Below are 54971 nucleotides of genomic sequence, written 5' to 3' on the forward strand. Positions count from 1 at the left end.
CGCGTGCTGCTGACCCTGTGCATCGGCGAAGTGCAGCCGATGCTGCGCGCGCAGCGCTTCGAGGCGGACAGCATCTTCCTCGGCGGCGCCGGCGCGCCGCACGACCCGGCGGTGTGGTCGGCCGACACGCTCAAGGCCGTCTCGCGCTTTGCGCGGCAAGGCACGGGCATCGCCACCTGGAACGCTGCACACCCCGTGCGCGACGCACTCACGCAGGCCGGCTTCACGATCGCCCCGGCGCCCGGCGGCCTGCGCGGCGTGTTCGCCCCCGCCTGGACGGTGCGCCGGCGCGGGCCCGCGCCACAGCGCATCGACGCACCGGGTCGCTGTGCCGTCATCGGCGCCGGCTTGGCGGGCGCCGCCGTCGCGGCGAGCCTTGCGCGGCGCGGCTGGCAGGTCACGGTGCTGGACGCCGCGGCGCAGCCGGCCGCCGGCGCGTCCGGGTTGCCGGTGGGCATGCTCGCGCCGCACGTGTCGCCGGACGACGCCTTGCTGTCCCGCCTGACGCGTGCCGGCATCCGCGCCACCTGGGCCGAGCTCACGCGGCTGCTGGAAGAAGGCAGCGACTGGCGCGCCACCGGGGTGCTGGAGCGCCGGCCCGGCGGCGATGTGCGCGTGCCCCCCGGATGGAGCGCCGACGGACCCAACGAATCGTGGCCTGCAAACGCCGCTCGGCTGGAGGCCGCAGGCCTGCCGGGCGATGCGCCCGCGCTCTGGCATGCGCGCGCGGCCTGGGTGCGGCCGCACCGGCTGATCGCGCAATGGCTGCGTCAGCCCGGCGTGGCGTTTCGTGGCGGCTGCCGCGTGGCGAGCGTGACGCACGACGCGAGCGGCTGGCAGTTGTTCGATTCATCCGGCGAGTTGCTGGCCGACGCGGACCGCGTGGTCGTCTGCGCCGGTTTCGAGTCGGGGCGATTCGCACCCAGCCTTCCGCTTCAGCCGGTCCGCGGCCAGGTCGCCTGGGGCCCGATGGCCGAGGGCATGGCCCTGCCCGCCACGCCCATCAACGGCGACGGCCATTTGGTTGCGCAGGTGCCGCATGGCGACGGCGGCACGATCTGGCTGGCAGGCGCGACCTTCGACCGCGACAGCACCAGCCTGGCCCCCACCGCGGCGGACGCCAAGGCCAACCGCGAACGCCTGGCGCGGCTGCATCCGGCGGCAGCCAGCGCGCTGGCGCCGGCCTTCGCGCACGCCGAAGTCGACACCTGGGTCGGCATCCGATGCGCCTCGGGCGACCGGCGTCCGCTGGTGGGTGCCATCGATGCGCAGGCCCCGGGCCTGTGGGTCTGCACCGCGCTGGGCTCGCGGGGCCTGAGCTTCGCCGCGCTGTGCGCGGAACTGCTGGCCGCGCAATGGCATGGAGAGCCGCTGGCTTTGCCGGCGGCGCTGGCCAAGGCGCTCGGCACGCAAAGGCTCTGAGCGAGCCCCCCGAACTCAGGCCACCAGCACAGGTGGCAGCAGGTGATCGATCCGCTCGTCCCCGTAAGTACGCACGACCTGCGAAATCACCACCTTGTACCCATGGCTTGCGAACGAAAGGATGAGGGCGAGCGGGCCGGACTGCCGGGCGGGCGGCGATTGTGCGGCATGCGTGCCCCTATTCCACCGCTTGCCTTGCGCAGGCCCCAGAATGCACCGCATGGCCACCCAGTACGACATCCTGCACACCACCGTCTATCGCTACAACAAGCCCGTCACCTTCGGCTTGCACCGCGTGATGTTCCGCCCGCGCGACAGCCACGACCTGCGTGTGCTGGCCACCGACCTGCAGGTGAGCCCGCAGGCCTTCACCCGGCTCATTCAAGACCCGCACTCCAATTCCGTCGCCCTGGTGCAGCCCATGGGCGAGGCGACCGAGCTGCGCATCGTGTGCTCGTTCACCATCGAGCACGTGCCGGCGCAGCAGGACCAGCTGGCGCTCGACCCGGCCGCCGAGTTCCTGCCCTTCGCCTACACGCTGCAGGAGCGCCTCGACCTGGAGCACTACCTGCGCCCGCACCACGAAGACGACAACCAGGGCACGCTCATTCGCTGGGCCCACCAGTTCCTGCACACCGACAAGCCCAACAGCACGCGTGAGGTGCTCACGCGCATGAACGCGCACATCGGCCAGAGCCTCGAGTACAAGGCCCGCGACGAGGAAGGCACGCAGCCGCCGCTGGAAACGCTCGCGCTGGGCAGCGGCAGCTGCCGCGACTACGCGTTGCTGATGATGGAAGCCACGCGCCGCCTGGGCATTGCCACGCGCTTCGTGTCGGGCTACATCTACGACGCCGCGCTCGACAACGCGGCCAACGCCCAGGGCGAATCGATGACCGGCGCCGGCACCACGCACGCCTGGCTGCAGGCCTACCTGCCGGGCGTCGGCTGGCTCGCCTTCGACCCGACCAACAACCTGATGGGCAGCGGGCAGCTCATTCGCGTGGGCGTCTCGCGCGACCCGGCGCAGGCCGCGCCCATCTCGGGCAGCTGGTACGGCGACGCGGAGGCCTACGAAGGCCTCGAGGCCACGGTGGTCGTCACGCGCCGCAAGAACTGACGCCCTGTCGCGCAGGCGATAGCCGCTGCGGGAAACCCCGCAGCGCTTCACACCCCAGGCACCCTACGCTGCGCCGCCGGCTCAGCGAAATAGCACGGTCGTTCTTTGCGGCCGGGTGAGAGGTGCTGCGCCGGTTTTTCTTCCCAATACCCACAAGAACGGAGAGAGACACCCATGCACTCAGCGCGCCTGACACATCTTGCCCTGGCAGCCAGCCTCGTCGTCGCATCCTGCGGCGGCGGCAGCGGCGGCGGCAGCGGCTTTGCCTTCACGCCCGTGCCACCCGCCCCGGCACCCGCACCCAACCCGCCTGCGCCGCCCCCCGCCCCCGCACCGGCCCCCGAAGAAACCCGCCTGCAGGACAGCCGCACGTCCTTCGCTCCCGCGGACCCCACGGCCACCACCTTCGCCGCGCTGGCCGCCGACGCCAGCGACACGGTCGTCAACAGCACCACCAGCCGCTGGGCCGGCATGCTCGGCGGGGCGCAGTACCACGTCGAAGTGCCCGCCAACTGGAACGGCGAGCTGGTGATGTATGCGCACGGCTACGCCGGGGAAGGCAACGTGCTGAGCGTTTCGGAACCGTCGATCCGCCGCTACCTGATCCAGAACGGCTACGCCTGGGCCGCCTCCAGCTACAGCAAGAACTACTACGACGTGCGTGTCGGCGTGGAAGACACCAACGCGCTGGCGCTGCAGTTCACCGCCATCGCCAAGGCCAACGGCCGCAACCTGGCCGCGCCGTCGAAGACCTTCATCACCGGCCACTCGATGGGCGGCCACATCACGGCGGCCGCCATCGAGGACGAGGCCTACGCCACCGCCAACCACAAGGTGAAGTACAACGGCGCGGTGCCGATGTGCGGCGTGGTGGGCGACACCGAGCTGTTCGACTACTTCGCGGGCGCGCAGGTGGCGGCCCAGGCGCTGGCGAGCCTGCCGAAGTACCCCACCCCCAACTGGGCCGACATTGCCGCGCAGGTCGGCGCACGGCTGTTCACCAACTTCACCACCTCGCCGCCCGACATCAGCACCACGGCGACCGGCGCCAAGTACGCCTCGGTGATCCAGAACCTCACCGGCGGCCCGCGTCCCATGTTCGACCTCGGCTTCAAATCGGGCGGCTCCTTTGCCGCCGTGTGGGGCGTGTTCGGCAGCGACGGCACGGTCACCGGCATCCTGAACAAGAACACGCTGGACACGAACCGCTTCACCTACACCATCGACGCCGACGTGCCCGGAACCAATGCGCTGAATGCCTCGGTGCTCAAGCTCACGGCGGCGACGGACGCGAACCGACTGCGCACCGACGGCCTGCGCTGGATTCCCAAGGCCAACGGCGAGTTCAGGATTCCGGTGGTCACGCTGCACACCCTGGGCGACCTGTACGTGCCCTTCAGCATGGAGCAGATCTACAACAGGCGCGTGGCCGCCAAGGGCAACAGCCAATGGCTGGTGCAGCGCGCGGTGCGCGGCATCACGCATTGCGACTTCACGGTGAAGGAACAGGTCGAGGCCTTCGACGCGATGATCCAGTGGGAGCGCAACCCGACGGTGAAGCCGGCCGGCGACGACGTGCTCACGCCGGCCACGGTGGCCGACGTGCGCTACGGCTGCACGTTCACGCGCCCGCTCGGCACGGTCGACGAAAGCCCGACGAGCTCGGCAACGCGCCCGGGCGCGGCGGCCGCGCGCCCCTGCTGAATCGGGGCGTTGGCGACTGGCACGCGAGCGGGGCCTGACGAAAGCCCGGGGCCGGCTCAGGCCCCCGCCGCACCGCCCAGCTGAAAGCGGAACACCGCGCCCTTGTCCGGCTGCTGCACCAGCCGGATGTCGCTGCCGTGCAGCTGCAGGATGCGCTTGACGATCACCAGGCCCAGCCCGCCGCTGCTGGCGCTGTCGGTGCGCGAGCCGCTCATGAACACGGGGCGCATGAACAGCGCCTTCTGCAGATCGCCGGGAATGCCAGGCCCCGTGTCGCTCACCTGCACCGCGACGCCCGCGTTCTCCTGGCGCAGTTGCACCACGATCTCGCCGCCCGCGGGCGTGTGGCGGATCGCGTTGTCCAGCAGGTTGGTCAGCACGCGCTCGATCATGCCGAGGTCGGCCGACACCACCGGCAGGCCGGGCGCGATGTCGGGCTTCAGGCGCTGGCGGCGGGCCTCGGCCGCCAGCTCGAACTTCTGGAACACGTCCTGCACGAGGTCGGCCAGCGCAAAGTTCTCCTTCTCGGGCTTGACCACGCCGTATTCGAGCCGCGCCAGCTCGAACACTTCCTGCGCCAGGCGGCCGACCTTGCGGCTCTGGCCCAGCGCAATTTCGAGGTAGCGCCGGCGCTCCGCCTCGTCCAGCGTGCCGGCCTTCAGCAGCAGCGTCTCCAGGTAGCCGTGCAGCGAGGTGAGCGGCGTGCGCAGGTCGTGGGAAATGTTGGCGAACAGCTCGCGGCGCTGCTGGTCCTGCAGCGTGAGCTCGCGCCATTGCTCGGCGATGCGCCGCGTCATCTGCGTGAAGGCCTGGCCGAGTTGCGCGATCTCGTCGGTGCCTTGCGACAGGCGCTCCAGCGTGGGCGTTGCGCTCTCGAGCGACGCAATGCCCTCGGCCTCGAAGCGCTTCACCGCCGAGGTCAGTTCGCGCAGCGGGCGCGTGATGAGCCGGAACGCCGCCAGGCCGGCGAGCAGCCCGAGCAGCGCCACCAGGCCCGTCGACCAGAGCATGGTGCGCAGCACGTTGTCGGCGGCCGCGTTGGCCACCAGCGCGTCGAGGTCCTCGCCCTGCAGCACCACGTACACATAGCCGGCGTCGCGCCCGCCCATGCGCAGCGGCGCCACGCTGAACACCTTCGAGCCGCCGACGCTGCGCGGGTCGTCGCCCGCGATGGGCAGCGGCGCCCCGGCCAGCAACCGGCGAATCGGCGCCAATGCGACGCTCTCGCGCTTCAGGTGGCCCGCCGGGGCGGCCTGCGCCTCGATGCGGCCGTCCGGCGCCAGCACGTACACCTCGACGCTGGGGTTGACCGCCATGAGTTTGTCGAACAGGTCTTTCACCGCCGCCTGGTCGAGCCCGCCGGGCTTCATCAGTTCGGTGTTCTCTGCGATATGGGCCGCCAGGCCGCTCGACAGGCGCTGGATCACTTCCTGCTCGTGCAGGCCGCTGGAGCGCACCTGCAGCCACACCGACGCGCCGCAGCACACCAGCAGCAGCACCGCGAACACGGCCGAGAGCCTGCGCGAGAGCGTGGCCCAGGCGTTCACGACACGTCCTCCGCGCTGCCGGTGGCCGAGAGCTTGTAGCCCCGCCCCCACACCGTGAGGATGCGCCGCGGCTCGGCCGGGTCGGCCTCGACCTTGGTGCGCAGCCGGTTGATGTGCGTGTTCACCGTGTGCTCGTAGCCGTCGTGCTGGTAGCCCCAGACCTGGTTGAGCAGGTCGAGCCGCGAGAACACCTTGCCGGGGTTGCGCGCAAAGAAGAACAGCAGGTCGAACTCGCGCGGCGTGAGCTCGATGGGCTTGCCGTCCAGGCGCACCTCGCGCGCCAGCGGGTCGATGTCCAGGTTGCCCAGCGTGAGGCTGCCCGACTCCATGCGCGCATTGCGCGCCAGCGCGTCGGTGCGCCGCAGCAGCGCCTTCACGCGCGCCACCAGTTCCAGCACCGAGAAGGGCTTGGCCAGGTAGTCGTCCGCGCCCAGCTCCAGCCCCAGGATGCGGTGCACCTCGCTCGAGCGGGCGCTGATGATGATGATCGGCGTGTAGCGCGTCATGGCGCGGGCGCGGCGGCAGATCTCGAGCCCGTCGACGCCGGGCAGCATCAGGTCGAGCACCAGCGCGTCCCAGTTGCCGCGCTCCAGCTCGCGCAGGCCGGCGTGACCGTCGGCGGCGTGCTCCACCGCATAGCCCTCGTCGCGCAGGTGCATGCGGAGCAGTTCGGCGATGTGGGCGTCGTCCTCGACGATCAGCACGCGTTTGGCGGTGTCCATGGGGCCGATTGTCCTGCGATACGGCCTGGGGAGTTATCACGATTAATTGAACTTTGCGTGATGAATCGGCCATGGGGTGCGCCCAACAATCCGCTCCATGAACAGCACAGCCATCGCCCCTCCTGCCGCACCGGCGGACGCACGGCCCATCCACCCGCTGTGGATGCGCATCACCCACTGGCTCAATGCACTGGCCGTGGTGATCCTGGTGACCAGCGGCTGGCGCATCTACGACGCGGCGCCGTTCTTCCCGTTCACCATCCCCACCGTGATCACCCTCGGCGGCTGGCTCGGCGGTGCGCTGCAGTGGCACTTTGCGGCGATGTGGCTGCTGGTGTTCAACGGCTTCGTGTACCTAGCGGTGAACATCGCCAGCGGCCGGCTGGCCCGCAAGTTCTTCCCGGTGACGCCGCGCGGCGTGCTGCACGACGCGCTGGCCGCGCTCAAGGGCAAGCTCTCGCACGCCGACCCGCGCCGCTACAACAACGTGCAGAAACTGGCCTACCTGTTCGTGATGCTCGACCTGGTCGTCATCGTGCTGTCGGGGCTGGTGCTGTGGAAGTCGGTGCAGTTCGCGGTGCTGCGCGACCTGCTGGGCGGCTACGAATTCGCACGCCGCATCCACTTCTTCGCGATGGCGGCCATCGTGGCCTTTGTCGTCGTCCACCTCGTGATGGTGGCGCTGGTGCCCCGCACGCTGCTCACCATGCTGCGCGGCCGCACGTCACAGCACCTGCCCAAGGCCTGACCCCCGCCCCCCCGGACCCGTCCCATGAAAATCTTCAAAGCCCCCACCCTTGCCGGCGTCGACGGTGACGCCGTGGTCCGCGAAGCCCGCACGCTGATCGCCAGGAAGCTCGACCAGCCCGCGCGCCGCGCCTTCCTGCAGCGATCGTTGACGCTCGGCGGCCTGTCGCTGCTGACAGGCTGCAGCATCAGCGACAACACCCAGGTCGAGGCCGCGCTGACGAAGATCTCGCGCTTCAACGACAAGGTGCAGGGCCTGATCTTCAGCCCCACCCAACTGGCACCGACCTACACCGAAGCCGAGATCACCCGCCCCTTTCCCTTCAACGCGTACTACGGCGAAGACGAGGTGCGCGAGGTGGACGAGGCCAGCTACAAGCTCGAAGTGACCGGCATGGTGGCCGACAAGCATGCCTGGACGCTGGCCGAGTTGCGCGCCATGCCGCAGCACGACCAGATCACCCGGCACATCTGCGTGGAAGGCTGGAGCGCCATCGGCAAATGGGGCGGCGTGCGCTTTGCCGACTTTCTGCGCCACATCGGCGCCGACACCACCGCGAAGTACGTGGGCTTCAAGTGCGCCGACGACTACTACACCAGCATCGACATGCCCACCGCGCTGCACCCGCAGACGCTGCTCACGCTGACCTACGATGGCCAGCCCCTGGCGCCCAAGTACGGCTTTCCGATGAAGCTGCGCATGCCGACCAAGCTTGGCTACAAGAACCCGAAGCACATCAAGGCGATGTTCGTCACCAACACCTACACAGGTGGCTACTGGGAAGACCAGGGCTACAACTGGTTCGGAGGGAGCTGAGGGGCTGCCACAGCCGCTCGACTGCCGAAGAAAGCGCGAGGCCGAGTTCAGTGTCACTTCACTGTAACCAGGCCGATCTTTGAAACGAAATCCAAACACAACCAAGGACTCTCAATGAACAAGCTCACCGCAACCCTGCTCGCAACCTGCATGGCCTTTGCCGGCGCCTCGGCCTTCGCCGCGGACGAAATGGCCAAGGACGGCATGGCCAAGGACTCCATGTCCAAGGACGGCATGAAGAAAGATTCGATGGCAAAGGACTCCATGTCGAAGGACAGCATGAAGAAGGACTCCATGGCCAAGGATTCGATGGCCAAGGACGCCATGGGCAAGGACGCCATGGGCAAGGACGCCATGAAGAAAGACGGCATGGGCAAGGACGAGATGAAGAAGTAAGCGCCCTTCCGACCGCCGCAAACGCCATTGACGCCCGGCAGATTCGGCGTCAATGTCGCGAGAACCCGCTTTCCACTGCCCTCCCAAGGAACACTCCCATGAAATCCATCGCACTCACTGCCGGCACGCTGGCCGCCGCCGCCCTGGTATGGCACGCGGTGCCCTCGTTTGCCGAAACCGCCCGACGCGTGCCCGCCCCCACCGCCGACCTGACGGCACCGGCCACCGCCAGGACCGAGACCGCCGTGTTCGCAGGCGGCTGCTTCTGGGGCGTGCAGGGCGTGTTCCAGCGCGTCAAGGGCGTGAGCAACGCCGTGTCGGGCTACGCCGGCGGCGACGCCAAGACGGCGCGCTACGACGAAGTGGGCTCGGGCCGCACCGGCCATGCCGAATCGGTACGCATCACCTACGACCCGCAGCAGGTCAGCTACGGCAAGCTGCTGCAGATCTATTTCTCGGTGGCGCACGACCCCACCGAGCTGAACCGCCAAGGCCCCGACAGCGGCACGCAGTACCGCTCCACCGTGTTCGCAGAGAACGCCGAGCAGGCCCGCATCGCCAAGGACTACATCGCGCAACTCAACCAGGCCAAGACCTTCGGCAAGCCCCTGGCGACCACCATCGAAATGGCCAAGCCCTTCTATGCGGCCGAGGACTACCACCAGGACTACCTCACGCTGCACCCGAGCCAGCCCTACATCGCGATCAACGACATGCCCAAGATCGACGACCTGAAGAAGCTGTTCCCGGAGAGCTACAAGGCGACGCCTTCGCTGGTGAAGGCGGCCAAGGCAGGTTGACCGACCGGCAGGCCCGGCAGGTCTGGAAGGTCTAGAGCAGCTTCAGCCGCTGCGCCTGCTCCGTCAGCTCGGCCCGGAAGGCCGGGTGCGCGATGCCGATCAACTCGCGCGTGCGCTGCTTGGCGGACTTGCCGCGCAGCTGCGCCACGCCGTACTCGGTGACCACGTAGTTGATGTCGTTCTTGCTCGTGCTCACGTGCGTGCCGGGCGACAGCGAGGGCACGATGCGCGAGATGGTGTCGTCCTTGGCCGTCGAGGGCAGCACGATGAAGGCCTTGCCGCCGCGCGAGCGGTTGGCCGCGCGCACGAAGTCCGACTGCCCGCCCGTGCCCGAGTACGGCGCGTAGCCCAGGCTCTCGGAGCCGCACTGCCCCAGCAGGTCGATCTGCATGGTCGCGTTGATGGCGATGAGGTTGTCGTTCATCCCCGCCAGCGCCGGGTCGTTGGTGAAATTGACCGGGTGCATTTCGAGCGCCGGGTTGCGGTCCATGAAGCGGTAGAGCTTGCTGGAGCCCAGCGCGAAGGTGGCGATCGACTTGCCCGGCAGGTAGTTCTTGCGCCGGTTGGTGACCGCACCGCTCTCCACCAGCGTGAGGATGCCGTCGCCGATCATCTCGGTGTGAATGCCCAGGTCGTGCTTGCCCGTGAGCTGCATCACCACCGCGTCGGGAATGCCGCCGTAGCCGATCTGCAGCGTCGAGCCGTCGTCGATCAGGTCGGCCACGTACTTGCCGATGGCCTCCTGCACCACGCCGATCTTGGGCAGGCCGACCTCCATCACCGGCGCCTCGTTCTCCACGAGCGCGGCCACCTGCGAGATGTGCACGTGGCAGGCGCCGCAGGCAAAGGGCACGTTCGGGTTCACCTCCAGCACCACGGCGCGGGCGCGGGCGACGGCGGCCATGGTGTAGTCGGCGCCCAGGCTCAGGGCGAAGTAGCCGTGCGCGTCCATGGGCGAGGCCATGCTGAAGACCACGTCGGCCGGTATCTGACCGCGCTCGATCTGCGCGGGAATCTCCGAGAAGTAGTTCGGCAGGAAGTCGATCCAGCCCGCCTGGCCGCCCGCGCGCGTGGCGCCGCCGAAGAACAGCGCCACGTGGCGAACATGCTCGACGGTCTCGGGGTCGATGTAGGCGTACTTGCGCATCGCCAGGATCTGCGCGACCTTCACGTCGCGAAAGTCGCGGCGCTGCTCCGACAGCGCCGTGAGCAGCGTGGGCGGCTCGCCGACACCGGTGGGCACGACGATCATGTCGCCGTTGCGCACCTGGCGCACGGCATCGGCGGGAGCAGCCAGCTTCTGGCGGTACAGGTCCTGGGGCGTGGTCATGCGCGGTTCAATGCCTGTTATCTGTAGTCGCCGCGGCGCGCGGCCTGGTTGGCGCGGGTGCGAAGCACCAGCGCCTGCTGTGCGACCGCCACGTTGGCGGCGTCGCCCTTCCACGCGTCGAGCGCTGGCTGCTGCACCGCACGCGAGAACGAGAAGGTCAGCGCCCACGGCATGCGCGACTTGAACTTGAGGTTCATTTCGTTCAACCGGGCGGAGGCCAGCTGCGCCGACTGTCCGCCGGAAAGAAACGCGACGCCCGGCACGGCGGCGGGCACGGTGCGCAAGAGGCAGTTGACCGTGGCCTCGGCCACCGCCTCGACCGAATCCTGCACGGCCGCCTTCTGGCCCGGCAGCACCATGTTCGGCTTCAGCAGCATGCCTTCGAGCAGCACGCCCTGTGCGCGCAGCTGCACAAAGGTCTGGTGCAGCACTTCTTCGGTGACCTCGGCGCAGCGTGCGAGCGAATGGTCGCCGTCCATCAGCACCTCGGGCTCGATGATGGGCACGATGCCGGCCTCCTGGCACAGCGCGGCGTAGCGTGCGAGCGCGTGGGCGTTGACGTCGATGCAGGCCCGGCTCGGCAGGCCCGCTGCAATGGCGATCACGCCGCGCCACTTGGCAAAGCGTGCGCCCATGCCAGCGTATTCGGCCAGTCGTTCACGCAGGCCGTCCAGGCCTTCGGTGACGGTTTCACCGGGGTGCCCGGCCAGCGGCTTGGCCCCCATGTCGACCTTGATGCCAGGGATGATGCCCACGGCCTCCAGCGCCTTGGCGAAGGGCAAGCCCGCGTTCGTCGTCTGGCGGATGGTCTCGTCGAACAGGATGGCGCCGCTGATGCTGTCGCCCAGCCCCGGCGCGGTGACGATCAGCTCGCGCCAGTCGCGCCGCGCCGCCTCGGTCTGCGGGATGCCCAGCGCGGCGAAGCGCTTGTTGCAGGTGGCGTTGCTCTCGTCCATGGCGAGCAAGCCCTTGTCGCCGGCGACCAGCGCGCGGGCGGTAGCTGTCAATGTCTGTGCGGTCATGTTGCGTATGCCTCTCTGGCGAGGATCGTACGCCTCGCTTCGGCCGCAGTCAGGCCACGCGCACAAGATAGTCGGGGAATTGCGGCTCGGGCAGCACCGCCAGAACCTTCAGTTGCTGCTGGGTGCGCTTGCGCGCGGCCTCCAGATGGGCCTCGAGCGCCTCGGCCGCCAGCGCGAACTGCCGTGCGCAAAGATGCTCGACGATGGCCCGGTACTCATCGAGCAGCAACCGGCTCGTCGATTGCTGGAACATGCGCAAGAACGTGCGGTTGACGATCAGCGGCATCTGGCACTGCTGAAGGATGCCGAGCATCTTGGCGTTGGGATGCCTGGAGAGGCAATCCCCATGAATCTGGCTTTCGATACGCAGCAGTTCTTCCGTGCCGACGGCCTCGGGATCGCTCAGTGCGCCACGCAGGCCGAGCAGGAACTGTTCGTCGAGCTTCGGCGCGCTGTTCAGCAACGCGGCCGGCGCAAGCAGCAGCAGCACTTCGAAGTCCTGCGCAATGGCGCGCGCCGTGAGCGGCCCGGCGCGCCAGGAGGCATAGGCGCTCTTTTCGACGAGGCCGCGGTCCACCAGCCGACTCAACACCTCGCGCAGCGCCACCCGGTTCACGTTGAAGTGCTTCATGGCCCGCGCTTCGTCGATGCGAAAGTGACCGAACACGACCGCGGCGGAAATCGATCGCTCGAACTCGCCGTAGATGCGCTCGCTTTCAGAGGGAATGTAGATGGTCGCGCCCTGCGCGTCCTGCCCGAGCGACGCTTCGTCGATGGTCAGCCGCTGGGGCTCCACCTGCTGGCCGCGCGGCGCCACCATGTAGCCGCGACCGGGAAACTTCTGCAGCAGCCCTTCTTCATGCAAAAGATGAAAGGCCTTTCGCACCGGGACGCGGCTGGTGCCGAACACGTCGGCCACCGGTCCCTCGAGCAGCACCAGCCCGGGCACGATGCGCTTGTCGGCAATGGCCTGGCGCAGCCGGTTGCGGATCACCTCGTAGCGCAACTTCCGCTCGCCGGCTTCGGCGGCCGGGGACACAGAGGGGTCGGGTTCGATGTTCGCACCCCTGTCGCTGCCTCGCGGACTCATTTGCTCTTTGTCACTGTCGTGCAGTCCTGTCTCTTGTCTCTATGGGTGGTCAGCCGCTGCGCAGGAACTCGGTCCATTTGCGCACCAGGTAGTTGTGCTCGTCCATGACGGTGTCCCAGACCGCGATGTTGCTCATTCGCTGGGTGTAGGAACCGCCGTCGCGCACGCTGCCGCGGCGGATCAGGATACTACCGTCAGGCCCCGGAAGGTCTTCGCCGGCCGGCTCGCCTTCATACCAATAACCCCACTCCGCCGCGCTCATGTGCGCGCGCGAGCGCTGCGGGTTGGAGATGTAGAAGCCCTGCCGCGCCATCGCGGCACCTGCCCAGCCCGAATGCCACCAGTTCAGGTAGCGGTAGGCCGCGTCGAGCTTCGGGCCCTGCGCGCGGCGAGCGATGCCCATGCCGCCGTACCACGCGCGGTAGCCCTCCCTGGGGCAGGCAAGCCGGTAGGCCAGCCCGGCCTTCTCGTAGGCCACGATCGACGGCGACCAGTTGCTCTGGATGGCGACGCGGGCATCGATCATCATCCGCGCGGCGTCGGCGTAGTTGGCCCAGAAACCTCGGAACAGGCCGGCCTTCTTCTTGACCATGAGCAGCGAAATCATCTGGTCGATCTCTTCGATCTCCAGGTTGCTGATGTCGCGGAACGCCATCTCGCCGCTCGCGCGCAGGGCCAGCACCGCGTCGAGCGCGCCGATCGCGGCGTCCGCCTGCAGCGCCACGCGGCCGGTGCATTGGGGCGACACCAGCCACGACCAGCTTTCCTGCGTGGTGTCGAACCACTGCGAGACCTCGCCCGGCAGATAGGCGAAGCTGTCCGCGTTGTGCGTGAGCGGCAGCATGCTGATGCGTGCGCTCGGCGTGTCGCCCACGCTGCCGTCCGCCTGCACGTACAGGCGCGTGACCGGGTTGCAGCCCTGACCGTAGCGGGAGTCCGGTGCGAGCCGGCCTGTCTTGGGCAAGGCGTTGACCTCCGGCCAGTGCGCGATGCGGTCGAGCTCGACAGCCTGCAGCGCGCCGGCCGGCCAGAGACAGTCGACGCTGTGGAACCACTGGTCGTAGACGTCGAAGCTGCCCTGCTCCATCACGGCCTGGCGCTGCGCGTCGAAGCCGTCGAGCACCTCGAAATGAATGCGCAGCCCCAGGTCCGCCATGGCCCGCTTGCGCACCGCCTCGGTCAGCGTGACCGACGTGCCCAGGACACGCAGCTCGGTTCTCTTCGATGCCGGTGTGGACATGGCTACGCGCCGGCGGTGGAAGGCGCGTAGAAGCGCTCGAACGCTTGCCACGACGCGGTGACGTCCTCTTGCGACAAGCCTTGCGTGATGAAGACCAGACGTGAACGGCGGTCTTCTCCAGGCCAGGCGTCCAGGTGTTCCGGAGGGTGCATCAAGTGTCCGATCCCATGCAAGACAGTGGGTTGCCCGTGCGCGAACCCGTCGGCCGCGATGCCCAGCAGCCCCTTGATTCGAAGCAGCCGATCGCCGTGACGGTGCACCAGCAGGGTCAGCCACAGGGTGAGCGTGAACCATTCTATGGGTCGCTCGAACACCATGCAGAACGAGCTTGCCTGCGTTTGCGCCATATGCCGCGCATGGTCGCCGCCAAGGCGTGCGGGAGCAGGGTCGGCGCCGGACCGGGCCCGCAGGGTGCCCGCGCTCACGCGCGCAATCCATCTTGCGGTGTGGTCGGAAGATTCATGCGCCAGGTCGTCGTGCCACGGCGTCGGCCCCGTCGGTGCTTCCAGCTGCAGCGCCAGGGGGTTGAGCCTTTCCAGCGTTGCGCGCAACGCAGCCGCCTGCTGCGTGTTCACCAGGTCTGTCTTGCTCAGCCACAGCGTATCGGCCGCCGCAATCTGCGCGATCCATTCGGGATGCGATGCCTGCTGGTGGCCGGCATGCATCGCATCGACCACCGTGGACACGAAGGCCGGCCGGAAGTGATGACGCAGCTGCGCATCGCCCAGCAGCGTGGCCAGCACCGGCCCCGGGGTTGCGAGGCCCGTGGTCTCGATCACCACGCGGCGGAACGCCGGCAGCTCCCCGCGCTGGCGGCGCGAGAAAAGGCGCATGAGCGCGTCCTTGAGCTCGCCCCGGATCGAGCAACAGATGCAGCCGTTGTCGAGCAGCACGGTGTCGGCATCGATGGCGCCGACCAGCAGGTGGTCGAGCCCGACGTCGCCGAACTCGTTGATGAGCACCGCCGTGTCTCCCGCGCTGCCGCCGTGCAGCCAGCGCCGCAGCAGCGTGGTTTTTCCGCTTCCGAGAAAGCCGGTGAGGATGCCGACGGGCAGCACGTCGAAGGCGACTTCCGTCATGGCGTGTCCTTGTTCTGCGCCACCGGCCAGGGCATGGCCAGCGGGTCGATGGTGCGGCCCAGCAGCTGCTCGGCCGCGCCCCAGAGCGCGCTGAAGTCCGGCACCAGCACGCTCGCGCCTGTAGGCCCCAGCAGCACATACGACTGCCCATGGAAGTCCTGCAGCTCCAGCCTGAACAGCCTGAGCAACTGGTTGGCCCGCGCGATCTGCAGCAGACGCTGGCGCCGCCCCTGCACAGAGCCGGCGGCCGCGTGGCTCCAGTGCGCCGCGCCTTGCAACAACCCGCACATTCCGCACATGGTGGTTCGCCTTTCAGGGCATCACGTCGCCGGAATTCGGACCCAGCGTCTGGCCCACGTACAGGTTGCCACCGGGGTCGGACGCGAGCAACAAGGCCGTTGGCGCCACCTCTTCCGCACGGCCGAAGCGGCCCAGGGGAAGGCTGGCTTCCTTGGCCCGCTTCCAGTCGGCGCTGATGCCGTCGACCAGCGGCGTGGCGATCGGGCCTGGCGCGATGGCGTTGACCAGCACGTTGGCCGGCGCCATCTCCAGCGCCAGCGACTTGGTGAAGCCGATCACGCCCGCCTTGGCAGCGGCGTAGTGGCAGAGCTCCACACCGCCCTTGATGCCCAGCTGCGAGGCCACGTTGATCACGCGTCCCCAGCGCTGCGCGGTCATGTGGGGAATGGCCCTGCGCGCGCAGAGGAACACGCTGCGCAGGTCGACGCGCAGCATGTCGTCCCACATCTGCGTGGACATGCTCGCGCACGGCGACTGGGTCAGCATGCCGGCGTTGTTGACCAGGATGTCGATGCCGCCCAGGGCCTCCACGCAGGCGTCGACGGTGCGGTTCGCCACGGCTTCGTCGCTGATGTCGCCCACGACAACCTCGGCCCGGCCGCCGGCTTCGCGGCAACGGCGCGCCACGTCTTCCACCCGCGCGCGGTCGAGGTCGGCCAGCAACAGGTGGGCGCCGGCTTGCGCATAGGCCAGCGCGATGGCGGCGCCGATGCCGCTGCCGGCACCGGTCACCACGGCACGCCGTCCTGTCAGAAATGCTTGGTTCACAGGAGGTCCCTCGGGTTTCAGCCGGGCCAGCGCACGGTCAGGCCGCCGTCGACGATCACCGACTGGCCGGTGATGTAGGACGCGTCGTCGCCGGTCAGAAAACGGATCAGCGCCGCCACTTCGCGCGCCTTGCCGACCCGTCCGAGCGGAATGCCGGTGGCCGCCTGCTTCAACCCCTCGGGCCCCAGCGAGTTGACGGGGTCCAGCGATTGCGGCGTCTCGATCAGCCCGGGGATCACGCAGTTGCAGCGGATGCCCCGAGGCGACAGTTCCATGGCCACCGCGCGGCACATGCCGGTGACGCCCGACTTCGCGGCCGAGTAGTGCACATGGTTCTCCCAACCGTACACGCCGCCGGCAATCGACGACACCGCGACCATCGAGCCGCCATCGCTCATGTGGCGCGCGGCGGCGCGAAAGGTGCGCATGACGCCGCTCAGGTCGACGTTGATCACGTCCATCCATTGCGCGTCGCTCATGGCCGTGAGCGGCGACTGGCGCAGCAAGCCGGCGTTGGCCACGGCATGGTCGATGCGCCCGAAGCGCTCTACCGCGACTTGTGCGAAGCGCTCGACCTGCTCGGTGTCGCCCACGTCGACGGCCACCATGGCGCAGCGGCCGCCGGCCTCGGCGACCAGGCGCTCCGTCTGCGCCGGGTCGTGCGGATCGCCCGGGAAATAGCCGCCCACCACCGCCACGCCCACCTGCGCGTAAGCCACCGCCAGTGCCTGTCCGATACCGCTGGCGGCGCCGGTGACCAGCGCCACCCTGCCCGCCCCTGCTGTCGATGAAGTCATGTAGCGCGCTCCCTACTTGACGGACTTCGGATCGACGTGCGGCACCAGCATCATCACCACACCCGAAATGATGCAGGGCACCGCACCCCAGTAGACCGCGGCCTGCACCCAGTCGGCACCATGCGACAGCGTGTACGTCACGCCGAAGCCGGCCGCGATGGCGCCCACCTGCCCCATCGCATTGACGAACGACCCGGCAGTCGCGCGAATGTGGCTCGGAAAACTCTCGCCGACCAGGAACAGCACGGCCGCATACGGCCCGATCAGGAAGAACAGGCCCAGCGAGTACAGCGGCACGATGCGCCAGAAATCGCCCTGCGGCGCCTGCAGCATCATGTAGAACGCCATCCCGCCAAGAACCCAGCCGATGGCGACGGCGGTGCGGCGGCCGATGCGGTCACCCAACCAGCCGTGGAACATGTAGCCGAGGAAGCCGGCCAGGTTCGACAGGATCAGCACCTGCAGGGCGTTGGAAAAATCGATGCCCTTGCCCGGCGTGCCGCCCGAACCGCCGAGCACCGACGTCCCCAACACGGCGAAGATCACGATGGCGAACCAGTTGAGAAAGAAGGCCAGCGCCAGCGACAGCGTCGGCCGCAGCGAGACGCCCTTGAACATCGCCGAGATGCCGGTGTGGTGCCGCGCACCCAGGTCGATGCCTTGCGCCTGTGCGAGCCGTTGCGCCTCGCCCGTGCGTCCGCTCTGCTGCAACTGAGCGATGCGCTTGCCGGTCAGGAACTGCGGCGTCTCGACCAGTTTGCGCCCGAGGATCGCGATCACGACGGCGGGAAACATCGCGAACACGAAGGACAGCGCCCAGCCGCCGCCCGTGCCGAACCAGCGCTCGCCCAGCGGGTAGAGCGCCGCCACCAGCACGGCGGTGAGCACCGCGCCCACAGGCCACCCGCCCTGCACCAGCGAGTAGATGAAGCCGCGCCGCTTCGTCGCGGCCGGGTCGGTGTGCACCAGGGAGAACAGTTCGCTAAGATAGGTGGCGTTGATGCTCTGCTCGGCGTAGCCCAGGCCGGCCAGCGAGCGCACCAGGATCAGCAGCACGAAGCCCACCCCGGCCGACACGCCGATCACCCAGCCCGCAAACGCCGTGAGGCCCGAACACAGGGCCGCACCGGCGACGGCAATGATGATGCCCTTGCGCCGGCCCAGCCTGTCGGCAATGGGGCCGATGCCGAAGGCGACGATGACCGTGCCCAGCGTGACCCAGGTGTTGAGGTTGGTCTGCTGGTCCGCGGTCCACTTGAAATGGTCGCCGAGCCTCGGCAGCAAGGTGCCGAACAGAATGAAGTCGTAGACGGCGAAGACCCAGGCGAAGAAGCACACCCAGGTGGCGTAGTTGACCTGCTGCTTGGTGACGACGGGCGGCGTCCAGGCGGTGGCGGCTGCGGCCTGCGCGGCGGCTGCAGCGGCTTGAGGAGGCGTAGAGGCGTTCATGGCTGTGGTTCGCTTTCTGTAGGTGGTGCGATGCAAGGCCGCTGACTCAGCCGCGCGGACTGCGGCGCAGGAAGTCGTCCGCGATCTGGTCGCAGGTCATGAAGCGCACCCCGTCGTGGGCCTTGAAATGCTCGATCAGCCGTTCGAGCATCAGCAGCACCTGCGGCCTGCCGGACACATCGGGATGGATCGTGATCGGGAACACCGCGTAGTCGTGCTCGCGGTAGACCCAGTCGAACTGGTCGCGCCACATCTGCTCGATGTCTCGCGGGTTCACGAAGCCGTGGCTGTTGGGCGACTTCTTGATGAACATCATCGGAGGCAGGTCGTCCAGGTACCAGTTGGCCGGGATCTCGACCAGCGAGGTTTCAGTGCCGCGCTCCAGCGGCTTCATCCAGGTGTCCGGGTGCTTGCTGTAGTCGATGCGGGTCCACTTGTCGCCCACGCGCACGTAGTACGGATGGAAGTCGTTGTGCATCAGGCTGTGGTCGTACTTGATGCCCTTCTTGATGAGCAGCTCGTTGGTGATGGGGCTGAACTCCCACCACGGCGCGACGTAGCCGGTCGGCGCCCGGCCCGCGAGCCGGGTGATGACGTCGATGCTCTTGTCGAGCACGGCCTCTTCCTGCTCGGGCGTCATCGCGATCGGGTTCTCGTGGCTGTAGCCGTGGATGCCCAGTTCATGGCCCGCGTCGACCACGGCCTTCATCTGGTCCGGAAAGGTCTCGGCCGAGTGGCCGGGCACGAACCAGGTGGTGGTCAGGCCGTATTTCTTGAACATCTTCAGGAGGCGCGGCGAGCCCACCTCGCCCGCGAACATGCCGCGCGAGATGTCGTCGGGCGAATCCTCGCCGCCGTACGAACCGAGCCAGCCGCCGACGGCGTCCACATCCACCCCGAACGTTACGAAGATTTCCTTGGTCATGTTCACTCCTTGAAGTTGAGGAAAGAAAGCACTGGCTCGAGCTGCGCACCCGCGGTGAGCGAGGGCATTCCGGCTATTTTGTACTTTGATATCAAAGTACATTTTTAGGGAATGTAGGACCTTTTGCGTGCTCCTATTTAGGTGTTAACCCTTGGTCTTCTCGCGTCAGGCAGCGCAGCGCCACCGGCGTGCATGCAGCGCCGGCTTTGGTTCGGGAGAGGACATCCGCTCGTGCGACGAGCTCGGTCGCCGACGCGGTGGAGCAGCTAGATCACGTTCTTTTCAAGCAGCGGCGTGTTCTGCAGGACGCGCATGAAAGACAGCGCGGACAGATCGAGGCTGCGGTAAGCCCCGAAGCGGATCAGCTCCGCCACGCCTCGCCCCGCGGCCGGGCAATGCTGCAGCCCGTGCCCTGAGAAGCCATTGGCGAAGTACAGGTTGTCGCAGGCCGGATGCAGCCCGAGGATCGCGTTGTGGTCGAACACATTCATCTCGTAGTAGCCGGCCCATGCGCCCGTCATGCGGACGGCCTCGAAGGCCGGCACGCGCTCCGCCAGCGCGGGCCAGATGAAGCCGTCGAAGGCTTCGTACGCCACTTCCAATGGCATGTCGTCGGGGTCCTGGTCTTCGGGCGGCGCGAAGCCGCAGATGAACTGGCGGCCTTCCGGGCGCAGCCAGATCCCCGACGTGTCGATGACCAGGGGGCAGCCGGGCAAGGTGTGTGGGCATGAAAAGCTGAACACGCTGCGACGACGGCCACGCACCGGCAGGTCGATGCCAGCCCATTCGGCGACCTTTGCCGCCCAGGCACCTGCGGCATTGACGACGACGTCGGCCCGCAGCGCCTCGCCGTTGCCGAGCTGCACGCCGGTCACGCTGCGACCGTTGCGCAGCAGCCCGGTCGCGTGCGCCTGCACATAGCGCACGCCCTGCGACGCGGCCTTCTTGCGAAAGGCCTGCAGCAGGCTGTAGCCGTCGTACCAACCCTCGCCAGACAGGCCGAGCGATGCCAGCGCCACGCCTTGCGTGGACATCCACGGAAATCGCGCCTTCAGTTCAGCGGGCGTCATCAGCGCCACGTCCACCGCGTGCGCCTTCTGCATTGCGTGGTTCTCGCGCAGCACCTCGACGCCGGCCGGCGAGGCCAGGTAGAGGTAGCCGGGCTCGACCAGGCCGATGTCGGGCACGTTGCCACCCACACGCAAGGTCTCGCCCAGCGAGCGGAAAAACGCGATGCCGTACAGCGACATCTCGATGTTGATGGCCGTGGAGAACTGCTGCCGGATGGAGCTGGCCGAGAGCGCGGAGGACGCCTGCGTGTAAGAGAAATCGCGCTCCACCACCGTGACGTCGAAGGCCTCGCCCTTCGGGTCCGCGGTCAGGAAATACGCGATGGCCGAGCCGATGGCCCCGCCTCCGATGATCACCACACGACGCATGAAATGCCTTTCGTTGCTGCCCGCCCCCAGAATAGCGCCGATGAGAAAAGACATTCCCAACCTGGGCGCGCTGCAGGCCTTCGAGGCCTCGGCGCGGCTGGGGAGCTTTACCCGCGCGGCCACCGAACTGGCGCTCACGCAAAGCGCCGTCGGCCGCCAGGTGGCGATGCTCGAACAGCGCCTGGGCGTGCCGCTGTTCTCGCGCGTGCGCCGGCGCCTGACGCTCACCGACGTGGGCCGCGAATATGCGGCGCGCATCCGCCACCACCTCGACCAGATCCGCCGCGACACGCTGGAGATCAGCGCCGGCCACGAGATGGGTTTCGTGCTGGAGCTGGCCGTGGTGCCGACCTTCGCCACGCAATGGCTTATTCCACGTCTGCCCGATTTCAGCCGGTTGCACCCGAACATCACCGTGAACCTGTCGGCGCGCTCGCAGCCCTTCTCGTTCCAGGAGAACGCGTACGACGCGGCCATCTACTTCGGCGACCAGTTCTGGCCGAACACGCGCGGCGGGCTGATCTTTTCCGAAGGCGAGATGGTGCCCATCTGCAGCCCCGCGTTTCGCGACGCGCACGGGCCGTGGGACGAGGCCGGCTTCGAGCGCTGCCGCCATGTGCACCTGAGCACGCGCGCCCACGCATGGCGCGACTGGTACGCGCAGCAGGAATGGGAGTACACGGTGCACGCGTCGCGCGGGCCGCGCTACGAACTCTTCACCATGGTGGTGGCGGCCACGGCGGCCGGCATGGGCGTGGGACTGGCGCCGCGCATCCTGGTCGAGCACGAACTGCGCACCGGCGAGCTCGTGATTCCAGTGGACCGGCACCTGGACGTGCGACAGGGCTATTACTTCGCGTACCCCGAAGGCCGGCCGGCCTCCGGGGCACTGGAGCACTTCAAGCAGTGGGTGCTGGGCCTGACACCGGCCAGGCCTGCCTGAACAGGCTCAGACCGGGTTCGGGTTGCGCTCCAGAAAGCCCTGCTGGTGCCAGTAAGGGTAGGTTCGCGGCGTCGCGCTGGCCGCGTCCAGTTCGGCGACCTGCGCAGGCGTGAGGTTCCAGCCCACCGCGCCCAGGTTCTGCCGCAGTTGGGCTTCGTCGCGCGCGCCCACCACCACGCTGGACACCGTCGGGCGCTGCAGCAGCCAGTTCAGCGCCACCTGCGGCACCGTCTTGCCGACTTCGGCGCCGACCTTTTCCAGTGCATCGACTACGCGGTACAGCAGCTCATCGGGCACCGGCGGGCCCATGTCTGCGGTCACATGCAGGCGGCTGTTGGCGGGCAGCGGCTGGCCGCGGCGGATCTTGCCCGTGAGGCGGCCCCAGCCCAGAGGGCTCCACACCACGGCGCCCACGCCCTGGTCCTGCGCCAGCGGCATCAGCTCCCATTCGTAGTCGCGGCCCACCAGCGAGTAGTACGCCTGGTTCGCCACGTAGCGCGAATAGCCGTAGCGCTCGGACACGGCCAGCGACTTCATCAAATGCCAGCCCGAGAAGTTCGACACGCCGATGTAGCGCAGCTTGCCCGCGCGCACCAGGTCATCGAGCGTGGAGAGCGTTTCTTCCACCGGCGTGCTGGCGTCGAAGCCGTGCAGCTGGAACAGGTCGATGTAGTCGGTGCCCAGGCGCTTGAGCGCGCCGTCGACCGCACGCACGAGGTGATGGCGCGACGAGCCCACTTCGTTCGCGCCCTTGCCGCTGCGGAAGGTGGCCTTGGTGGAGATCAGCAGCTGGTCGCGCGGCCGGCCCTTGATGGCCTCGCCGAGCACGGACTCGGCCGAGCCGGCCGAATAGATGTCGGCGCTGTCGAACATGTTCACGCCCGCGTCGAGGCAGATGTCGATGAGCTTGCGCGCCTCGGCCACGTCGGTGCTGCCCCACGCGCTGAAGAACTCGCCCTTGCCGCCGAAGGTGCCCGTGCCGAAACTCAACACGGGGACCTTGAGGCCCGATTTGCCCAGATGACGGTATTCCAAAGTGGTACTCCTTCGCGCATGCGGATTCATGAAACCGGCAGGCCGACCGGCCCACCGTTGAAGGCCATTGTTGGGCGAAGCATGGAACCCTGCGCGCACGCGGGCTTTGCAGCCCGTGCTTGCGTGCTCGCGCTGCGGTGCTACTTCAGGATGCGTGCCATCGCGTCGTCGAAGGCCAGCACGTCCGATCCCACATGGGTGGAGTTGAACGACGTCTCGATGAGCTGCAGCCCCACATAGCTGCGGGCGGCCATTCGTTGGTACATCTGGCTGACCACCGGTTGATTGCAGCCGGAGGCGCAGTGCGCCAGGATCAGCGTGACCGGAAGCGGCCTGCCCGCCAGCGCATCGAACATCTTCTGCTCCAGCGCATAGAGCTCGGTCTGCTGCTGCCAGAAGGCGGCCTCGATGGAAATGAAGTAGCTGAAGACGAGGTTGTCGGGTGCCTCCAGGAAGAGCGCCGACGCCGCCAGGTTGCCGCTGGTCGACAGGCCCGTGAGCATGCGCTTCTTCGGATCGGCCCGGTACCTCGCGTCGATGTACGGAATCAGCTGCTTCACAAGGAAGGTGTGGTAAGCCTCGGCGCCGGGAAAGTTGTAGTCGTCCTGGCGGCGCGCGGTGTTGCCGATGCCGATGAGGATGGCCTTCGCCGAGCGCTTGACCAGCACGTTGGACAGGTTCACGAACCGTGTCGAGTTGAGCCCGTTGGTGGCGTCCCCGTCGAGCGCGTAGATGGTGGGATACGCATCGGTGTTCGCGTCGTAGCCCGCGGGAATGTAGATGCTGATCGGATAGGTCACGCCCGTGGTGCTCGATGTCAGACTGTCGGTCACCACGCGGCTTTCAGACGAAGGCGCCGGCGCCGGCGCGGGTTGTGCCGGCGCGGTGCCGGCCGGCGGCAGTATCGGCAGCACCGCGCCGCCCCCACCGCCTCCTCCACCCCCCCCGCCGCCACATGCGGACAGGCCCACGCACACCACACAGCAACCCAACACCGCGAGCGAGCGGCGAACCCATTCCAATCTCATGTCGGTCCCTCTTGTTATGCGGTGCCAGGCGCACCGAGGCGCATGCTCACCGCAGACGCGCAGGGTGTCAACCGGCCGATGACCCGCGCGGCAGCCGCATCGCGCAGGCATGAAAAAGGGCGCAGCACAAAGTGCTACTGCGTCGGCCAAGCGGCTTCGGTGCGGGTGCATCGGCTCAGTAACATCGGGCGATGCAGATCTCTCTTGAAAGCCCCGGCCAGCCCGACGTCATCCAGCTCATCGACGACCTCGATGCGTACCAGAAACCGCTGTATCCCCCCGAGTGCCATTACGGTATCGACATCTCGGCGCTGTCCGCCGCGAACGTGCTGTTCGCTGTCGCGCGCAATGAAGAAGGCAAGGCCATCGGCTGCGGCGCGATCGTCGTGGGGCACGAGTTCGGCGAACTCAAGCGCATGTTCGTGCGGCCCGAGAACCGGGGGCAAGGCGTTGCTGCAAAACTGCTGGAGTTTCTTGAAGCGCAAGCCGCAGCTGAAGGCTGCACGACGTTCATGCTGGAGACGGGCCCCAGCCAGCCCGAGGCGCTGTCCTTCTACGCACGATCCGGGTACGAACGGCGCGGACCGTTCGGGGGGTACGGGCCGGACCCGTTCAGCGTGTTCATGGAGAAGGCGGCGGTTCGGTAGCGATCTTGTTCGGGGTGCGTGCTCAGGTTCCGGCGTTCCTTGCTCGCGGAGCCTTCGGCACCTTCTTGTTCTTCTGCTGACCGACTTTCGCGCCCGCCTCTGCCGCCCGCAGGATGCGCCTGAACTTCGGGCATTCCATGTGGCTCGGCGCTGAACACACGGCGGCATGCCGCAGGCCGTCGCGCATCACGCTGAGGTTGCGGATCGTCCTGTCGAGTTCGTCCGCCTTGGCCGTGAGCATCAGCCGGTCGATGCGCGGCTGGCCATCGGCGCCGAACATGCGCGCGATCTCGTCCAGCGAGAAGCCCGCCGTTCGTCCCAGCGCAATCAACGCCAGCCGCTCCAGCACGCCAGCGTCGAACAGGCGGCGCAGCCCGCGCCGGCCGGTCGAGACGATCAGCCCCTTCTCGTCGTAGAACCGCAATGTGGAGGCCGGCACGCCCGAGCGCTGTGCCACCTCGCTGATATCCAGGTGCATCACCCTCTTGACCTCAAGTCGACTTGAGTTTGCATAGTGCGGTTTCCGCCTTCGCAAGGCAAGCCAAAAAAAAGGAAACGAACATGACCACCCCGCAGCCATCCGGCCACGAGCAGGCCAGACTCTGGAACGGTCCCTCCGGACACACCTGGGTCGACATGCAGGCGACGCTCGACCACCTCTTCCAACCCTTCGAAGACCTGCTGGTCGAAGCGGTCGCGGACACCGGCGCGCAGCGCGTGCTCGACGTCGGCTGCGGCACGGGCGGCACCACGCTCGCCATCTCGCGTTCGCTAGACGCCGAGGGCCACGTCACGGGCATCGACCTCTCGCAACCCATGATCGCCACGGCCCGCGCGCGCGCCGAACGGCAAGGCACTCCAACGACCTTCGTCTGCGCCGACGTGCAGTGCCACACCTTCGAGGCGGGCGCATTCGACATGCTGGTGTCGCGCTTCGGCGTGATGTTCTTCGACGACCCGGTGCGCGCGTTCTCGAACCTGCGGCGCGCCGCCACCGACCACGCATCGATGAAGTTCATCGCCTGGCGCAGTGCCGCCGAAAACCCGTTCATGACGACCGCCGAACGCGCCGCCGCGCCGCTGCTGGACCTGCCCGCGCGCCAGCCCGGCGCGCCGGGGCAGTTCGCGTTTGCCGACCGGCAGCATGTGCACGGCATCCTTCAGCAAAGCGGCTGGCACGACATAGCGATCCTGCCCATCGACGTGCGCTGCACGCTGCCCGAGAACGACCTGCTGGGCTACCTGAGCCGGCTCGGCCCCGTCGGGATGAAGCTTCGGGACGCGGACGAACGCACGCGCGCGCAGGTCATCGACACGGTTCGCGCGGCGTTCGATCCGTTCGTGCACGGCGACGAAGTGCGCCTTACCGCCGCGTGCTGGTCGATCGGTGCGCGCGCGGGCAAAAGCGCCGCTTGACGAAGCCGCAGTGTCTTTGCGGAGAAATCTGCGGCTTTCGTCGCAGGAGTATTCGAGAGCCTGAGATGCCCACTCCTTTGCGAGCTCTTTCCACTCAGGTCCGGAGAACTGCCGAAGCGTGTGTAGTCATGGTCGGACCAGAAATCGACAGTGGCTACGTCGATGAATGCGAAATCGATCATGGCTCGAAGCGTAGCGCCCGCCTGCCTCCGCCAGCAGTTGAACGCGGCGTTTGAGCCCCACCCGAACAGACCTAGGGAAATCCCTCCCCGCTGGCCCATTCCTTGCAAACTCCACCAAAAATGACCGAAAATTTTCTTATCTGACTTATATTTGTAAACTGGTTTTCACAAAACGCACACTTTCGGGCACTCCGCACCCTTCATGAGCACCACCGTCGACACCCCAGGCACCACCGTGGCCCAGCGCATCGCGCAGGCGTTGCCGCGGCTGACGCGCTCGCACCGGCAGGTGGCCGACTACGTGCTGGAGCATCCGCTGCAGGTCGCCACGCTGCCAATCGACGAGCTCGCAACCGCGGCGGGCGTCTCTGTCGCCACGGCCAACCGGTTCGCCCGCGCGCTGAACTTCGACGGCTATGCCACCTTCCGCGCCGAGCTCGTGCGCGGCTTCGAATCGCTGGTCGCGCCGGTGGAGCGCCTGCGCGGCAACCTGGAGCACCCGACCACGGTGGCCGAGGTGTTCGCCACTGCGCTGGACGAGAGCCGCCGCAACATCGAAGCCACGCGCCAGTCGCTCGACTACGCCGCCTGCGAGGCCGCAGTGGAGCGCATCGGCAAGGCGCGCTCGGTCTACATCGCGGGCTTCGGCGCGAGCGGCTGGCTTGCGGGCCTCTTGCAGCACGGGCTGGACAGCAGCTGCAGCGACGTGCGCCTGCTGCCGGGCGTGAGTGGCGTCACGCATGCAGCCCGCTCGCTCATGCATGCCGGCCCGAAGGACGTGTTCATCGGCCTGACCTTTCCGCGCTACCTCACCGACACCGTGCTGCTTGCGCAGATCGCGCGAGAGCAAGGCTGCGGCGTGATCGCGCTCACGGACAGGCCGACCTCCCCAATGGCGCCGCTCGCCGACATCGCGCTTTACTGCCAGACGGAAACCAACTACCGCCCCAATTGCGAGACCAGCGTGCTCGCGCTGGTCGAGGCGCTGACCAGCGCCGTGGCGTTGCAGGCGTCCGACCCGGTGCAGTCCGCACGCCGCACGCTGCAGGTGCTGCGGCCGTGGCTGCACGGCGCAAACGGCCTGCCACGCATTGACGGCATCGCCGCACGCACCGCCGGAACATCCAATGCCGCCGCCCTGAACGGCGCCGGCAAGAAGAAAAAGAAAGCTATCCGATGAAGAACACCACGCCCGTCATCGCCATCCACGGCGGCGCCGGCACCATCAGCGCCGCCACGACCAGCGCAGCGCAAGCCCAGGCCTACCACGATGCGCTCAAGAACATCGTGGCCGCCGCGCAAGCGGCGCTGCTCAAAGGCGCCTCCGCGCTCGACGCCACCTGCCTCGCGGTCGAGTTGCTCGAAGAGTGCCCGCTCTTCAACGCCGGCCACGGCGCGGTGTTCACGCACGACGAAACCCATGAGCTGGACGCCGCCGTGATGGACGGCGCCACGCTCGCCGCCGGCGCCATTGCCGGGGTGTGCCACATCCGCCGTCCGGTGCGCGCCGCGCGCGCGGTGCTCGAAGACGGCGCCCACGTGCTGCTGGCCGGCGCGGGCGCCGAGGCCTTCGCGCGCGAACACGGGCTGGAGATGGTCGAGCCCTCGTTCTTTTCCACCGATGCGCGCCGCGAGCAACTCTTTCGCGTGCGCGACACGGGCCGCGTGGTGACCGACCACGAAGGCGCGTCGATGGCGGCGACACCGGCCACGCCGCTCGACGAAGACAAGAAGTTCGGCACCGTCGGCGCCGTCGCGCTCGACATGCACGGCCACCTGGCCGCCGCCACGTCCACCGGCGGCATGACCAACAAGCGCGTCGGGCGCATCGGCGATTCGCCGCTGATCGGCGCCGGCACCTATGCCGACGACCGCACCGCCGCCGTGTCGTGCACCGGGAGCGGCGAAATGTTCATCCGCGTGGCGGCCGCCTACGACATCTGCGCCCGCATGGCCTACGGCGGCGCCACGCTGGAAGCGGCCACGCACGCGGTGGTGCAGCAGTCGCTGCCCGCCCTGGGCGGCACCGGCGGGCTGATTGCCGTGGACCGCCACGGCAACCTGAGCCTGGCCTTCAACACAGAAGGCATGTACCGCGGCCACGCGCGCGGCACCGAAGCGCCGCACACGGCCATCTTTGCCTGACAGCCTGACGCCGCGCGTTCTCCATTTCTCTCGCATTCCCATGTCCACCCCTTCCCTTGCCCTGCCGGACGGCCGCGTTCTCGCCGTCGACGACCTCACCGTTCGCTTCTCGACCTCCGAGCGCACGGTCGATGCCGTGAAGAAGCTGTCCTTCCACATCGACCACGGCGAAACGCTCGCGGTGGTGGGCGAATCGGGCTCGGGCAAGTCGGTCACCTCGCTGGCGCTGATGCGGCTGGTGGAGCACGGCGGCGGCCGCATCCTCGACGGCCGCATGGCGTTTCGCCGCCGCAGCGGCGAAGTGCTCGACCTGGCGCAGGCGCGCGACCAGACGATGCGCGGCATCCGCGGCGCGGACATCGCCATGATCTTCCAGGAGCCGATGACCTCGCTGAACCCGGTGTTCACCGCCGGCGACCAGATTGCCGAGGCCATCCGCATCCACCAGGGCAAGAGCAACTCGGCCGCGCGCGCCGAAGCCCTGCGCATGCTGGACCTGGTGCGCATTCCCGAAGCGCGCAACGTGCTCGACCGCTTTCCGCACCAGCTGTCGGGCGGCATGCGCCAGCGCGTGATGATCGCCATGGCGCTGTCGTGCAAGCCGCAGCTGCTGATTGCCGACGAGCCCACCACGGCGCTGGACGTGACCATCCAGGCGCAGATCCTGCAGCTCATTCGCGAGCTGCAGAAGGAGATGCGCATGGGCGTGCTCTTCATCACGCACGACATGGGCGTGGTCGCCGAAATTGCCGACCGCGTGCTGGTGATGTACCGCGGCGACAAGGTGGAAGCCGGCACGTCGGACGCCGTGTTCGCCGCGCCGCAGCACCCCTACACCCGCGCCCTGCTGTCCGCGGTGCCCAAGCTGGGCGCCATGCAGGGCACCGACCTGCCGGCCAAGTTCGAGCTGCTGCGCACCGAGGATTCGGCCGACACCACGCCAGCCGAGGCCGCCACGCCGCAAGACACGGTGCGCGAAGGCGCGGGCCCGATCCTGAGCGTGCGCGACCTGGTCACGCGCTTCGACGTGCGCAGCGGCATCTTCGGGCGCGTGAAGCGCCGCGTGCATGCGGTCGAAAAGATCAGCTTCGACCTCTACCCCGGCGAAACGCTGGCGCTGGTGGGCGAATCGGGCTGCGGAAAGTCGACCACCGGCCGCTCGCTGCTGCGCCTGGTCGAAAGCCAGAGCGGCGCCATCGAGTTCGGCGGCCAGAACATCCGCGAGCTGCCCACGCGCGAGCTGCAGGCGCTGCGCCGCAACATCCAGTTCATCTTCCAGGACCCGTTCGCCTCGCTCGATCCGCGTGTGACGGTGGGTTTCTCGATCATGGAGCCGCTGCTGATCCACGGCATCGCCAAGGGCGCCGAGGCGCAGCAGCGTGTCGACTGGCTGCTGCGCAAGGTCGGCCTTCCGACCGAGGTGGCGCAGCGCTATCCGCACGAGTTCTCGGGCGGCCAGCGCCAGCGCATTGCCATCGCACGCGCCCTGGCGCTCAACCCCAAGGTGGTGGTGGCCGACGAGTCGGTGTCGGCGCTGGACGTTTCCATTCAGGCGCAGATCGTCAACCTGATGCTCGACCTGCAGCGCGAGCTGGGCGTGGCCTTCTTGTTCATCTCGCACGACATGGCCGTGGTCGAGCGCATCAGCCACCGCGTGGCCGTGATGTACCTGGGCCAGATCGTGGAAATCGGCCCGCGCCGTGCGGTGTTCGAGGACCCGCAGCACGCCTACACGCGCAAGCTGATGGCCGCGGTGCCGGTGGCCGACCCGTCGCGCCGCCACAAGCCGCGCGCGCTGCTCGAAGGCGAGATTCCCAGCCCGATTCGCGCGGTGGGCGACGAGCCCGTCGTGCCACCGCTGGTGCAGGTGGCGCCCGGCCATTTCGTTGCACGCCACGCCGTTGGCGGGGCCTTCTGATTTTTTACCCCCGCAGGCCCGTCCTGTTTTTTTACTCGAACCGACTGGAGTTCTTTCCATGAAGCAATCTTCTTCCTCCCTGCGATGGGCATCCGCACTGCTGGGCCTGGCCGCGTTGGCCGCTTCGGGCACGGCACTGGCCGCCAAGGACGTGGTGCTGTCGATCGGCTACCAGCCGGAAACGCTGGATCCGTACAACACCAACACCACCATCACCACGGCCGTGACCAAGACCTTCTATGAAGGCCTGTTCCAGTTCGACAAGGACCTGAAGGTGCAGAACGTGCTCGCCGAGAGCTACGACGTGTCGAAGGACGGCCTGGTCTACACCATCAAGCTGCGCAGCGGCGTGAAGTTCCACGACGGCACCGACTTCAACGCCGAAGCGGTGAAGTTCGTGCTCGATCGCGTGCTGAACCAGGACAACAAGCTGCTGCGCTACAACCAGTTCAACCGCGTGAGCAAGGTCGAGGCCGTGAACGCCACCACCGTGCGCATCACGCTGAAGGAGCCCTTCGGCCCCTTCATCAACTCGCTGGCCCACGCCTCGGCCGCCATGATCTCGCCCACCGCGCTGAAGAAGTGGGGCAACAAGGACATCGCGTTCCACCCCGTGGGCACGGGCCCGTTCGAATTCGTCGAGTGGAAGCAGACCGAAGCGGTCAAGGCCAAGAAGTTCGACGGCTACTGGAAGAAGGGCTTCCCCAAGGTCGACACGGTGTCGTGGAAGCCGGTGCTCGAGAACAACACGCGCGCGGCCATGCTGCAGACCGGCGAAGCCGACTTCGCGTTCCCCATTCCCTACGAGCAGGCCGACCTGCTGAAGAAGAGCGACAAGCTCGAAGTGGTGGCCACGCCGTCGATCATCACGCGCTTCCTGGCATTCAACATGCTCGTGAAGCCCTACGACAACCCGAAGGTGCGCGAGGCCATCGGCTACGCCATCAACAAGGAAGCGCTGGCCAAGGTCGCGTTCGGCGGCTATGCCTTCCCGGCGCAGGGCGTGCTGCCCCAGGGCGTGAAGTACGCCGAGAAGATGGCCCCCATTCCCTACGACGTGAAGAAGGCCAAGGAACTGCTGACGGAAGCCGGCTACCCCAACGGCTTCGAGTCGGTGCTGTGGAGCGCCTACAACAACACGACCAGCCAGAAGACCATTCAGTTCGTGCAGCAGCAGCTCGCGCAAGTGGGCATCAAGCTGCAGGTGCAGGCCCTCGAAGTGGGCCAGCGCACCGAGCAGGTCGATGCATGGCCCGATCCGAAGACCGCCAAGGTCCGCATGTACTACACGGGCTGGTCGTCGTCGACCGGTGAAGCCGACTGGGGCCTGCGCCCGCTGTTCGCCTCGGAAGCCTGGGCGCCCAAGCTGAACAACATGTCGTTCTACAAGAGCGACGTGGTCGACAACGCACTGGCCAAGGCGCTCGTGACGGTCGACGAAGCCGAGAAGGTCGCGCTGTACAAGACCGCGCAAGAACAGATCCGCAAGGACCTGCCGCGCGTGCCGATGGTGACGGAGCAGAACCTGTCGGCGAACTCCAAGCGCCTGTCGGGCGTGTTCGTGATGCCCGACGGCAACATCAACATCGACGCCATCGCGGTGTCGAACTGACCGACAGCCGGCCTTTCGTTTTCCTGACTGACTGACTGTCCGACGGGCGGAGGCATGTCGCCCCCGCCCGTACGCGACAACCGCACCCCATGCTGAATTACTTTCTCAAACGACTGTTGGGCCTGATCCCGACACTGCTCATCGTGGCGGTGCTGGTGTTCCTGTTCGTCCACATGCTTCCCGGCGACCCGGCGCGCCTTGCCGCCGGCCAGGACGCCGACGAGCAGACCGTGGCCATGGTTCGCCAGGAGCTGGGCCTCGACAAGCCGCTGCCCCAGCAGTTCGTGAGCTTCTTCACCCACATGGTGCAGGGCGACTTCGGCACCTCGATCCGCACGCGGCGGCCGGTGTCCGCGGAAATCGGCGAGCGCTTCTTCCCCACGGTGATGCTCACCATCACCAGCATGGTGTGGGCGGTGATCTTCGGCATGGGCATCGGCATTGTTTCTGCCGTGTACCGCAACAAATGGCCCGACCGGCTGGGCATGACGCTCGCGGTCTCGGGCATCTCCTTTCCCGCATTTGCACTCGGCATGCTGCTGATGCAGATCTTCTCGGTGCAACTCGGCTGGCTGCCCACGGTGGGCGCCAGCACCTGGAAACACTACATCCTGCCCTCGGTCACCCTGGGCGCGGCCGTGGCGGCCGTGATGGCGCGCTTCACGCGTGCCTCGTTCGTCGAGGTGATCCAGGAAGACTTCGTGCGCACCGCGCGCGCCAAGGGCGTGCACGAGTCCGGCGTGATCTTCAAGCACACGCTGCGCAACGCGCTGATTCCGGTGGTGACGATGATGGGCCTGCAGTTCGGCTTTCTGCTGGGCGGCTCCATCCTGGTGGAGGCGGTGTTCAACTGGCCCGGCCTGGGCCGCCTGCTGGTGGACGCGGTGCAGATGCGCGACTACCCCGTCATCCAGACGCTGGTGCTGCTGTTCTCGCTCGAGTTCATTTTGATCAACCTGGTGGTCGATGTGCTGTATGGCTACATCAACCCCACCATCCGCTACAAGTGAGCACGCCGACATGACGCAAGCTTCCGGCGCGCCTGCCGACATCATTCTTCCGACCTCCCCGGTCGCCAGCCTTCAGACCGCCGGCAAGGTGCGTACGCCCTGGGGCGAGTGCTGGCGCCGCTTCAAGAAGCAGCCCGTGGGCATCGTGGCCGCGCTGTTCGTGGCGCTGCTGGTGTTCATCGCGGTGTTCTCGCCGTGGATCGTGCCCTTCGATCCGGAGAACTTCTTCGACTACGACATGCTCAACAGCGGCCCCTCGGCCACGCACTGGATGGGCGTGGACCCGCTGGGCCGCGACATCTTCAGCCGCATCCTGGCGGGTGCGCGCATCTCGCTGATGGCGGGCTTTGTGTCGGTGCTGGTGGGCGGCTTCATCGGTACGGCCTTCGGCCTGCTGGCGGGCTACTACGAAGGCTGGTGGGACCGCATCGTGATGCGCGTGTCGGACGTGCTGTTCGCCTTTCCCGGCATTCTGCTGGCGCTGGGCGTGGTGGCCATCCTGGGCAGCAGCATGACCAACGTGGTGGTGGCGGTGTCGGTGTTCAGCGTGCCGGCGTTCGCGCGGCTGGTGCGCGGCAACACGCTGGTGCTCAAGCAGCAGACCTACATCGAGGCCGAGCGCAGCATCGGCGCGTCCGACTGGACGATCATCGTGCGGCACATCCTGCCGGGCACCATCTCGTCGATCGTGGTGTATTTCTCGATGCGCGTGGGCACCTCGATCATCACGGCGGCCAGCCTGTCGTTCCTGGGCATGGGCGCGCAGGCGCCCACGCCCGAGTGGGGCGCGATGCTCAGCGAAGCGCGCGCCGACATGGTGACCTCGCCGCACGTGGCACTGTTCCCCAGCCTGGCCATCTTCTTCACCGTGCTCGCCTTCAACCTGCTGGGCGACGCACTGCGCGACGCGCTCGATCCGAAGATCGACCGCCAGTAAATTCCTGGTTCCCCGCTCCCATGTCTTCCAGCGCGCAGCACGCCACCCTTCCCTTCATCGGCCACCTGCTCCAGGGCGAGCGCAACGCGATCACCGACGTGGCGGGCGTCACGGTCGGCCACCAGACGCTGAACGACGGCGGCGTGCAGACGGGCGTGACGGTGATCCGGCCGCACGCCGGCGACCCGTTCCGCGACAAGGTGCCGGCCGCGGCCGTGGTGCTCAACGGCTTCGGCAAGAGCGTGGGGCTGGTGCAGCTCGAAGAGCTGGGCGTGCTGGAAACGCCCATCGCGCTGACCAACACCTTCTCGGTGGGCACGGTGGCCACGGCGCAGATCCGCGAGTGCGTGGCGAACAACCCCGAGACCGGCCGCGCGCTGCCCACGGTGAACCCGCTGGTGTTCGAGTGCAACGACGGCTATCTCAACGACATCCAGCGGCTGGCCGTGAAAGAGGCGGACTACCTGCAGGCGCTGCAAGGCGCCAGCGCCGATTTTGCGCAAGGCTCGGTCGGCGCGGGGCGCGGCATGTCGAGCTTCCAGCTCAAGGGCGGCATCGGCAGTGCGTCGCGGCGCGTGTCGTCGCGAATAACCGGGCCCGGCTCCCCGGCCTCGCCGCGCGGCTGCCACACGGTCGGCACGCTGGTGCTGGCGAACTACGGGCGCCAGCCGCAACTGCTGCTCGCCGGCCACGCGGTGGGCGAGCGGCTCGCCGCACTGCAGGCCGCGCACCGCCCAGCGCCGTTGGACGAAGCCGAGAAGGGCTCGATCATCATCGTGGTGGCCACCGACGCACCGCTCGACGCGCGCCAGCTGCGCCGCCTGGCGCTGCGCGCGGGGGCTGGCCTGGCCCGAACGGGCTCGGTCTTCGGCCATGGCAGCGGGGACATCGTGCTGGCCTTTTCCACCGCCTACACGGTGCCGGACCGCGTCGAACGGCCGATGCCGGCCGTGGCGATGCTGCACGACGCACTGCTCGACGGCCTGTTCCAGGCCGCGGCCGACAGCACCGAGCAGGCGATTCTTCATGCGCTGTGGCGCGCCACGCCCGTGACCGGGCGCGACGGCAACCACCGCGCCGCGCTGGCCGAGCTGCTGCCGCCCTCTTCACTCTCTTGCTGACCTCATCACTGACTGCACCGCCATGAAAGTCCTGATCTCCACCGACATCGAAGGCGTCGCCGGCGTCTACCACCCCGAGCAGGTGCGCCCCGGCAACCCCGAGTTCGAGCGCGCGCGCCTGCTGATGACGCAGGAAGCCAACGCGGCGATCGCCGGCGCCTTCGACGCGGGCGCCACCGAGGTGCTGGTGAACGACTCGCACGGGGGCTTTCGCAACATGCCGCCCGACGTGCTCGACCCACGCGCCCGCGTGGTGCAGGGCAAGCCGCGCTACCTGAGCATGGTGGCCGGCGTGGAAGAAGGCGTGGACGCGGTCTGCATGGTGGGCTACCACTCGCGCGCGCAGGGCCGCGGCATCCTCGCACACACGATCAACAGCTTCGCTTTCGCGAGCATCGCGCTGAACGGGCAGGAGCTGGGCGAGGCCGGGCTCTACGGCGCGCTGGCCGGCGAGTACGGCGTGCCCGTGGTCATGGGCAGCGGCGACGACGTGTTCATCGCCGAGAACCGGCCGCTCTTCCCGCACGCGACCTTCGTGGAAACCAAGAAGGCTACAGGCTTCGGCAGCGGAGTTTCGCTGTCGCCCGAGCAGTCGCGCCGTGCCATCCGTGCCGGCGTGGAAGAAGCTCTGGCTGCGCATGCCAACGCCAAGCCGCTGGTCCTGGCGGGCCCGCAGACCGTGACGCTGCGCGCCCAGTCGACCGCGCTGGCCGACCTGTTCTGCCAGTGGCCGGCGTTCGAGCGCGTGGACGGCGTCACGCTGCGCTTCACCACCGAGACGGTGGAGGCGGCGGTGCGCATGCTGAACTGCTGCTCGGCGATGTCGTCGATGCTGCGCTGAGGCAGCACCGGGGCACTGCGCCCTTTCCTTACTGGAACGCGACTTCGCGCATGCCGATGCCGCGCGGCGCGTCCGACGCGAAGGCGCGCGGGGCATGGCCCAGGGCGGGAGCGCCCTGCCCCTGCTCCAGCTTGAACTGACCCACGATCTGCGACAGGCTGCCCGCCTGCTCCTGCAGCGACTGGGCGGCGGCCGAGGCTTCTTCCACCAGCGCGGCGTTCTGCTGCGTGGCCTGGTCCATCTGCGTGATGGCCTGGTTGATCTGCTCGATGCCCGAGGTCTGCTCCTGGCTGGCGGCGCTGATCTCGCCCATGATGTCGGTCACGCGCTTCACGCTGCCCACGATCTCCTCCATGGTGCGCCCGGCGTCGGCCACCTGGCGGCTGCCCTCCTCGACCTTTTCCACCGAATCGCCGATCAGCGTCTTGATTTCCTTGGCGGCCGCGGCCGAGCGCTGCGCCAGGCTGCGCACTTCGGAAGCCACCACGGCGAAGCCGCGCCCCTGATCGCCCGCGCGGGCCGCTTCCACCGCGGCGTTCAGCGCCAGGATGTTGGTCTGGAAGGCAATGCCGTCGATCACGCTGATGATGTCCACGATCTTCTTGGACGACGCATTGATCGAGCCCATCGTCTCCACCACCTGGAACACGACGCTGCCGCCGCGCACGGCCACTTCCGAGGCCGAGGTGGCCAGCTGGTTGGCCTGGCGCGCGTTGTCGGCGTTCTGCTTGACGGTGGAGGTCAGCTCCTCGATGGAGGCGGCCGTCTGCTCCAGCGAGCTCGCCTGCTCTTCGGTGCGCGAGGACAGGTCCTGGTTGCCGGTGGCGATCTGCGTGCTGGCGGTGGTCACGTTCATCACCACGCCGTGCACCTGCGAGAGCGAGCCCTGCAGGGCGCTGCGCATCAGGTCGAGCGCGCGCAGCAGGTGGCCGGTTTCGTCCTTGGCGTAGCGGGATTGCGCGGCGCCGGTCAGGTCCATGTCGGCGATCGACTGGGCGATGGTCTCGGCGCTGCGCAGCGGAAGCACGATGCTGCGTGCCAGCATCCAGGCCAGCAGCGCACCGGCCACCAGGCTGACGGCGGAGCACACGATCAGCAGCGTGCTGGTCTGCGCGCGCAGGTCGTTGGCGCGCGCGGCGGCCGCGTCGAGCTGCTCGCGCTGCATGTCCACCACCTGCTGCACGCCGGCGATGTAGCTGACCGACGTGGGCTGGAACTGGTTGTCGAAGGCGCGGTTGGCGCCGGCCAGGTCGCCCGTCAGCTTGAGCTTGCTCACTTCTTCACGCGAGGCGAGGTAGGCCTTGCGCAGGCTGCCCACCTTTTCCAGCAAGGCCTTCTCTTCGGGCTTGACCAGCTTGCCCTCGATGAATTTCTGCAACTCGTTGGTGTCCTTGATGGACTTGGCCGTGGCCGGCGCGAAGTAGTCGATCAGGCTCGAATCGCTGCTCTTGGCGATCGCAGCGGCGCGCTGCACGCCCGAGGTGGTGTGGCGAAGCCAGTCGGAGCCGGCGCGCTCGGTCTTCACGTTGTCCTGGATCATCGTGTCGATCTCCTGGCTCAGTTGCTGCAGCTTCAGCACCGCGGCCACGCTGGTGGCCAGGAAAAGCGCCAGGATGGCGCCCAGCACGATGGCAAGGCGCTTGCCAATTGAGACGTTGCTCAAGAACATGATCGGACTCCGGGACTCAAGGGAAATGGAAAGACGGCCGCCGAGGCACGCTCGGCGCGCATCGAATCTGAAGGAAGCGGCCAAGGCGGCCGCTCTCCTTGGCTGGATATCGGCAGTTCGGCCGAAAACTTGAGGGCCTGGCGGCAAACAGGCGCCGGTGCCTGCGAGGAACCCGTTCTGTTCCTAGAATTCCCCGGGCCGGCGACACGTTTCTGGCCCGCCCGGCTTATCCGGAATAAGCATCCAACCGTCCCGCAACCCGCATGGATACTGGTGAATAAGCTTATCCGCATAAGGCGCGAACCAAAAAATAGTTTGTTTCCATAAGGCCCCCTTTCAGAATCTCGGCTTCTTGCTGGGGCGCCCCGTTTCACGTTCGGCACCGCACTTCCTCAAGACACACGCACGCACGATGTACCAATACACAGAATTCGATCGCCAGTTCGTTCATCAACGAGCCGCCCAGTTCAGAGACCAGCTCGAGCGCTGGCAAAAGGGCAAGCTGCCCGAGGACGAGTTCCGCCCGCTGCGGCTGCAGAACGGCTGGTATGTGCAGCGCTACGCGCCCATGCTGCGCGTGGCCGTGCCCTACGGCGAACTGTCGAGCCGCCAGATTCGTGTGCTGGCGCGCATCGCCCGCGAATACGACGAGCCCGAAGCCGAGGTCTACCGCAAGGCGCTGGAAATCCAGGGCGGCATGGGCAGCCACAAGCTGCCGACCCACTACGCCCACTTCTCGACGCGCCAGAACGTCCAGTACAACTGGATTCCGCTGGCCAAGTCGGCCGACGTGATGGACCTGCTGGCCTCGGTGGACATGCACGGCATCCAGACCAGCGGCAATTGCATCCGCAACATCACGAGCGACGAGCGCGCCGGCATTGCGGTCGACGAAATCGCCGATCCGCGGCCGTTCGCGGAGATCATGCGCCAGTGGAGCACGCTGCACCCTGAATTCGCCTTCCTGCCGCGCAAGTTCAAGATCGCCATCACCGGCGCCACCGAAGACCGCGCGGCCACCGGCTGGCACGACGTGGGCCTGCACGTGGTGAAGAACGAGGCCGGCGAACTCGGTTTTCGCGTGCAGGTGGGCGGCGGCATGGGCCGCACCCCCATCATCGGCACCGTGCTGCGCGAGTTCCTGCCGTGGCAGCAGATCATGAATTACCTCGAAGCGGTGATCCGGGTCTACAACCGCTACGGCCGCCGCGACAACATCTACAAGGCGCGCATCAAGATCCTGGTGAAGGCCGAAGGCCAGCGCTACATCGACGACGTGGACGCCGAGTACAAGCAGATCCTGGAGGTCGACGGCGCACCGCACACCATCACGCAGGCAGAGTACGACCGCGTGGCCGCCTCCTTCGTGCCGCCGACGCTGGCCACCCGCGTGCTGCAGAGCGCCGAGAAGACCGACGCCGAACTGCGCGCCCACGCCGCCGACGACGTGCAGTTCGCCCGCTGGCTCGCCCGCAACGTGGCGCCGCACAAGAACCCCGCGCTGCGCGCCGTCACGCTGTCGTTCAAGCGCCTGAAGCAGGCGCCCGGCGATGCGGATGCCGACCAGCTCGACACGCTCGCGCAACTGGCCGATCGGTTCTCCGCCGGCGAAGCCCGCGTGACGCACGACCAGAACGTGGTGCTGCCCTGGGTGCATGCCGAAGACCTGCATGCGCTGTGGCTCGCCGCCCGAGCCGCCGGCCTGGCCAGCGCCAACGTGCACCTGCTGACGGACATGATCGCCTGCCCCGGCGGCGACTTCTGCTCGCTGGCCAACGCGCGCTCGATTCCCATCGCCGAGGCGATCACCGAGCGCTACCAGGACCTGGACGAGCTCGACGACCTGGGCGAGATCGACCTGCACATCAGCGGCTGCATCAATTCGTGCGGCCACCACCACAGCGGCCACATCGGCATCCTCGGCGTCGACAAGGACGGCAAGGAGTGGTACCAGGTGTCGCTGGGCGGCTCCGACGGTTCCGCGCTCAGCGGCGCGCCGGTGGCCGGCAAGGCCGTGGGCCCCTCGTTCTCGGCGGCCGAAGTGCCGGGCGTGATCGAGGCCGTGCTCACCACCTACCGCGACACCCGTGTGTCGGGTGAGACCTTCATCGACACATTGCGGCGCGTGGGGCCAGACCCGTTCAAGGCCGCGGCCAACGGTGCGCGTTTCAAGGTGGAGGAAGCAGCATGAAGAAGACTCTCAACATCCTGGCTGCCGAAGACCACATCGACGACGGCGACCCCAAGGTGCTGCAGCTCGCCAACGACGCCGACCCGTTCGCCATCGAGGCCTGCCTGTCGGACATCGAGCGCATCGACCTGAACTTTCCCAAGTTCACCGACGGGCGCGCCTACAGCCAGGCCTTCCTGCTGCGCCGCCGCCTGGGCTTCACCGGCGACATCCGCGCCACGGGCGACGTGCTGATCGACCAGCTGGTGCAGATGGAACGCACCGGCTTTTCCAGCGCCGTGCTGAAGGAAGGCGTGGACGCCTCCGACGCGCAGCGCCAGTTCGACCGCTTCTCTGCCTTCTACCAAGGCGATGCAGTGAAGACCGCGCCGCACTTCGCGGCCGGCAACTGAGCGCGCTTACCAAGACCTTCGACATGAGCATCGACCTCGCACGCATCAACACCGAACTCGGCCGCAACGCCGAGGGCCTGGTGGACTGGGCCATCGGCCTGGGCCAGCCCGCGATCATCACCACCAATTTCCGACCCTTCGAGGCCGTGATCCTGCACATGGTCACGCGGGCCAAGCGCGATGTTCCCGTGGTCTGGATGGACAACGGCTACAACACCGAGGCCACCTACCGCTTTGCCGACGAGGTGACCCGGCAGCTGGGCCTGGACCTGCACATCTACCTGCCCCGCCGCTCGCGTGCGCACCGCGAAGCGGTGGAGGGCCAGACGCCCGCGCTCGACGATCCGCGCCACGCCGCGTTCACCGAAGAGGTGAAGCTGGAGCCCTTTGCCCGCGCGCTGCGCGAGACGGCACCCAAGGTCTGGTTCACCGCGCTGCGGGCCACCGACACGGCGGTGCGCGCGCAGATGGACCCGGTCTCGGTCAATCCGGACGGCCTCATCAAGGTGGCTCCGCTGCTGCATTGGTCGTCCAAGGATCTTCACGAGTACTGCGTGAAACACGGCCTGCCCAACAACTTCGACTACGTGGACCCGACCAAGGGCGAAGACAACCGCGAGTGCGGCCTGCATCTCGCGCACTGAGCGCCAACGGCTCACCGATTCCCAGCATTCAGCAAGCACCCCATCCGATGAACGCCCGTACCGAAACCGAACTGCTGCTGTCGCCGGCGCACCTGTCCAACACGCACCTCGATGCGCTGGAGGAAGAAACCATCTTCATCCTGCGCGAGGTGGCGGCCGCCTTCGAGCGCCCCACCCTGCTGTTCTCGGGCGGCAAGGACTCGCTGGTGCTGCTGAAGTGCGCGGAAAAGGCGTTCGGCGCGGGCCGCATTCCCTACCCGCTGCTGATGATCGACACGGGCCACAACTTCCCCGAAGTCACGGCCTACCGCGACCAGCGCGCGAAGGAGCTGGGCGCCGAACTCATCGTGCGCAACGTGGAAGACTCGATGAAGCGCGGCACCGTGCGCCTGGCCCACCCGGGCGAGTCGCGCAATGCGCACCAGTCGGTGACGCTGCTCGAGGCGATCGAAGAATTCCGCTTCGACGCGCTCATCGGCGGCGCCCGCCGCGACGAGGAAAAGGCGCGCGCCAAGGAGCGCATCTTTTCGCACCGCGACAGCTTCGGCCAATGGCAGCCCAAGGACCAGCGCCCCGAGCTGTGGACGCTGTTCAACACGCGCCTGGCCCCGGGCGAGCACTTCCGCGTGTTCCCCATCTCCAACTGGACCGAGCTGGACGTGTGGCAGTACATCGAGCGCGAGCACGTCGGCCTGCCGTCGATCTACTACACGCACAAGCGCGAAGTGGTCGAGCGCCGCGGCCTGCTGGTGCCGGTGACCGAACTGACCCCGCCGCGCGACGGCGAAACGGTGCAGGTGCGCGACGTGCGCTTTCGCACCGTGGGCGACATCACCACCACCTGCCCGGTGGAAAGCCTGGCGGCCGACGCCGCCGACGTGGTGCTGGAGACGCTGTCGGTCGACGTCAGCGAGCGCGGCGCCACGCGCATGGACGACATGACGTCCGAAGCTTCGATGGAAAAACGAAAGAAAGACGGTTACTTCTGATGAGCGCGACCACTGCAACCCCTGTCACGGCCGGCATTCACGGCGACACCGGCACCGCCCTGCGCTTCATCACCTGCGGCTCGGTCGACGACGGCAAGAGCACGCTCATCGGCCGCCTGCTGGTGGACAGCAAGACCGTGCTGCAAGACCAGCTGGCCGGCGTGCAGCGCGGCGGCGAAACCGACCTGGCCCTGCTGACGGACGGTCTCTCGGCCGAGCGCGAGCAAGGCATCACCATCGACGTGGCCTACCGCTACTTCTCGACCGCCAGGCGCAAGTTCATCATTGGCGACGCGCCGGGCCACGAGCAGTACACGCGCAACATGGTGACGGCCGCCTCGGCCGCCGACGCCGCCGTGGTGCTGGTCGACGCGACCAAGCTGGGCTGGGCCGCCGAAGTGGAAGACGGCACCGTGGTCTCGCGCGAACTGCTGCCGCAGACGCGCCGCCACACGCTGCTGTGCAACCTGCTGCGCGTGCAGTCGATCGTGTTCGCGGTGAACAAGCTCGACGCGATCGCCGATGCCGGCCTGGCCTTCGAACGCATATCGACCGCGCTGAACGCCTTTGCCGAAGCGGCCGGCGTGCGGGTGGCGGCCATCGTGCCGATCTCGGCGCTCAAGGGCTGGAACGTGGCCACGCGCCACGCCGACTGGGTCGGCTACGAAGGCCCGAGCCTGCTCGAGCTGCTCGAGGACCTGCCGGTCACGGTGCAGGACGAAGCCGTGCCCTTCGCCTTTCCGGTGCAGTGGGTCGAGAAGTTCTCCTCGTCGGCCGACACCTCGCAGGGCCGCCGCGTGTTCTGGGGCCGCGTGGCCTCGGGCCATGTGGAACCCGGCCAGCGTGTGACGGTGCTGCCGAGCAACCAGACCGCCACCGTCGCCCAGGTGCTCAACCACACGCGCCATCCGCAGGCGGTGCATGCGGGCCACAGCGCGGGCATCGTGCTCGACCGCGAGGTCGATGTGTCGCGCGGCGACTGGCTGCTGGCGCCCGAGGCTTTCGAGCCGGTGCGCGAGATCACCGCCACCGTGGCCTGGCTGGACGACGAGCCGCTGGTCGCGGGCCGCGTGTACTGGGCACTGCAGGGCCACCGCTGGGTCAAGGCCAAGGTGGCGCGCATTGTCGACCGGGTGAACATCACCACCCTCGAATCGGAGCCAACCACCCAGCTGGAAGCCAATGCCATCGGCGACGTGGTGCTGGCGCTGCAGCAGCCGCTGGCGGTGCTTCCCTTCGCGCAATCGCGCGCGCTCGGCTCGCTGGTGCTGGTCGATACGGCCTCCCACAAGACCGCCGCTGCCGTGCTCGTGCAGCCCGCCGCCGCAAAGGCCTAAAATCTGGGGTTTTCCCCGATCACATTGACGTCAAAAAACAAATGACCCACGTCGTCTCCGAAGCCTGCATCCGCTGCAAATACACCGACTGCGTGGACGTTTGCCCCGTCGACTGCTTCCGCGAAGGTCCCAACATGCTGGTGATCGACCCGGACGAATGCATCGACTGCGCCGTCTGCATTCCCGAATGCCCGGTCAACGCGATCTACGCCGAAGAAGACCTGCCGGCCAACCAGATCGCCTTCATCAAGATCAACGCCGAGCTGGCCGTCGCCGACGGCTGGAAGAGCATCACCAAGCGCAAGCCCGCGCTGCCTGACGCCGAAGAGTGGAAAGACAAGACCGACAAAGCCGGGGAGCTGGTGCGCTGAACCAGCCCACCGCCCCTGCCGTGGCCATCGAAACCGACGCCCTGATCGTCGGTGCCGGCCCTGTCGGGCTGTTCCAGGCCTTTCAGCTGGGCCTGCTTGAAATTTCCTGCCACATCGTCGATGCACTGCCCGCCGCCGGCGGCCAGTGCGTGGCGCTGTATGGCGACAAGCCGATCTACGACATTCCCGGCACCCCCATGACCAGCGGGCGAGACCTCGCGCAGTCACTGCTGGATCAGGTGGCACCGTTCAAGCCGCAGTTTCACTTCGGCGAGCAGGTCGCCACGCTGGCGCGGCAAGCCGATGAGCGGCTGCTGCTGACGACCTCGGCCGGCAAGGCCTTCATGGCGAAGACGGTGTTCATCGCGGCCGGCGTGGGCGCCTTCGTGCCCAAGCGCATCACCATCGAAGGCATTGCGCAGTTCGAAGGTTCCACGCTTTTCTATCACCCCGAATCGCTGGACCGCTTCGCGGGGCAGACGGTGGTGGTGAACGGTGGTGACGACATCGCTCTCGAAACGGCCATTGCGCTCACGTCCATCGCCGGGCAGGTCACGCTGGTCCACCGGCGCGACGGCTTCCAGGCCGACGAGGCGAACATCGCCGCGATGCGCGCCCTCGTGGCCGCGGGCCAGCTGGCCTTCCGCGTCGGCCAGCCGACCGCCTTCGACGGCAAGCAACTGCAGATCACCCCGCCCGATGCAACGACCCTCGACCTGCCGCTCGATGCGCTGGTCGCCTGCCTCGGCATTTCGCCCCGGCTCGGGCCCATCGCCGACTGGGGCCTGGAACTGGAGCGCAAGCAGGTGCCCGTCGACACCGAAAAGTACGAGACGCGCGAGCGCGGCGTGTTCGCGGTGGGCGACATCAACACCTACCCCGGCAAGAAGAAACTCATCGTCTGCGGCTTCCACGAGGCCACGCTGGCGGCCTGGGGCGCTACCGCCATCGTGTTCCCGGGCAAGGCCGTGCCGCTGCAGTACACGACCACCAGCACGCGGCTGCACGAGCTGCTGGGCGTGGCCAAGCGCAACGGAGCCTGATCAGGCGCGGGGCAGCAGCGCCCCGTATTCGCCGATGAAGCTGCCGATGGCGGCGACGAAGCGGTCGATGTCCGCATCCACCACCGGCAAGGACAGCACGACGAAACCGCGCGGCGAGGCATAGATGCCTTGCGCCAGCAGGTGGAAGAACAGCAACTGGCGCAGCCGCCCGTCGATACCGGCCAGGTCTTCGCTACGAACCACCTCGCCCTTCACGAAATGCGCATTCATCAGCGAGCCCAGGCCGGTGAACTGCAGCGCCACGCCCTCCTTCTCGCACAGCGCGTTGAGCCGCGCGCGCATCGCCTCCCCGCGCGCGGCCAGTGCGCCGGCCGCCTCGGGCGGGAACAGCTGTGTGAGTCCCGCGTAGCCCGCCGCCATCGTCATCACGTTGTTGTTGAAAGTGCCCGAGTGCGACAGCGGCCCGGTGCGCGGGTCGAACAGCGCCATCACGTCGGCGCGCCCGCCGAAGGCGCCGAAGGACATGCCGCCGCCGATGTACTTGCCCAGCGTGGTCAGGTCCGCGCGAATGCCCAGCTGGTTGGCCAGCCCGTGCGGCGCGAGGCGCGAAGTCATCACCTCGTCGAATATCAGCAAGGCGCCCACGCGTGTGGCCGATTCGCGCAAGGCCTGCAGGAAGTCGAGCCGCCCCGGAATGCAGCCGCTTGCACCCTGCATCGGCTCGACCAGCACCGCCGCCACGTCGGCGCCGTGTTTGTCGATCTGCTCGCGCGCCGCCTGCGCGTCGTTGTAGGGCAGCACCAAAAAGTCGAACGGCACCGTCGTCGGCAGCGGCTGGGCGCCGAAGCCCAGCACGCCGCCGTGGTAGCCACCCGAGAACACCACGATCTTGCGGCGGCCCGTGAAGTGCAGCGCCGCGGTGAGCGCCATCAGGTTTGCCTCGGTACCCGAGTTGGTGAAGCGCAGCTGCTCGATCTGCGGAAAGCGCTCGCAGATGAGCTGGGCCAGCCGGCCTTCGAGCAGGTTGTGGCCCGTGAGGTTGATGCCGCTCTTCATCGCCTCGACGACCGCGTCGCGGATCTCGGGTGCGGAGTGGCCGTAGACGCCGGCCGTGTACTCGGCGATGAAGTCCGCATAGCGGTGGCCGTCGGCGTCCCACAGCGTGGCGCCCTCTCCCCTGGCGATGGTCAGCGGGAACGGGGAGTAGAACAGCACCGAGCGGCTGTTGGCACCCGGCATGTAGCGCGACTGTTCGTCGAACTGGCGGCGGCTGGCCGGGTTGCGGTCCGCGAAGCGTTGGTGGGCTTCGTGGACAGCCTGGTCGATGGCGGCACGCGTCATGGGAAATGTTCTCCGGGCAGGCGTTTACAGGTCATCGATCAACAAATTAATTGATCGATGCTCAATTAATATTATTTATACAGCCAATTCAGCTGCCGCACAATGCAGCGGATGCCGACACCGACAAAGACGAAAGCGCCTGCCAAGGCCAAACCCGAGCCCGGAGCCGAGCCCCGGACGGCCGGCCGCCCCCCCGGCAGCGCGGCCCTGACCAAGCAGCGCATCGCCGAAGCCGCGCTCGAGCAGATCGACGAGTTCGGCCTGGGCGCCTTCAGCATGCGCGAGCTGGCGGCACGGCTGGGCGTGTACCCGGCCACGGTGCACTGGCACGTGAGCACGCGCGAGGCGCTGCTGGCCGAGGTGGCCGCCGCCGTCATGGCGGAGGTGGCGCCGCCGCCGGGCAAGCTGGCCTGGCAGGCATGGATCGCCGAACTGTTCCGCCGCAGCCGCGCCGCCGTGCGCCGCCACCCCAACGTGGCGCAGCTGCTGGGCGCGCAGCTGGTGTCGAACGGCAGCCTGCCGATCGAGCTGGTCGAAGGGGTGCTCGCGGCGCTCACCGAAGCCGGCTTCGAAGGGGAGCCGCTGCTGGAGGCCTACAACTGCGTGATCGCGGCGATGCTGGGCTTCCTGACGATGGAGTTCTCGCCCCTGCCCGCCGACAACACCCAGGCCTGGGCGGAAGAGTTGCGCGAGCGCGTGCACACCATTCGCCCGCTCGACCATCCGGTGCTCACGCGCAACCTGCCGCTGATGGCCAACAAGGCCTTCATCCTGCGCTGGGACAACGGCACCACCGTGCCGCTGGACGGCAGCTTCGAGCGGCACATCCAGATCACCGTCGACGGGCTGGAGGCGTTCGCGCGCAGGGTCAGGGCGGGCTGAGCTCGAGCAGCTCGTAGAGCACCATGCGCGTCTGCCGGCCGCGCAGTTCGGCCAGCTCGACGATGCGCCGGGTCGCGAGCCGCCCGCCGAGCCCTTCGAAGGTCGCCTGCGAAATGAGCGTGCGCGTGCCCAGGTCCTTGTTGGCGCCCTCGATGCGGCTGGCCACGTTGATCACGTCGCCCACGGCCGTGTACGACAGCCGGTCACTGGAACCCAGCACGCCCGCGATCGCCATGCCGGTGTGAATGCCGATGCGGGTGCGGAACTCGCGCTTGCCTTCGGCGCGCCACCGGGTATTCAACGCGTTCATCTCGGCATGCAGTTCCAGCGCGGCCGTGCAGGCGCGGTACTCCGCGTCTTCCAGGTCCGAGGGCGCGCCCCACAGCACCATGATGCCGTCGCCCATGAACTTGTCGACCACGCCGCCGTGCCGAGCGAAGATGCGCGCCGCCAGGTTGAAGTACTCGGTCAGCTGCTTCACCAGCACGTCGGCGTCCAGCGATTCCGAGATGGAGGTGAAGCCCTCCACGTCGGTGAACATCGCGGTGATGCGGCGCGGCGAGCCGCTGGGCGCAAGCGCATGGCCCTCGGCGATGAGCTGCTTGATGAGGTCCACCGGCACGAACTTGCTGAAGGCCTTGAGGCTGCGCGCGGAATCGTCGAGCGCCTGGTTCAGGTGCTGGATCTCCAGCACCCGGCTCGATGCGAGCGGCAGGTTGTCCAGCTCCAGCCGCCCGATGCGGCGCGCCACGCGCGCGAGGTTCTCGATCGGCAGGGTCACGAGCTTGGACAGCCGCAGCGCGATGAACAGCGCCACTCCCAGGAAGCTCAGCGTCAGCAGCAGCGCCAGCGCCAAGGCGCGCTGCAGTCCGCCGAGCAGCACGTCCTCGTGCTCCCAGCTCACCAGCAGCCAGCCCGTGGGCGCGATGCGCGAGGTCTGCGCCATGTAGCGCTCGCCGTCGTGCACGAACGAAAAGGCCGAGTCCTCGGCACCGCCCACCGTGCCGTCGGCCAGGATGTGCGCGTGCAGCGCGCCCAGCACGCCGCTGTCGGGCTGCGCCAGGCGACGAACCGGGTCGGGGTGGTCGCTGCGTGCGAGCACGTGGTCGTCGGCGCTCAGCACGGCGCTGTCGCCGTGGCCCGTGCCGCCGAACACGCGCACCAGGCGCGACAGGTGGCCCAGCGACACATCGGCGCCCAGCACCAGCGCCTGCACGCGGCCCTCGTCGTCGCGCCGCAGGCTGGGCAGTGCGTAGGTCATGTTGAGTTCGCCGCTTTCGGCATCGACGAAGGGCGCGGTCCACAGCGCGCGGCGGACCGCCAGCGCCTGCACGACCCAGTCGTTGCGCGCGGGGTCGTGGTTGCTGCGGAAGGCCTCGATGCGCGTGGTGGCGTAGCGCTCGCGCGGGTCGCCGTCGCCCACGGTGTCGGGCGGCGCCTTGAACTCCCAGGTCTCGGTGCTGAAGGCGGCATCGCGCAGCACCTGCCACACAGCGGACACGGGATAGCGCTCGGCCATCATCTGGTGCCCGTCGTCGCTCACGACGCCGATGCTGTCCAGCTCGGGCGTCTGCTCCAGCGCCGCCCAGAGCAGCTCGGCCGTCTGCTCACCGTCCTGGCCCGCGGGGTGCAGGCCGGGCGTGTGGCCGAGGGCGCGCACCAGCGCCTCGGTCTTGGCCAGAAAGGCGAGCACGTTGTCCTCGACCCGGTCGTGGTTGACCTTGTGCGCCGATTCGCCGACGCGCGACACCAGCCGCTGCGCGCCCCAGTACCCGAAGGCCACCAGCAGCAGCGACTGCACCAGTGCGACCAGGCAGATGATGGTGCCGACGTCGACCCTGAAGCGCCGCATGCGCGCAGGCGGGGATGAAGAAGCCGGCGATGCCGCCCTTTCGTCCGGATGACTCAAATCGTCAGCCATGGCAGTTCCTCTCTCGTGCACCAGCGTGCCCGCCCCGTTTCTTGTTCGCTTCCTGCAGGCAGCCGATGACTGCCGCGACCGAAGATGGGCGCCATTCTGGCCCCGATCCGGCGGGGGCTGACGTGCTCCCGGGCGCGTTTTGCGGCAGGGGATAAAATCCGGTCCGCACCGCAGTTCGCCGCGGTGCATTGCTAGGGGTGTCGAGCCGGAACGCGTTCCGGGGCTGACTGAGAGAGTCCCTTTGAACCTGACTGAGGTAATCCTCGCGCAGGGAAGCTGGTCCGGCGGCCTGTCGCGTTGTCTCGCGCGACGGCCGAGCCGCTGGAGCCTCGCCCACCTGCCAAACCTTTTGCACTGGAGCAAACGGATGGCACACGACAACAACGGATCCTTCCCCGCCAACGAGGCGCTCACGCCACTGCCCGCGTCGCAACGCGTGTTCGGCTGGCACGACCACGCCTCGCTGTGGTTCAGCCTGGGCGTGGGCCTGCTGGTGATGCAGATCGGCGCCTACCTGGTGCCGGCCGTGGGCACGCGCGACGCGGCCCTGGCGATCGTGCTGGGCTCCTGCCTCGGCGCCGGCCTGCTGGCCTGGACCGCGCGGCTGGGCTGCGAAAGCGGCCTGGCCAGCGCAGGCCTGATGCACGTCACCTACGGCAGCGCCTTTGCGCGGCTGCCGGTGCTGCTGAACATCGTGCAGCTGGTGGGCTGGACCACCTTCGAGCTGGTCATCATGCGCGAGGGCACGCAGGCCATCGGCCAGGCGGCATTCGGCCCTTCGCTGGGCACGGCATGGGGCGGCGTGCTGACCACGCTGCTGTGGGGCGCGGTGCTGCTGGCGCTGCTCGCGGGCTCGATGGTGAAGCTGGTGCGCCGCTTCGTGAGCCGCTTCGGCCTGCCGCTGGTGGTGCTGTCGCTGCTGTGGCTCAGCTGGCAATTCGCCACCCGGCTTCAGGCCAAGGGGCTGGACGCCTTCTGGGCGCGCCCCGGCGACGGCAGCATGGGGCTGTTCGGCGCGCTGGACCTGGTCATTGCCATGCCGGTGTCGTGGCTGCCGCTGGTGGCCGACTACGCGCGGCACGGCAAGCGCAGCGCGGGTGGGCTGGGCAGCGCCTTCAGCGGCACGTGGATCGGCTATGCGCTGGCCAACGTCTGGTGCTACGCGCTGGGCGTGATGGTGGTGAGCGTCGCCGAGCCGGGCACGGAACTCGTGATGGCGCTGCTGCTGGCCCAAGGCGGGCTGGTGGCGCTGGGGCTGATCCTGATCGACGAGCTCGACAACGCGTACGGCGATGTCTACTCCGGCTCCGTTTCCACGCACAGCCTGTTGCCGCGCTGGAGCGTGAAGCGCTGGGGCCTGCTGCTGGCCGCGCTGTGCATCGCACTGGCGCTGGTGCTGCCGATGCACACGCTGGAGCCCTTCCTGCTGCTGCTGAGTTCGGTGTTCGTGCCGCTGTACGGCGTGATCATCGGGCGCATGGGCAGTGGCCGTTCCGTATCGCTGGCGGGCGGGCGCAAGGTCGACGTGCTTGCAGCGCTGATCTGGATCGCGGGCATCGCGGCGTACCACGCGCTCGCCAAGTGGGCGCCGCAGTTCGGCTCGGCCCTGCCGACGCTGGCGGCGACCTTCGTGCTCGCGTGGCTCAGCCGGCCGAGGCCGATGGCGACCACGGCAGGCGGTGCATCGGCACTGGCGCGAAACCGTGGTTGAGCGGGCCATGGCCGGCACCGACCTTCACGCCCGCACCGGCCGCCATGGCGCCGAGGATGTAGGCGCGCGCCCGCTCGACCGCGTCGGGCAGCGTCGCGCCCAATGCCAGGTGCGCGGCAATGGCGGACGACAGCGTGCAGCCCGTGCCGTGCAGGTTGCGGCTGGCGATGCGCCTGGAAGCCAGGCGCTTTCTTTCGCCACCGGCCTGCAGCAGCACGTCGACCACGTCGTCGCCGGGCAGGTGGCCGCCCTTGAGCAGCACGGCCTTCGCGCCGAGCGCCAGCAGTTCGTCGGCTGCGGCGTCGAGCGCGTCGATGCCGTCGATGGCATGGCCGATCAACAGGGCCGCTTCGTCGAGGTTGGGCGTGACGACCAGCGCGCGCGGGAACAGCTCGCGCACCAGCACCTGCACCGTTTCGGCCGCGATCAGGCGGTCGCCGCTGGTGGCGACCATCACGGGGTCGAGCACCACGTTCTTCAGCTGGTAGCGGTCGATGGCCCAGGCCACCACCTCGACCACTTCGGGGGCATGCAGCATGCCGAGCTTGACGGCATCGACGCCGATGTCTTCCACCACGGCCTGGATCTGCGCCTTGAGGAACTCGGGCGGTACGCCGTGGATGCCCGACACGCCCAGCGTGTTCTGCGCCGTGAGCGCGGTGATGGCCGTCATGCCGTAACAGCCGAGGGCCGCGAAGGTCTTCAGGTCGGCCTGGATGCCTGCGCCGCCGCCGCTGTCGGAGCCGGCGATGGAGAGCACGCGTGCGTAGCGCTGGGTGGGTGCATGGGTCATGCTGAAAATTATCGGCGACTGTTTTCCCTTTCTTGCTCCCTCCTCTCCCGGGGGAGGGCTGGGGTGGGGGCGAGCGGCGTACCTGGTGGGCGCTCTGCCCGCCCCCATCCCGGCCTTCCCCCAAAGGGGGAAGGAGCAAGACCATGACGCTTCCCTTTCAATCGGCCGCCATCCTCGGCGCCGGCCTGATGGGCCGGCTGCTGGCCGTCACGCTCGCACAGGCCGGCTGCAAGGTCGACCTGTTCGAAGCCGGCGGCCCGGAAGCCGAAGGCGCGGCGGCGCGCGTGGCGGCCGCCATGCTCGCGCCGCTGGCCGAATCGGCCGTGGCGCCGGTGCCGGTCGTGCGCATGGGGCAGCATGCGCTGTCGCGCTGGCCCGAGCTGCTCGCGCCGCTGGCGCAACCCGTGTTCTTCCAGCGCGAAGGCACGCTGGTGCTCTGGCACCGGCAGGACGCCGCCGAAGCCGCGCGGCTGGCGCGCGTGCTCGCGAACACCGGCACGCAGGTGCCCGAACTCGCGCCGATGCGCACGCTCGACGGCCAGGCCATCGCCGCGCTGGAGCCTTCGCTGGGCCAGCGCTTCGCGCAGGGCCTGTTCCTGCCCGGCGAAGGCCAGCTCGACAACCGCGCGTTGCTGGCCGCGCTGCTCGCCACCCTGCAGGCCGAACCTCGCGTGTCGCTGCACTGGCAGTCGCCGCGCGCACCGTCGGACTTCGCACCGGGCACGGCGGGCCAGCCCGACTGGGTGGTCGACTGCCGCGGCCTCGGCGCCAAGCCCCAATGGAGCGCGCTGCGCGGCGTGCGGGGCGAGGTGATCCGCGTGCATGCGCCCGAAGTGAGCCTGCGGCGCCCCACCCGCCTCGTGCACCCGCGCTATCCGCTCTACATCGCGCCCAAACCCGACCACCTGTTCGTGATCGGCGCGACCGAGATCGAGTCGGACGACATGTCGAGCGCCAGCGTGCGCTCCACGCTCGAACTGCTGAGCGCGGCTTATGCGGTGCACAGCGGCTTCGCGGAAGCGCGCATCGTGGAAATCGCCACGCAATGCCGCCCCACGCTGCCCGACAACCTGCCCGCCATTCGCAGCCCGCGGCCCCGCGTGCTGCAGATCAACGGCCTGTACCGCCACGGTTTCATGATCGCGCCCGCCATGCTCGACGTGGCGATGGAGCTGCTCGCGCACGGCCACTCCGCCCTCGCGCAAGGCTTCGGCCTGGAGACCGCCCCCGCATGACGATGAACATCCTGATCAACGACAAGCCCTTCGCGTTGCCCGACAACGCCCTGCTGACCGACGCATTGGCAGCGCTGAACGCCACGCCGCCTTTCGCGGTGGCCGTGAACCGCGAGTTCGTGCCGCGCTCGGCCTATGCCGCGCGCGCGCTGCAGCCCGACGACCGCATCGAAGTGATCCGCCCCGTGACGGGCGGCTGAATGATGGAGACGACCCCCATGACGACGAACGACCCGCTGGTTCTCTACGGCGAGACCTTCCAGAGCCGTCTGCTGCTGGGCACCGCGCGCTACCCCTCGCCCGACCTGCTCGAAGCGGCGGTGAAGCGCGCGAAGCCCGCGATGCTCACCGCCTCGCTGCGCCGCCAGACCGCCCACCAGGGGTCCGGTGGCAACGAGACCGGCAACGGCTTCTGGGCGCTGTTGCGCGAGCTCGCCGTGCCGGTGCTGCCCAACACCGCCGGCTGCCACAGCGTGCAGGAGGTGGTCGCCACCGCGCAGATGGCGCGCGAGCTGTTCGACACGCCGTGGATCAAGCTCGAGCTCATCGGCGACGACTACACGCTGCAGCCCGACACGCTGAACCTGGTCGATGCCGCCTCGCAACTGATTCGCGACGGCTTCAAGGTGCTGCCGTATTGCACCGAAGACCTGGTGCTGTGCCAGCGGCTGGTCGACATCGGCTGCCAGGCCGTGATGCCCTGGGCCGCTCCCATCGGCACGGGCCGCGGGCCGGTCAACCCCTACGCATTGCAGGTGCTGCGCGACCGGCTCAAGGTGCCGATGCTGGTCGACGCGGGCCTGGGCCTGCCCTCGCATGCCTGCCAGGTGATGGAGTGGGGCTACGACGGCGTGCTGCTCAACACGGCAGTCGCCCTGGCGCAAGACCCGGTTGCGATGGCCGGCGCCTTCGCCGACGCGGTGCAGGCCGGCCGCACCGCGTACCGCGCCGGCGCCATGGCCGCGCAGGACGCCGCGCAGCCCAGCACGCCCGTGCTCGGCACACCCTTCTGGCACCACGCACCATGAGCACCCCCCTCGACCCTCGCGCCGTTGCGCAAGCCATCGTCGCGACCCACGGCCTGCGCTTCGGCGCCATCGTTTCCGCGCCGGTCAGCGCGCCGGTCTTCTCGTCGGACGACCCGGTCTACCGCGGCGCCAAGCAGGGCTGCACGGCGCTCGGTTTCATCGAGATCGATGCCGAATGCCTGGCCCTGGCCTGGCGCGCGCAGACGCAGCGCCTGAGCAACTTCGACGCCGCGCTGTGGCCCGACGCGCCGGAAGATTTCGGCCTGCGGGCCTTTCCCCCGGCCGCGCGCGCCGATGCATTTCCGCCCTGCCCCGAACGCCTCGGCCTCTACGCCGTGCTGCCCGATGCGCAGTGGGTCGGGCGCATGGCGCGGGCCGGCGTGCCGACCGTGCAACTGCGCTTCAAGTCCGACGATGCGGCGGCCGTCGAACGCGAGGTGCAGGCCGCCGTCGATGCGGTGCAAGGCACGGGCGCCCTGCTCTTCATCAACGACCACTGGCAAGTCGCCATCGCGGCCGGCGCCTACGGCATCCACCTCGGCCAGGAAGACCTCGACGCGCTCACACCCGACGAGCTGGCGCAGCTGCGCGCCAGCGGCCTGCGGCTGGGCGTCAGCACGCACGGCTATGCGGAGATGGTGCGCGCCGACCGGGTAAGCCCGAGCTACATCGCGATGGGCGCGGTGTACCCGACCACGCTCAAGAAGATGGCGACCGCGCCGCAGGGCGTGGCCCGCCTCGGCGCCTACGCGCGCCTGCTGCGCGGCTACCCGCAGGTGGGCATCGGCGGCATCGACGCCGTGCGGCTGCCCGAGGTGCTGGCCACCGGCGTCGGCTCCGTCGCCGTGGTGCGCGCGCTGGTCGCGGCCGAAGACCCCGAAGCCACGGCCGCGCAATGGATGGCGGCGATGCGTGCCGAAGCTGCACGCAACTGAACCCAATGAAACAACACACTCTTTCGCCTCTCTCCTGCGCCGTCGCGGCCGCGCTTCTTGCCGCCGCCTGGAGCGCCCATGCGCAGCAGGCCGCGCTGCGTGAAGTCACCGTCAACGACGCGGCCGCCGCGCCACAGGCCGACATCAGCGGCTTCGGCGACGTGCCGCTGCGCGAGCTGCCGATCTCGGCCACCGTGGTCGACAGCAAGCAACTGCGCGACAGCGGCGCACGCCGGCTCGCCGACCTCACGCAGTTCGACGCCTCGGTCACCGACGCCTACAACTCCGCCGGCTACTGGGACTACCTCACGGTGCGCGGCTTCGTGCTGGACAACCGTTTCAACTACCGGCGCGAGGGACTCCCGATCAGCGCGGAGACCTCGATTCCGCTGGACAACAAGGAGCGCGTGGAAATCCTGCGTGGCACCAGCGGCATCCAGGCCGGCACCAGTGCGCCGGGCGGGCTGGTCAACTACGTCGTGAAGCGGCCCACCGAGCAGGACCTGCGCACGGTGCGCATCGAGACCACGAGCCGGGGCAGCGTGCTGGGCGCCCTCGACCTGGGCGGGCGCTTCGGCGAGAACCGCGAGTTCGGCTACCGGCTCAACGTGGCGAGCGAAAACCTCAAGCCGCTCACGCACAACCTCGACGGCAACCGCAACCTGTTCTCGCTCGCGGCCGACTGGCGCATCACGCGCGACTCGGTGCTGGAGCTGGAGGTCGAGCAAAGCCGCAAGACACAGCCGAGCCAGAACGGCTACAGCCTGCTGGGCAGCGTGCTGCCCGCGCCGGTGAACCCGCGTATCAACCTGAACAACCAGCCGTGGTCGCAGCCTTCGGTGTTCAAGGCGCTGACGGGCACGGTGCGCTTCAGCCAGGCGCTGAACGCCGACTGGCGCTGGAGCGCGCAAATAGGCCAGCAGCGCCTGAAGAGCGACGACCGGCTGGCCTACGCCTTCGGTTGCAGCGCCGAAGGCAA

52 protein-coding genes (2 of these 52 running past the window's edge) are annotated in these 54971 nt (G+C 68.2%); 32 read left to right on the forward strand and 20 right to left on the reverse strand.

All coding sequences use genetic code 11. The annotated features are described in order from the left end of the window. The 3 genes from mnmC1 to AC1DJH_RS07370 all read left to right on the forward strand — a co-directional run. On the forward strand, positions 1-1422 hold the 3' portion of the coding sequence (mnmC1, locus tag AC1DJH_RS07360; RefSeq protein ID WP_478185249.1) for an FAD-dependent 5-carboxymethylaminomethyl-2-thiouridine(34) oxidoreductase MnmC1. 327 nt of this gene lie to the left of the window's left edge; the window shows 1422 of its 1749 coding nt (coding positions 328-1749); the start codon falls outside the window, past its left edge; its stop codon occupies positions 1420-1422. Positions 1423-1642: 220 nt separating this feature from the next. Beyond that, on the forward strand, positions 1643-2542 hold the full coding sequence (locus tag AC1DJH_RS07365) for a transglutaminase family protein (protein ID WP_435438214.1): 900 nt from the start codon (positions 1643-1645) through the stop codon (positions 2540-2542). 174 nt (positions 2543-2716) lie between these two features. Continuing rightward, a complete protein-coding gene (locus AC1DJH_RS07370) occupies positions 2717-4246 on the forward strand; it encodes an alpha/beta hydrolase family protein (protein WP_478185250.1) in 1530 nt (509 codons plus the stop codon). Between the two features lie 56 nt (positions 4247-4302). Here AC1DJH_RS07370 and AC1DJH_RS07375 read toward each other — a convergent pair whose 3' ends face one another. Then, positions 4303-5793, reverse strand: a complete 1491-nt coding sequence (locus AC1DJH_RS07375; RefSeq protein ID WP_478185251.1) for a sensor histidine kinase — start codon at positions 5791-5793, stop codon at positions 4303-4305. Next, positions 5790-6515: a response regulator transcription factor gene (locus AC1DJH_RS07380; protein ID WP_435438211.1), complete on the reverse strand. Its 726-nt coding sequence runs from the start codon at positions 6513-6515 to the stop codon at positions 5790-5792. Before AC1DJH_RS07380 ends, AC1DJH_RS07375 begins: the two co-directional genes overlap by 4 nt. A 97-nt stretch (positions 6516-6612) precedes the next feature. Here AC1DJH_RS07380 and AC1DJH_RS07385 point away from each other — a divergent pair, with 97 nt between their 5' ends. The 4 genes from AC1DJH_RS07385 (at position 6613) to msrA (ending at position 9275) form a co-directional block, all read left to right on the forward strand. Then, positions 6613-7263: a cytochrome b/b6 domain-containing protein gene (locus AC1DJH_RS07385; RefSeq protein ID WP_435483833.1), complete on the forward strand. Its 651-nt coding sequence runs from the start codon at positions 6613-6615 to the stop codon at positions 7261-7263. Between the two features lie 24 nt (positions 7264-7287). Then, positions 7288-8079 (forward strand): molybdopterin-dependent oxidoreductase, encoded by a 792-nt coding sequence (locus AC1DJH_RS07390; RefSeq protein WP_478185252.1) that lies wholly within the window; start codon positions 7288-7290, stop codon positions 8077-8079. A 114-nt stretch (positions 8080-8193) separates the two neighbouring features. Beyond that, entirely contained in the window at positions 8194-8475 is a 282-nt protein-coding gene (locus AC1DJH_RS07395; RefSeq protein ID WP_478185253.1) for a pentapeptide MXKDX repeat protein, read from the forward strand. A 98-nt stretch (positions 8476-8573) separates the two neighbouring features. Then, entirely contained in the window at positions 8574-9275 is a 702-nt protein-coding gene (msrA, locus tag AC1DJH_RS07400) for a peptide-methionine (S)-S-oxide reductase MsrA (protein WP_435495664.1), read from the forward strand. A 31-nt stretch (positions 9276-9306) separates the two neighbouring features. Here msrA and AC1DJH_RS07405 read toward each other — a convergent pair whose 3' ends face one another. From AC1DJH_RS07405 to AC1DJH_RS07455, 11 genes are all read right to left on the reverse strand, one after another. Further along, complete coding sequence (locus AC1DJH_RS07405) at positions 9307-10605, reverse strand: acetyl-CoA hydrolase/transferase family protein (protein WP_478185254.1); 1299 nt, start codon at positions 10603-10605, stop codon at positions 9307-9309. Positions 10606-10622: 17 nt separating this feature from the next. Further along, positions 10623-11627, reverse strand: a complete 1005-nt coding sequence (locus AC1DJH_RS07410; RefSeq protein ID WP_478185255.1) for a class I fructose-bisphosphate aldolase — start codon at positions 11625-11627, stop codon at positions 10623-10625. 49 nt (positions 11628-11676) lie between these two features. Next, a complete protein-coding gene (locus AC1DJH_RS07415; RefSeq protein WP_435483839.1) occupies positions 11677-12717 on the reverse strand; it encodes a GntR family transcriptional regulator in 1041 nt (346 codons plus the stop codon). 49 nt (positions 12718-12766) lie between these two features. Beyond that, positions 12767-13957 (reverse strand): ABC transporter substrate-binding protein, encoded by a 1191-nt coding sequence (locus AC1DJH_RS07420; protein WP_478185256.1) that lies wholly within the window; start codon positions 13955-13957, stop codon positions 12767-12769. 2 nt (positions 13958-13959) lie between these two features. Further along, the gene (locus tag AC1DJH_RS07425) at positions 13960-15036 is read right to left on the reverse strand and encodes a CobW family GTP-binding protein (protein WP_478185257.1); all 1077 of its coding nucleotides are present in this window, start codon (positions 15034-15036) and stop codon (positions 13960-13962) included. Continuing rightward, on the reverse strand, positions 15033-15335 hold the full coding sequence (locus AC1DJH_RS07430) for a hypothetical protein (RefSeq protein ID WP_478185258.1): 303 nt from the start codon (positions 15333-15335) through the stop codon (positions 15033-15035). Before AC1DJH_RS07430 ends, AC1DJH_RS07425 begins: the two co-directional genes overlap by 4 nt. 13 nt (positions 15336-15348) lie before the next feature. Further along, positions 15349-16104, reverse strand: coding sequence for an SDR family NAD(P)-dependent oxidoreductase (locus AC1DJH_RS07435; RefSeq protein WP_478185259.1), 756 nt, complete (start codon positions 16102-16104; stop codon positions 15349-15351). Between the two features lie 17 nt (positions 16105-16121). After that, a complete protein-coding gene (locus AC1DJH_RS07440; protein WP_478185260.1) occupies positions 16122-16901 on the reverse strand; it encodes an SDR family NAD(P)-dependent oxidoreductase in 780 nt (259 codons plus the stop codon). Between the two features lie 12 nt (positions 16902-16913). After that, complete coding sequence (locus tag AC1DJH_RS07445; RefSeq protein WP_478185261.1) at positions 16914-18350, reverse strand: MFS transporter; 1437 nt, start codon at positions 18348-18350, stop codon at positions 16914-16916. A 46-nt stretch (positions 18351-18396) separates the two neighbouring features. Then, entirely contained in the window at positions 18397-19275 is an 879-nt protein-coding gene (locus AC1DJH_RS07450) for a polysaccharide deacetylase family protein (protein WP_013541066.1), read from the reverse strand. Positions 19276-19541: 266 nt separating this feature from the next. Next, on the reverse strand, positions 19542-20714 hold the full coding sequence (locus AC1DJH_RS07455) for an NAD(P)/FAD-dependent oxidoreductase (protein ID WP_478185262.1): 1173 nt from the start codon (positions 20712-20714) through the stop codon (positions 19542-19544). A 40-nt stretch (positions 20715-20754) separates the two neighbouring features. Between AC1DJH_RS07455 and AC1DJH_RS07460 the strand changes: the two genes are divergently transcribed. Continuing rightward, a complete protein-coding gene (locus AC1DJH_RS07460; protein WP_435438195.1) occupies positions 20755-21657 on the forward strand; it encodes a LysR substrate-binding domain-containing protein in 903 nt (300 codons plus the stop codon). 6 nt (positions 21658-21663) lie between these two features. Here the strand turns inward: AC1DJH_RS07460 and AC1DJH_RS07465 are convergent, their stop codons facing one another. Both AC1DJH_RS07465 and AC1DJH_RS07470 read right to left on the reverse strand, forming a co-directional pair. After that, the gene (locus tag AC1DJH_RS07465) at positions 21664-22692 is read right to left on the reverse strand and encodes an aldo/keto reductase (protein ID WP_478185263.1); all 1029 of its coding nucleotides are present in this window, start codon (positions 22690-22692) and stop codon (positions 21664-21666) included. Positions 22693-22832: 140 nt separating this feature from the next. After that, on the reverse strand, positions 22833-23720 hold the full coding sequence (locus AC1DJH_RS07470) for an alpha/beta hydrolase (protein ID WP_472115165.1): 888 nt from the start codon (positions 23718-23720) through the stop codon (positions 22833-22835). Positions 23721-23911: 191 nt separating this feature from the next. Here AC1DJH_RS07470 and AC1DJH_RS07475 point away from each other — a divergent pair, with 191 nt between their 5' ends. After that, complete coding sequence (locus tag AC1DJH_RS07475; protein ID WP_478185264.1) at positions 23912-24367, forward strand: GNAT family N-acetyltransferase; 456 nt, start codon at positions 23912-23914, stop codon at positions 24365-24367. Positions 24368-24389: 22 nt separating this feature from the next. Here AC1DJH_RS07475 and AC1DJH_RS07480 read toward each other — a convergent pair whose 3' ends face one another. Then, a complete protein-coding gene (locus AC1DJH_RS07480) occupies positions 24390-24848 on the reverse strand; it encodes a helix-turn-helix domain-containing protein (RefSeq protein ID WP_478185265.1) in 459 nt (152 codons plus the stop codon). 80 nt (positions 24849-24928) lie between these two features. On the opposite strand from AC1DJH_RS07480, the gene AC1DJH_RS07485 reads away from it, so the two are divergent. The 9 genes from AC1DJH_RS07485 to AC1DJH_RS07525 all read left to right on the forward strand — a co-directional run bounded on the left by AC1DJH_RS07485 (position 24929) and on the right by AC1DJH_RS07525 (position 35549). Beyond that, entirely contained in the window at positions 24929-25783 is an 855-nt protein-coding gene (locus AC1DJH_RS07485) for a class I SAM-dependent methyltransferase (RefSeq protein ID WP_478185266.1), read from the forward strand. Between the two features lie 384 nt (positions 25784-26167). Continuing rightward, a complete protein-coding gene (locus tag AC1DJH_RS07490) occupies positions 26168-27145 on the forward strand; it encodes a MurR/RpiR family transcriptional regulator (RefSeq protein WP_478185267.1) in 978 nt (325 codons plus the stop codon). Next, complete coding sequence (locus AC1DJH_RS07495; protein WP_478185268.1) at positions 27142-28110, forward strand: isoaspartyl peptidase/L-asparaginase family protein; 969 nt, start codon at positions 27142-27144, stop codon at positions 28108-28110. Before AC1DJH_RS07490 ends, AC1DJH_RS07495 begins: the two co-directional genes overlap by 4 nt. 40 nt (positions 28111-28150) lie before the next feature. Then, positions 28151-30028 carry a dipeptide ABC transporter ATP-binding protein gene (locus AC1DJH_RS07500; RefSeq protein ID WP_478185269.1) on the forward strand — a complete coding sequence of 626 codons (1878 nt, stop codon included), beginning with the start codon at positions 28151-28153 and terminating at the stop codon, positions 30026-30028. A 58-nt stretch (positions 30029-30086) separates the two neighbouring features. Beyond that, positions 30087-31640, forward strand: coding sequence for a glutathione ABC transporter substrate-binding protein GsiB (gene gsiB / locus AC1DJH_RS07505; RefSeq protein ID WP_478185270.1), 1554 nt, complete (start codon positions 30087-30089; stop codon positions 31638-31640). Between the two features lie 89 nt (positions 31641-31729). Then, positions 31730-32650 carry a glutathione ABC transporter permease GsiC gene (gsiC, locus tag AC1DJH_RS07510; RefSeq protein ID WP_472115142.1) on the forward strand — a complete coding sequence of 307 codons (921 nt, stop codon included), beginning with the start codon at positions 31730-31732 and terminating at the stop codon, positions 32648-32650. A 10-nt stretch (positions 32651-32660) separates the two neighbouring features. Further along, positions 32661-33587 carry a glutathione ABC transporter permease GsiD gene (gene gsiD / locus AC1DJH_RS07515; protein WP_478185271.1) on the forward strand — a complete coding sequence of 309 codons (927 nt, stop codon included), beginning with the start codon at positions 32661-32663 and terminating at the stop codon, positions 33585-33587. Positions 33588-33607: 20 nt separating this feature from the next. Continuing rightward, entirely contained in the window at positions 33608-34708 is a 1101-nt protein-coding gene (locus AC1DJH_RS07520) for a P1 family peptidase (protein WP_472115137.1), read from the forward strand. 22 nt (positions 34709-34730) lie between these two features. Further along, entirely contained in the window at positions 34731-35549 is an 819-nt protein-coding gene (locus tag AC1DJH_RS07525; RefSeq protein ID WP_478185272.1) for a M55 family metallopeptidase, read from the forward strand. A 28-nt stretch (positions 35550-35577) separates the two neighbouring features. Here the strand turns inward: AC1DJH_RS07525 and AC1DJH_RS07530 are convergent, their stop codons facing one another. Beyond that, positions 35578-37218: a methyl-accepting chemotaxis protein gene (locus tag AC1DJH_RS07530; protein WP_472115132.1), complete on the reverse strand. Its 1641-nt coding sequence runs from the start codon at positions 37216-37218 to the stop codon at positions 35578-35580. Between the two features lie 412 nt (positions 37219-37630). Here AC1DJH_RS07530 and AC1DJH_RS07535 point away from each other — a divergent pair, with 412 nt between their 5' ends. From AC1DJH_RS07535 to AC1DJH_RS07565, 7 genes are read left to right on the forward strand one after another with little or no spacing between them, the layout of a single operon-like run. Beyond that, positions 37631-39409, forward strand: coding sequence for a nitrite/sulfite reductase (locus AC1DJH_RS07535; protein ID WP_435483858.1), 1779 nt, complete (start codon positions 37631-37633; stop codon positions 39407-39409). Then, positions 39406-39801, forward strand: coding sequence for a DUF934 domain-containing protein (locus AC1DJH_RS07540; protein WP_435438180.1), 396 nt, complete (start codon positions 39406-39408; stop codon positions 39799-39801). The genes AC1DJH_RS07535 and AC1DJH_RS07540 overlap by 4 nt, the downstream gene beginning before the upstream one ends. Before the next feature lie 23 nt (positions 39802-39824). Beyond that, positions 39825-40445, forward strand: coding sequence for a phosphoadenosine phosphosulfate reductase domain-containing protein (locus AC1DJH_RS07545; protein WP_435438179.1), 621 nt, complete (start codon positions 39825-39827; stop codon positions 40443-40445). A 47-nt stretch (positions 40446-40492) separates the two neighbouring features. After that, positions 40493-41434: a sulfate adenylyltransferase subunit CysD gene (cysD, locus tag AC1DJH_RS07550; protein WP_435438178.1), complete on the forward strand. Its 942-nt coding sequence runs from the start codon at positions 40493-40495 to the stop codon at positions 41432-41434. Further along, on the forward strand, positions 41434-42771 hold the full coding sequence (locus tag AC1DJH_RS07555; protein WP_435483862.1) for a sulfate adenylyltransferase subunit 1: 1338 nt from the start codon (positions 41434-41436) through the stop codon (positions 42769-42771). The genes cysD and AC1DJH_RS07555 overlap by 1 nt, the downstream gene beginning before the upstream one ends. A 41-nt stretch (positions 42772-42812) precedes the next feature. After that, positions 42813-43142 carry a ferredoxin FdxA gene (gene fdxA / locus AC1DJH_RS07560; protein WP_435438176.1) on the forward strand — a complete coding sequence of 110 codons (330 nt, stop codon included), beginning with the start codon at positions 42813-42815 and terminating at the stop codon, positions 43140-43142. Next, the gene (locus tag AC1DJH_RS07565) at positions 43139-44185 is read left to right on the forward strand and encodes an NAD(P)/FAD-dependent oxidoreductase (RefSeq protein WP_478185489.1); all 1047 of its coding nucleotides are present in this window, start codon (positions 43139-43141) and stop codon (positions 44183-44185) included. Before fdxA ends, AC1DJH_RS07565 begins: the two co-directional genes overlap by 4 nt. Here AC1DJH_RS07565 and AC1DJH_RS07570 read toward each other — a convergent pair whose 3' ends face one another. Then, positions 44186-45487, reverse strand: a complete 1302-nt coding sequence (locus AC1DJH_RS07570; RefSeq protein ID WP_478185273.1) for an aspartate aminotransferase family protein — start codon at positions 45485-45487, stop codon at positions 44186-44188. Between the two features lie 111 nt (positions 45488-45598). Here AC1DJH_RS07570 and AC1DJH_RS07575 point away from each other — a divergent pair, with 111 nt between their 5' ends. Beyond that, positions 45599-46369 carry a TetR/AcrR family transcriptional regulator gene (locus AC1DJH_RS07575; protein ID WP_478185274.1) on the forward strand — a complete coding sequence of 257 codons (771 nt, stop codon included), beginning with the start codon at positions 45599-45601 and terminating at the stop codon, positions 46367-46369. Here the strand turns inward: AC1DJH_RS07575 and AC1DJH_RS07580 are convergent. Continuing rightward, on the reverse strand, positions 46356-48290 hold the full coding sequence (locus tag AC1DJH_RS07580; protein ID WP_478185275.1) for an adenylate/guanylate cyclase domain-containing protein: 1935 nt from the start codon (positions 48288-48290) through the stop codon (positions 46356-46358). The two genes, AC1DJH_RS07575 and AC1DJH_RS07580, sit on opposite strands and share 14 nt — an antisense overlap. A gap of 367 nt (positions 48291-48657) precedes the next feature. Here AC1DJH_RS07580 and AC1DJH_RS07585 point away from each other — a divergent pair, with 367 nt between their 5' ends. After that, a complete protein-coding gene (locus AC1DJH_RS07585) occupies positions 48658-50001 on the forward strand; it encodes a purine-cytosine permease family protein (RefSeq protein WP_478185276.1) in 1344 nt (447 codons plus the stop codon). On the opposite strand, the gene thiD is transcribed toward AC1DJH_RS07585, so the two are convergent. Continuing rightward, positions 49934-50794, reverse strand: coding sequence for a bifunctional hydroxymethylpyrimidine kinase/phosphomethylpyrimidine kinase (gene thiD / locus AC1DJH_RS07590; protein WP_472115108.1), 861 nt, complete (start codon positions 50792-50794; stop codon positions 49934-49936). The two genes, AC1DJH_RS07585 and thiD, sit on opposite strands and share 68 nt — an antisense overlap. Positions 50795-50937: 143 nt before the next feature. On the opposite strand from thiD, the gene AC1DJH_RS07595 reads away from it, so the two are divergent. The 5 genes in view from AC1DJH_RS07595 to AC1DJH_RS07615 are tightly spaced (at most 18 nt apart) and all read left to right on the forward strand, a layout consistent with a single transcriptional unit that may run on beyond the window. Beyond that, positions 50938-52029 (forward strand): FAD-dependent oxidoreductase, encoded by a 1092-nt coding sequence (locus AC1DJH_RS07595; RefSeq protein WP_478185277.1) that lies wholly within the window; start codon positions 50938-50940, stop codon positions 52027-52029. Then, the gene (thiS, locus tag AC1DJH_RS07600) at positions 52026-52229 is read left to right on the forward strand and encodes a sulfur carrier protein ThiS (protein WP_472115102.1); all 204 of its coding nucleotides are present in this window, start codon (positions 52026-52028) and stop codon (positions 52227-52229) included. The genes AC1DJH_RS07595 and thiS overlap by 4 nt, the downstream gene beginning before the upstream one ends. 18 nt (positions 52230-52247) lie before the next feature. Beyond that, the gene (locus AC1DJH_RS07605) at positions 52248-53057 is read left to right on the forward strand and encodes a thiazole synthase (protein ID WP_478185278.1); all 810 of its coding nucleotides are present in this window, start codon (positions 52248-52250) and stop codon (positions 53055-53057) included. Then, a complete protein-coding gene (gene thiE / locus AC1DJH_RS07610; protein WP_478185279.1) occupies positions 53054-53992 on the forward strand; it encodes a thiamine phosphate synthase in 939 nt (312 codons plus the stop codon). Before AC1DJH_RS07605 ends, thiE begins: the two co-directional genes overlap by 4 nt. A gap of 5 nt (positions 53993-53997) precedes the next feature. Continuing rightward, positions 53998-54971 carry the beginning of a TonB-dependent siderophore receptor gene (locus tag AC1DJH_RS07615; protein WP_478185280.1) on the forward strand. It continues 1153 nt past the right edge of the window, so 974 of the gene's 2127 nt are visible here — the first part of the coding sequence; its start codon is at positions 53998-54000; the stop codon falls past the right edge of the window.

This window comes from Variovorax sp. 10N412 (genome assembly GCF_056394985.1).

Excerpts from the sequence above, each read along its gene's own strand:
- AC1DJH_RS07370 (WP_478185250.1), top strand. The coding sequence starts at position 2,717 with ATGCACTCAGCGCGCCTGACACATCTTGCCCTGGCAGCCAGCCTCGTC.
- AC1DJH_RS07545 (WP_435438179.1), top strand. The coding sequence starts at position 39,825 with ATGAGCATCGACCTCGCACGCATCAACACCGAACTCGGCCGCAACGCC.
- AC1DJH_RS07555 (WP_435483862.1), top strand. The coding sequence starts at position 41,434 with ATGAGCGCGACCACTGCAACCCCTGTCACGGCCGGCATTCACGGCGAC.
- gsiB (WP_478185270.1), top strand. The coding sequence starts at position 30,087 with ATGAAGCAATCTTCTTCCTCCCTGCGATGGGCATCCGCACTGCTGGGC.
- AC1DJH_RS07520 (WP_472115137.1), top strand. The coding sequence starts at position 33,608 with ATGTCTTCCAGCGCGCAGCACGCCACCCTTCCCTTCATCGGCCACCTG.
- AC1DJH_RS07500 (WP_478185269.1), top strand. The coding sequence starts at position 28,151 with ATGTCCACCCCTTCCCTTGCCCTGCCGGACGGCCGCGTTCTCGCCGTC.
- AC1DJH_RS07420 (WP_478185256.1), bottom strand. The coding sequence starts at position 13,957 with ATGTCCACACCGGCATCGAAGAGAACCGAGCTGCGTGTCCTGGGCACG.
- AC1DJH_RS07385 (WP_435483833.1), top strand. The coding sequence starts at position 6,613 with ATGAACAGCACAGCCATCGCCCCTCCTGCCGCACCGGCGGACGCACGG.
- AC1DJH_RS07605 (WP_478185278.1), top strand. The coding sequence starts at position 52,248 with ATGACGACGAACGACCCGCTGGTTCTCTACGGCGAGACCTTCCAGAGC.
- AC1DJH_RS07430 (WP_478185258.1), bottom strand. The coding sequence starts at position 15,335 with ATGTGCGGAATGTGCGGGTTGTTGCAAGGCGCGGCGCACTGGAGCCAC.
- AC1DJH_RS07440 (WP_478185260.1), bottom strand. The coding sequence starts at position 16,901 with ATGACTTCATCGACAGCAGGGGCGGGCAGGGTGGCGCTGGTCACCGGC.
- AC1DJH_RS07530 (WP_472115132.1), bottom strand. The coding sequence starts at position 37,218 with ATGTTCTTGAGCAACGTCTCAATTGGCAAGCGCCTTGCCATCGTGCTG.
- AC1DJH_RS07390 (WP_478185252.1), top strand. The coding sequence starts at position 7,288 with ATGAAAATCTTCAAAGCCCCCACCCTTGCCGGCGTCGACGGTGACGCC.
- thiS (WP_472115102.1), top strand. The coding sequence starts at position 52,026 with ATGACGATGAACATCCTGATCAACGACAAGCCCTTCGCGTTGCCCGAC.
- AC1DJH_RS07415 (WP_435483839.1), bottom strand. The coding sequence starts at position 12,717 with ATGAGTCCGCGAGGCAGCGACAGGGGTGCGAACATCGAACCCGACCCC.
- AC1DJH_RS07405 (WP_478185254.1), bottom strand. The coding sequence starts at position 10,605 with ATGACCACGCCCCAGGACCTGTACCGCCAGAAGCTGGCTGCTCCCGCC.
- AC1DJH_RS07470 (WP_472115165.1), bottom strand. The coding sequence starts at position 23,720 with ATGAGATTGGAATGGGTTCGCCGCTCGCTCGCGGTGTTGGGTTGCTGT.
- AC1DJH_RS07395 (WP_478185253.1), top strand. The coding sequence starts at position 8,194 with ATGAACAAGCTCACCGCAACCCTGCTCGCAACCTGCATGGCCTTTGCC.
- AC1DJH_RS07475 (WP_478185264.1), top strand. The coding sequence starts at position 23,912 with ATGCAGATCTCTCTTGAAAGCCCCGGCCAGCCCGACGTCATCCAGCTC.
- AC1DJH_RS07570 (WP_478185273.1), bottom strand. The coding sequence starts at position 45,487 with ATGACGCGTGCCGCCATCGACCAGGCTGTCCACGAAGCCCACCAACGC.
- AC1DJH_RS07380 (WP_435438211.1), bottom strand. The coding sequence starts at position 6,515 with ATGGACACCGCCAAACGCGTGCTGATCGTCGAGGACGACGCCCACATC.
- AC1DJH_RS07410 (WP_478185255.1), bottom strand. The coding sequence starts at position 11,627 with ATGACCGCACAGACATTGACAGCTACCGCCCGCGCGCTGGTCGCCGGC.
- gsiD (WP_478185271.1), top strand. The coding sequence starts at position 32,661 with ATGACGCAAGCTTCCGGCGCGCCTGCCGACATCATTCTTCCGACCTCC.
- AC1DJH_RS07425 (WP_478185257.1), bottom strand. The coding sequence starts at position 15,036 with ATGACGGAAGTCGCCTTCGACGTGCTGCCCGTCGGCATCCTCACCGGC.
- thiD (WP_472115108.1), bottom strand. The coding sequence starts at position 50,794 with ATGACCCATGCACCCACCCAGCGCTACGCACGCGTGCTCTCCATCGCC.
- AC1DJH_RS07490 (WP_478185267.1), top strand. The coding sequence starts at position 26,168 with ATGAGCACCACCGTCGACACCCCAGGCACCACCGTGGCCCAGCGCATC.
- AC1DJH_RS07455 (WP_478185262.1), bottom strand. The coding sequence starts at position 20,714 with ATGCGTCGTGTGGTGATCATCGGAGGCGGGGCCATCGGCTCGGCCATC.
- AC1DJH_RS07535 (WP_435483858.1), top strand. The coding sequence starts at position 37,631 with ATGTACCAATACACAGAATTCGATCGCCAGTTCGTTCATCAACGAGCC.
- thiE (WP_478185279.1), top strand. The coding sequence starts at position 53,054 with ATGAGCACCCCCCTCGACCCTCGCGCCGTTGCGCAAGCCATCGTCGCG.
- cysD (WP_435438178.1), top strand. The coding sequence starts at position 40,493 with ATGAACGCCCGTACCGAAACCGAACTGCTGCTGTCGCCGGCGCACCTG.
- AC1DJH_RS07585 (WP_478185276.1), top strand. The coding sequence starts at position 48,658 with ATGGCACACGACAACAACGGATCCTTCCCCGCCAACGAGGCGCTCACG.
- AC1DJH_RS07365 (WP_435438214.1), top strand. The coding sequence starts at position 1,643 with ATGGCCACCCAGTACGACATCCTGCACACCACCGTCTATCGCTACAAC.
- AC1DJH_RS07495 (WP_478185268.1), top strand. The coding sequence starts at position 27,142 with ATGAAGAACACCACGCCCGTCATCGCCATCCACGGCGGCGCCGGCACC.
- fdxA (WP_435438176.1), top strand. The coding sequence starts at position 42,813 with ATGACCCACGTCGTCTCCGAAGCCTGCATCCGCTGCAAATACACCGAC.
- msrA (WP_435495664.1), top strand. The coding sequence starts at position 8,574 with ATGAAATCCATCGCACTCACTGCCGGCACGCTGGCCGCCGCCGCCCTG.
- AC1DJH_RS07485 (WP_478185266.1), top strand. The coding sequence starts at position 24,929 with ATGACCACCCCGCAGCCATCCGGCCACGAGCAGGCCAGACTCTGGAAC.
- AC1DJH_RS07445 (WP_478185261.1), bottom strand. The coding sequence starts at position 18,350 with ATGAACGCCTCTACGCCTCCTCAAGCCGCTGCAGCCGCCGCGCAGGCC.
- AC1DJH_RS07540 (WP_435438180.1), top strand. The coding sequence starts at position 39,406 with ATGAAGAAGACTCTCAACATCCTGGCTGCCGAAGACCACATCGACGAC.
- AC1DJH_RS07580 (WP_478185275.1), bottom strand. The coding sequence starts at position 48,290 with ATGGCTGACGATTTGAGTCATCCGGACGAAAGGGCGGCATCGCCGGCT.
- AC1DJH_RS07450 (WP_013541066.1), bottom strand. The coding sequence starts at position 19,275 with ATGACCAAGGAAATCTTCGTAACGTTCGGGGTGGATGTGGACGCCGTC.
- AC1DJH_RS07595 (WP_478185277.1), top strand. The coding sequence starts at position 50,938 with ATGACGCTTCCCTTTCAATCGGCCGCCATCCTCGGCGCCGGCCTGATG.
- gsiC (WP_472115142.1), top strand. The coding sequence starts at position 31,730 with ATGCTGAATTACTTTCTCAAACGACTGTTGGGCCTGATCCCGACACTG.
- AC1DJH_RS07460 (WP_435438195.1), top strand. The coding sequence starts at position 20,755 with ATGAGAAAAGACATTCCCAACCTGGGCGCGCTGCAGGCCTTCGAGGCC.
- AC1DJH_RS07525 (WP_478185272.1), top strand. The coding sequence starts at position 34,731 with ATGAAAGTCCTGATCTCCACCGACATCGAAGGCGTCGCCGGCGTCTAC.
- AC1DJH_RS07575 (WP_478185274.1), top strand. The coding sequence starts at position 45,599 with ATGCCGACACCGACAAAGACGAAAGCGCCTGCCAAGGCCAAACCCGAG.